Origin of the sequence: Mesorhizobium sp. CA16 (assembly GCF_020165175.1) — a bacterium.
Classification (GTDB): domain Bacteria; phylum Pseudomonadota; class Alphaproteobacteria; order Rhizobiales; family Rhizobiaceae; genus Mesorhizobium.
Window position 1 is genome coordinate 1 of sequence record NZ_JAIUHP010000020.1, and the last position, 54220, is coordinate 54220.

Annotated in this window: 63 protein-coding genes and 1 pseudogene (1 of these 64 cut by a window edge); 40 read left to right on the forward strand and 24 right to left on the reverse strand. The window is 63.7% G+C overall.

The features are described from left to right. Together LB525_RS24020 and LB525_RS24025 are read right to left on the reverse strand one after the other, a co-directional pair. The coding region (locus LB525_RS24020; RefSeq protein ID WP_224547978.1) for a VCBS domain-containing protein at positions 1 to 1267 on the reverse strand (1267 nt) is incomplete at its 3' end. A 628-nt stretch (positions 1268 to 1895) separates the two neighbouring features. Continuing rightward, positions 1896 to 3389, reverse strand: a complete 1494-nt coding sequence (locus tag LB525_RS24025; RefSeq protein ID WP_224547988.1) for an ATP-binding protein — start codon at positions 3387 to 3389, stop codon at positions 1896 to 1898. A gap of 216 nt (positions 3390 to 3605) precedes the next feature. Between LB525_RS24025 and LB525_RS24030 the strand changes: the two genes are divergently transcribed. Then, the gene (locus tag LB525_RS24030) at positions 3606 to 3860 is read left to right on the forward strand and encodes a hypothetical protein (protein WP_140846296.1); all 255 of its coding nucleotides are present in this window, start codon (positions 3606 to 3608) and stop codon (positions 3858 to 3860) included. A 313-nt stretch (positions 3861 to 4173) separates the two neighbouring features. Here LB525_RS24030 and LB525_RS24035 read toward each other — a convergent pair whose 3' ends face one another. Continuing rightward, positions 4174 to 4659, reverse strand: coding sequence for a hypothetical protein (locus LB525_RS24035; protein ID WP_224547990.1), 486 nt, complete (start codon positions 4657 to 4659; stop codon positions 4174 to 4176). 187 nt (positions 4660 to 4846) lie between these two features. Between LB525_RS24035 and LB525_RS24040 the strand changes: the two genes are divergently transcribed. Then, the gene (locus LB525_RS24040; protein ID WP_224547992.1) at positions 4847 to 5212 is read left to right on the forward strand and encodes a RidA family protein; all 366 of its coding nucleotides are present in this window, start codon (positions 4847 to 4849) and stop codon (positions 5210 to 5212) included. A gap of 119 nt (positions 5213 to 5331) precedes the next feature. Further along, positions 5332 to 6570, forward strand: coding sequence for an amidohydrolase/deacetylase family metallohydrolase (locus LB525_RS24045; protein WP_224547994.1), 1239 nt, complete (start codon positions 5332 to 5334; stop codon positions 6568 to 6570). A gap of 205 nt (positions 6571 to 6775) precedes the next feature. Here the strand turns inward: LB525_RS24045 and LB525_RS24050 are convergent, their stop codons facing one another. Continuing rightward, positions 6776 to 8566: an NAD(P)/FAD-dependent oxidoreductase gene (locus tag LB525_RS24050; RefSeq protein ID WP_224547996.1), complete on the reverse strand. Its 1791-nt coding sequence runs from the start codon at positions 8564 to 8566 to the stop codon at positions 6776 to 6778. A 40-nt stretch (positions 8567 to 8606) separates the two neighbouring features. Between LB525_RS24050 and LB525_RS24055 the strand changes: the two are divergent. Beyond that, positions 8607 to 8882 (forward strand): annotated as a pseudogene (locus tag LB525_RS24055) (winged helix-turn-helix domain-containing protein); the annotation flags it as partial. Between the two features lie 251 nt (positions 8883 to 9133). Here LB525_RS24055 and LB525_RS24060 read toward each other — a convergent pair. Continuing rightward, a complete protein-coding gene (locus LB525_RS24060) occupies positions 9134 to 9730 on the reverse strand; it encodes an invasion associated locus B family protein (RefSeq protein ID WP_224548008.1) in 597 nt (198 codons plus the stop codon). A 172-nt stretch (positions 9731 to 9902) separates the two neighbouring features. Between LB525_RS24060 and LB525_RS24065 the strand changes: the two genes are divergently transcribed. The 10 genes from LB525_RS24065 to LB525_RS24110 all read left to right on the forward strand — a co-directional run bounded on the left by LB525_RS24065 (position 9903) and on the right by LB525_RS24110 (position 16513). Next, positions 9903 to 10079 (forward strand): hypothetical protein, encoded by a 177-nt coding sequence (locus tag LB525_RS24065; protein ID WP_224548010.1) that lies wholly within the window; start codon positions 9903 to 9905, stop codon positions 10077 to 10079. 144 nt (positions 10080 to 10223) lie between these two features. Continuing rightward, complete coding sequence (locus LB525_RS24070; protein WP_224548021.1) at positions 10224 to 10484, forward strand: hypothetical protein; 261 nt, start codon at positions 10224 to 10226, stop codon at positions 10482 to 10484. A gap of 249 nt (positions 10485 to 10733) precedes the next feature. After that, positions 10734 to 11201, forward strand: a complete 468-nt coding sequence (locus LB525_RS24075; protein WP_224532205.1) for an NUDIX hydrolase — start codon at positions 10734 to 10736, stop codon at positions 11199 to 11201. Positions 11202 to 11346: 145 nt separating this feature from the next. Then, positions 11347 to 11670, forward strand: a complete 324-nt coding sequence (locus tag LB525_RS24080) for an ArsR/SmtB family transcription factor (RefSeq protein ID WP_095769286.1) — start codon at positions 11347 to 11349, stop codon at positions 11668 to 11670. Continuing rightward, positions 11667 to 12071, forward strand: a complete 405-nt coding sequence (locus LB525_RS24085) for an SRPBCC domain-containing protein (RefSeq protein ID WP_095769285.1) — start codon at positions 11667 to 11669, stop codon at positions 12069 to 12071. Before LB525_RS24080 ends, LB525_RS24085 begins: the two co-directional genes overlap by 4 nt. A 78-nt stretch (positions 12072 to 12149) precedes the next feature. Then, complete coding sequence (locus LB525_RS24090; protein WP_095769284.1) at positions 12150 to 12542, forward strand: VOC family protein; 393 nt, start codon at positions 12150 to 12152, stop codon at positions 12540 to 12542. A gap of 39 nt (positions 12543 to 12581) precedes the next feature. Then, positions 12582 to 12815: a hypothetical protein gene (locus LB525_RS24095; RefSeq protein ID WP_224548023.1), complete on the forward strand. Its 234-nt coding sequence runs from the start codon at positions 12582 to 12584 to the stop codon at positions 12813 to 12815. Beyond that, positions 12815 to 13258: a DUF1801 domain-containing protein gene (locus LB525_RS24100; protein WP_224548025.1), complete on the forward strand. Its 444-nt coding sequence runs from the start codon at positions 12815 to 12817 to the stop codon at positions 13256 to 13258. Before LB525_RS24095 ends, LB525_RS24100 begins: the two co-directional genes overlap by 1 nt. 78 nt (positions 13259 to 13336) lie before the next feature. Next, a complete protein-coding gene (locus tag LB525_RS24105) occupies positions 13337 to 13735 on the forward strand; it encodes a DUF1801 domain-containing protein (protein WP_224532207.1) in 399 nt (132 codons plus the stop codon). A gap of 300 nt (positions 13736 to 14035) precedes the next feature. Beyond that, positions 14036 to 16513: an EAL domain-containing protein gene (locus LB525_RS24110; RefSeq protein WP_224548028.1), complete on the forward strand. Its 2478-nt coding sequence runs from the start codon at positions 14036 to 14038 to the stop codon at positions 16511 to 16513. On the opposite strand, the gene LB525_RS24115 is transcribed toward LB525_RS24110, so the two are convergent. Next, positions 16510 to 17070 (reverse strand): GNAT family N-acetyltransferase, encoded by a 561-nt coding sequence (locus LB525_RS24115; protein ID WP_095769310.1) that lies wholly within the window; start codon positions 17068 to 17070, stop codon positions 16510 to 16512. The genes LB525_RS24110 and LB525_RS24115 overlap by 4 nt on opposite strands. Before the next feature lie 188 nt (positions 17071 to 17258). Here LB525_RS24115 and LB525_RS24120 point away from each other — a divergent pair, with 188 nt between their 5' ends. Next, entirely contained in the window at positions 17259 to 17714 is a 456-nt protein-coding gene (locus LB525_RS24120) for a DUF2214 family protein (protein WP_224548030.1), read from the forward strand. 12 nt (positions 17715 to 17726) lie between these two features. Here LB525_RS24120 and nth read toward each other — a convergent pair whose 3' ends face one another. Further along, the gene (nth, locus tag LB525_RS24125) at positions 17727 to 18536 is read right to left on the reverse strand and encodes an endonuclease III (RefSeq protein WP_224548041.1); all 810 of its coding nucleotides are present in this window, start codon (positions 18534 to 18536) and stop codon (positions 17727 to 17729) included. 22 nt (positions 18537 to 18558) lie between these two features. Between nth and LB525_RS24130 the strand changes: the two genes are divergently transcribed. From LB525_RS24130 to LB525_RS24170, 9 genes are all read left to right on the forward strand, one after another. Beyond that, a complete protein-coding gene (locus tag LB525_RS24130; protein ID WP_140846281.1) occupies positions 18559 to 19053 on the forward strand; it encodes a DUF2244 domain-containing protein in 495 nt (164 codons plus the stop codon). A gap of 328 nt (positions 19054 to 19381) precedes the next feature. Then, positions 19382 to 20287, forward strand: coding sequence for a methylated-DNA--[protein]-cysteine S-methyltransferase (locus LB525_RS24135; RefSeq protein ID WP_224548043.1), 906 nt, complete (start codon positions 19382 to 19384; stop codon positions 20285 to 20287). A gap of 238 nt (positions 20288 to 20525) precedes the next feature. Further along, on the forward strand, positions 20526 to 20999 hold the full coding sequence (locus LB525_RS24140) for a hypothetical protein (protein ID WP_224548052.1): 474 nt from the start codon (positions 20526 to 20528) through the stop codon (positions 20997 to 20999). A gap of 23 nt (positions 21000 to 21022) precedes the next feature. Next, positions 21023 to 21415, forward strand: coding sequence for a hypothetical protein (locus tag LB525_RS24145; RefSeq protein ID WP_140546269.1), 393 nt, complete (start codon positions 21023 to 21025; stop codon positions 21413 to 21415). After that, positions 21382 to 21933, forward strand: a complete 552-nt coding sequence (locus LB525_RS24150; protein WP_095769275.1) for a hypothetical protein — start codon at positions 21382 to 21384, stop codon at positions 21931 to 21933. The genes LB525_RS24145 and LB525_RS24150 overlap by 34 nt, the downstream gene beginning before the upstream one ends. Continuing rightward, positions 21908 to 22390, forward strand: coding sequence for a hypothetical protein (locus LB525_RS24155; RefSeq protein WP_095769274.1), 483 nt, complete (start codon positions 21908 to 21910; stop codon positions 22388 to 22390). The genes LB525_RS24150 and LB525_RS24155 overlap by 26 nt, the downstream gene beginning before the upstream one ends. A 196-nt stretch (positions 22391 to 22586) precedes the next feature. Next, positions 22587 to 23492: a ribokinase gene (locus tag LB525_RS24160; RefSeq protein WP_095769273.1), complete on the forward strand. Its 906-nt coding sequence runs from the start codon at positions 22587 to 22589 to the stop codon at positions 23490 to 23492. 3 nt (positions 23493 to 23495) lie between these two features. Beyond that, positions 23496 to 24947 carry an amidase gene (locus tag LB525_RS24165; protein WP_224548061.1) on the forward strand — a complete coding sequence of 484 codons (1452 nt, stop codon included), beginning with the start codon at positions 23496 to 23498 and terminating at the stop codon, positions 24945 to 24947. A gap of 93 nt (positions 24948 to 25040) precedes the next feature. Continuing rightward, on the forward strand, positions 25041 to 25655 hold the full coding sequence (locus LB525_RS24170; RefSeq protein ID WP_224548063.1) for a LysE family translocator: 615 nt from the start codon (positions 25041 to 25043) through the stop codon (positions 25653 to 25655). Positions 25656 to 25817: 162 nt separating this feature from the next. Here LB525_RS24170 and LB525_RS24175 read toward each other — a convergent pair whose 3' ends face one another. After that, positions 25818 to 26759, reverse strand: a complete 942-nt coding sequence (locus tag LB525_RS24175; RefSeq protein ID WP_224548065.1) for a nucleoside hydrolase — start codon at positions 26757 to 26759, stop codon at positions 25818 to 25820. A 242-nt stretch (positions 26760 to 27001) separates the two neighbouring features. Between LB525_RS24175 and LB525_RS24180 the strand changes: the two genes are divergently transcribed. Beyond that, positions 27002 to 27427 carry an Hsp20 family protein gene (locus tag LB525_RS24180; RefSeq protein ID WP_095769269.1) on the forward strand — a complete coding sequence of 142 codons (426 nt, stop codon included), beginning with the start codon at positions 27002 to 27004 and terminating at the stop codon, positions 27425 to 27427. Between the two features lie 63 nt (positions 27428 to 27490). Further along, positions 27491 to 27748: a DUF1150 family protein gene (locus LB525_RS24185; protein WP_036257920.1), complete on the forward strand. Its 258-nt coding sequence runs from the start codon at positions 27491 to 27493 to the stop codon at positions 27746 to 27748. An 89-nt stretch (positions 27749 to 27837) separates the two neighbouring features. On the opposite strand, the gene ptsN is transcribed toward LB525_RS24185, so the two are convergent. The 6 genes from ptsN to lptC all read right to left on the reverse strand — a co-directional run bounded on the left by ptsN (position 27838) and on the right by lptC (position 33070). After that, on the reverse strand, positions 27838 to 28302 hold the full coding sequence (gene ptsN / locus LB525_RS24190) for a PTS IIA-like nitrogen regulatory protein PtsN (RefSeq protein ID WP_042641064.1): 465 nt from the start codon (positions 28300 to 28302) through the stop codon (positions 27838 to 27840). Positions 28303 to 28363: 61 nt separating this feature from the next. Next, positions 28364 to 28951: a ribosome hibernation-promoting factor, HPF/YfiA family gene (hpf, locus tag LB525_RS24195; RefSeq protein WP_224548067.1), complete on the reverse strand. Its 588-nt coding sequence runs from the start codon at positions 28949 to 28951 to the stop codon at positions 28364 to 28366. Positions 28952 to 29256: 305 nt separating this feature from the next. Then, positions 29257 to 30786 carry an RNA polymerase factor sigma-54 gene (gene rpoN / locus LB525_RS24200; protein ID WP_224548070.1) on the reverse strand — a complete coding sequence of 510 codons (1530 nt, stop codon included), beginning with the start codon at positions 30784 to 30786 and terminating at the stop codon, positions 29257 to 29259. Positions 30787 to 30961: 175 nt separating this feature from the next. Continuing rightward, entirely contained in the window at positions 30962 to 31780 is an 819-nt protein-coding gene (lptB, locus tag LB525_RS24205; protein ID WP_095769266.1) for an LPS export ABC transporter ATP-binding protein, read from the reverse strand. After that, a complete protein-coding gene (locus LB525_RS24210) occupies positions 31780 to 32370 on the reverse strand; it encodes an LptA/OstA family protein (protein ID WP_224532219.1) in 591 nt (196 codons plus the stop codon). Before LB525_RS24210 ends, lptB begins: the two co-directional genes overlap by 1 nt. Beyond that, complete coding sequence (gene lptC, locus LB525_RS24215; RefSeq protein WP_224548072.1) at positions 32357 to 33070, reverse strand: LPS export ABC transporter periplasmic protein LptC; 714 nt, start codon at positions 33068 to 33070, stop codon at positions 32357 to 32359. The genes LB525_RS24210 and lptC overlap by 14 nt, the downstream gene beginning before the upstream one ends. 393 nt (positions 33071 to 33463) lie before the next feature. Between lptC and sppA the strand changes: the two genes are divergently transcribed. From sppA to LB525_RS24235, 4 genes are all read left to right on the forward strand, one after another. Beyond that, the gene (sppA, locus tag LB525_RS24220; RefSeq protein ID WP_224548083.1) at positions 33464 to 34420 is read left to right on the forward strand and encodes a signal peptide peptidase SppA; all 957 of its coding nucleotides are present in this window, start codon (positions 33464 to 33466) and stop codon (positions 34418 to 34420) included. Positions 34421 to 34497: 77 nt separating this feature from the next. Beyond that, on the forward strand, positions 34498 to 34782 hold the full coding sequence (locus LB525_RS24225) for an integration host factor subunit beta (RefSeq protein ID WP_224548085.1): 285 nt from the start codon (positions 34498 to 34500) through the stop codon (positions 34780 to 34782). Between the two features lie 118 nt (positions 34783 to 34900). Beyond that, positions 34901 to 35233: a LapA family protein gene (locus LB525_RS24230; RefSeq protein WP_140710208.1), complete on the forward strand. Its 333-nt coding sequence runs from the start codon at positions 34901 to 34903 to the stop codon at positions 35231 to 35233. A 189-nt stretch (positions 35234 to 35422) separates the two neighbouring features. Beyond that, positions 35423 to 36385, forward strand: coding sequence for an ornithine cyclodeaminase family protein (locus LB525_RS24235; protein ID WP_224548087.1), 963 nt, complete (start codon positions 35423 to 35425; stop codon positions 36383 to 36385). Between the two features lie 88 nt (positions 36386 to 36473). On the opposite strand, the gene LB525_RS24240 is transcribed toward LB525_RS24235, so the two are convergent. Together LB525_RS24240 and LB525_RS24245 are read right to left on the reverse strand one after the other, a co-directional pair. Next, positions 36474 to 36845 carry a VOC family protein gene (locus LB525_RS24240; protein WP_140710204.1) on the reverse strand — a complete coding sequence of 124 codons (372 nt, stop codon included), beginning with the start codon at positions 36843 to 36845 and terminating at the stop codon, positions 36474 to 36476. 70 nt (positions 36846 to 36915) lie between these two features. After that, positions 36916 to 37626: a helix-turn-helix transcriptional regulator gene (locus LB525_RS24245; protein ID WP_224548089.1), complete on the reverse strand. Its 711-nt coding sequence runs from the start codon at positions 37624 to 37626 to the stop codon at positions 36916 to 36918. Positions 37627 to 37727: 101 nt separating this feature from the next. On the opposite strand from LB525_RS24245, the gene LB525_RS24250 reads away from it, so the two are divergent. From LB525_RS24250 to LB525_RS24280, 7 genes are all read left to right on the forward strand, one after another. Then, a complete protein-coding gene (locus tag LB525_RS24250; protein WP_224548100.1) occupies positions 37728 to 38213 on the forward strand; it encodes a DUF1772 domain-containing protein in 486 nt (161 codons plus the stop codon). Positions 38214 to 38300: 87 nt separating this feature from the next. Next, positions 38301 to 39383: a class I SAM-dependent rRNA methyltransferase gene (locus LB525_RS24255; protein WP_224548122.1), complete on the forward strand. Its 1083-nt coding sequence runs from the start codon at positions 38301 to 38303 to the stop codon at positions 39381 to 39383. Continuing rightward, positions 39384 to 40244 (forward strand): TrmH family RNA methyltransferase, encoded by an 861-nt coding sequence (locus LB525_RS24260; RefSeq protein ID WP_140710196.1) that lies wholly within the window; start codon positions 39384 to 39386, stop codon positions 40242 to 40244. A gap of 10 nt (positions 40245 to 40254) precedes the next feature. After that, positions 40255 to 40743 carry a signal peptidase II gene (gene lspA, locus LB525_RS24265; RefSeq protein WP_224548133.1) on the forward strand — a complete coding sequence of 163 codons (489 nt, stop codon included), beginning with the start codon at positions 40255 to 40257 and terminating at the stop codon, positions 40741 to 40743. A 55-nt stretch (positions 40744 to 40798) separates the two neighbouring features. Beyond that, entirely contained in the window at positions 40799 to 41788 is a 990-nt protein-coding gene (locus tag LB525_RS24270; protein ID WP_224548135.1) for an MDR family oxidoreductase, read from the forward strand. Positions 41789 to 41911: 123 nt separating this feature from the next. Further along, complete coding sequence (locus tag LB525_RS24275) at positions 41912 to 44194, forward strand: PAS domain-containing hybrid sensor histidine kinase/response regulator (RefSeq protein WP_224548137.1); 2283 nt, start codon at positions 41912 to 41914, stop codon at positions 44192 to 44194. Positions 44195 to 44377: 183 nt separating this feature from the next. Continuing rightward, complete coding sequence (locus LB525_RS24280) at positions 44378 to 45265, forward strand: GNAT family N-acetyltransferase (RefSeq protein ID WP_224548139.1); 888 nt, start codon at positions 44378 to 44380, stop codon at positions 45263 to 45265. A gap of 127 nt (positions 45266 to 45392) precedes the next feature. Here LB525_RS24280 and LB525_RS24285 read toward each other — a convergent pair whose 3' ends face one another. Both LB525_RS24285 and grpE read right to left on the reverse strand, forming a co-directional pair. Continuing rightward, positions 45393 to 46025, reverse strand: coding sequence for a trimeric intracellular cation channel family protein (locus tag LB525_RS24285; protein ID WP_224548142.1), 633 nt, complete (start codon positions 46023 to 46025; stop codon positions 45393 to 45395). 95 nt (positions 46026 to 46120) lie between these two features. Further along, complete coding sequence (gene grpE / locus LB525_RS24290; protein WP_224548143.1) at positions 46121 to 46753, reverse strand: nucleotide exchange factor GrpE; 633 nt, start codon at positions 46751 to 46753, stop codon at positions 46121 to 46123. A 217-nt stretch (positions 46754 to 46970) separates the two neighbouring features. Here grpE and LB525_RS24295 point away from each other — a divergent pair, with 217 nt between their 5' ends. Next, positions 46971 to 47171: a hypothetical protein gene (locus tag LB525_RS24295; protein ID WP_224548145.1), complete on the forward strand. Its 201-nt coding sequence runs from the start codon at positions 46971 to 46973 to the stop codon at positions 47169 to 47171. Between the two features lie 23 nt (positions 47172 to 47194). On the opposite strand, the gene LB525_RS24300 is transcribed toward LB525_RS24295, so the two are convergent. The 6 genes from LB525_RS24300 to cysG form a co-directional block, all read right to left on the reverse strand. Beyond that, the gene (locus tag LB525_RS24300; RefSeq protein WP_095769249.1) at positions 47195 to 47815 is read right to left on the reverse strand and encodes a DJ-1/PfpI family protein; all 621 of its coding nucleotides are present in this window, start codon (positions 47813 to 47815) and stop codon (positions 47195 to 47197) included. Between the two features lie 214 nt (positions 47816 to 48029). Next, on the reverse strand, positions 48030 to 48563 hold the full coding sequence (locus tag LB525_RS24305; protein WP_095769248.1) for a DUF934 domain-containing protein: 534 nt from the start codon (positions 48561 to 48563) through the stop codon (positions 48030 to 48032). 171 nt (positions 48564 to 48734) lie between these two features. Continuing rightward, complete coding sequence (locus LB525_RS24310; RefSeq protein WP_224548147.1) at positions 48735 to 49496, reverse strand: phosphoadenylyl-sulfate reductase; 762 nt, start codon at positions 49494 to 49496, stop codon at positions 48735 to 48737. Beyond that, positions 49471 to 51141 carry a nitrite/sulfite reductase gene (locus LB525_RS24315; protein WP_095769246.1) on the reverse strand — a complete coding sequence of 557 codons (1671 nt, stop codon included), beginning with the start codon at positions 51139 to 51141 and terminating at the stop codon, positions 49471 to 49473. The genes LB525_RS24310 and LB525_RS24315 overlap by 26 nt, the downstream gene beginning before the upstream one ends. A gap of 43 nt (positions 51142 to 51184) precedes the next feature. Beyond that, on the reverse strand, positions 51185 to 51490 hold the full coding sequence (locus LB525_RS24320) for a DUF2849 domain-containing protein (protein WP_224548149.1): 306 nt from the start codon (positions 51488 to 51490) through the stop codon (positions 51185 to 51187). Beyond that, entirely contained in the window at positions 51487 to 52935 is a 1449-nt protein-coding gene (gene cysG / locus LB525_RS24325) for a siroheme synthase CysG (RefSeq protein WP_224548151.1), read from the reverse strand. Before cysG ends, LB525_RS24320 begins: the two co-directional genes overlap by 4 nt. A 416-nt stretch (positions 52936 to 53351) precedes the next feature. Between cysG and LB525_RS24330 the strand changes: the two genes are divergently transcribed. Together LB525_RS24330 and ybaL are read left to right on the forward strand one after the other, a co-directional pair. Further along, entirely contained in the window at positions 53352 to 53792 is a 441-nt protein-coding gene (locus tag LB525_RS24330; protein ID WP_095769243.1) for a host attachment family protein, read from the forward strand. A gap of 214 nt (positions 53793 to 54006) precedes the next feature. After that, positions 54007 to 54220, forward strand: the beginning of a protein-coding gene (gene ybaL, locus LB525_RS24335; RefSeq protein ID WP_224548153.1) for a YbaL family putative K(+) efflux transporter. Its footprint extends 1586 nt past the window's final position; the window shows 214 of its 1800 coding nt (coding positions 1–214); the start codon lies at positions 54007 to 54009; the stop codon falls past the right edge of the window.

Below are 54220 nucleotides of genomic sequence, written 5' to 3' on the forward strand. Positions count from 1 at the left end.
CGGCCTCGCTCACCGCCCGGTCGTCGGTGACCGAAGCGTCGACCACGATCGAGGCGGCGTCGTTGGCGCCGTTGATGTTGACGACGATGTCGTGGTGAGCGGTGCCGTCGGCCGACCACACCGTCAGCGTGTCGGTCGCCGGCTCGCCGCCGTTGAGCGCCTGGGTGGCGGCGCGGCTGTCGTCGAGCGCATAGGTCCAGGCGCCCGAGTTCGCGTCGAAGCTGAAGGTGCCGTAGGTGCCGTTGAGGCTCGCCGGCGTCTGGAAGTGCGCCTGGCCGGCGTCGACATCGCTCACCAGAAGCTTGCCCGAGGCGGAGGGATCGCCCGCCGTGCCGTTGTTCACCCCGCCGGCCTCGCTCACCGCCCGGTCGTCGGTGACCGAAGCGTCGACCACGATCGAGGCGGCGTCGTTGGTGCCGGTGATGGTAATCGTAACGTCATGCGTGGTCGTGCCGCCGTGGCCGTCGTCTGCCTTGATCGTATAGGTCAGGGTGAGATGCTCGCCCGCCGCGAGATAGTCGAAAGCTTGCGGCGTGGAATTGAACGACCAGTTGATCGCGCCCGATGTGTGACTGTTGTCGATGACGGGATTGCCGCCCAGCGACAGCATGTTCACGACGTCGGCTGCGTGGAGGGAACCGGCAGCTCCGCCCAAGGTCACTCCCGTCACCGAGGCGTTTACCGTATCATGGATATCGACATCGCTGACGGTCAGCGTACCGTTTGTCGACAAAGGGGAGTTTGTTTCGTTAAGCGTGACAGCATCGTGATCGCCGGCGGTGACGGTGATCACCGGGGCATCGTTGGTACCTGTGATCACCACCGACAGCGTACCCACGCTGAGCGTGCCGTTCGACATCTTGATCGTGTATTGGATCGTGTCCGTGAACTGCTCGCCAGCGCCGAGCGCGTTGATCAGGGGGGCTAGAGTGGTTGCGTCATAATGAATCTTGTTGTCGGTGCCGATCCAGAATTTCGCCCCGCTCGTGCTGCTGGTTTCGATGACGTTCGCACCGTCCTGGATCAGCAGGTCCTTGTTGTAATCAGCGAACGCCTTGTTGGTGACGACAATCCCGGCCCCTCCGTCATCGTTCTTGATGCCGTCGTCCACCGAATAGATCGTCGTCTTGGTTCCGCCGCCGCTCGCCGCGAGAACGTCGAATGTGAACAGGAGGCTGCCATCCTCGCTGCCGGATTGCGTCAGATTGGCTGCCGCGCCCGAATTCGAAAACGTGACGGTCGAGCCTGAAACTGTTGTGGTCGCCATTGCCAATTACCCCCTGTGATCCCTTTGCGAACAACCAAAGTGTTCGCCCCGACGGTTACTGCTGATCCTGGTGCGGACGACGCAAGCGAATGCTTCCGCCCGCGGCGGTTGGTCAGGACCAAGCCACTCTGATTGAACGTAAAGACTTCTCTCGCCGAGAGACAAAACCCCACCCCAGAGCGCTTGCACGCTCGCACCCAACGTTCCTAGCTGGCGTGCCCCCCCTTCGGTCGCCGCAATCGCGGGACAAGCAAACCTATATTCAGGTATATTAGCTTTTTACGATTTGGAAACCATAACGGAATATATATCCCCGCGTAATGTTAACGATTCATTAAACATTTAACAAATCTGCCACCCCATCGATTGATGCCTGTGTCTCCCAAAGTGGGCTGCGATTTGGAGGGAATGATATGCACAAAACAAAGACTTAAAGTGCACGGCCCGAGTCCGTTTCGGCGCAGCGTCATTTGATGGCGCAGCGTTGACTTCGCCATCGCTCGGTCGCTGGCATTTCTGTTGGAAATTTTATCGGAACATGTAGTGCTGCGTGCAACCGACAAAGCAGGCTCGCCGTCAACCAATGGCGCAAAGGCTGCCAGAGCGCGGTCGCCAGCGTCTTCCGATGTCAGCCAGCCAGGCTGTCCTGCTCCACGGCGTTCGGGTCGCCCGGCGCCGTCGCCCAGGCGAGTTCGACCAGCGTCACCGTGCGCCGGCCGGCTCCGTCGACCTGGCAGACGATGAGGCCCTGCTCCTCGATGTAGTCGAGCAGCCGGCGCGCGCGGCGCAGCGAATGCGAACCGTAAGCCCGCGCGATCGCCGCGTCGCTCGGGCAAGGCCAGCCTTCCTTGGCGGCGCGCGCGATCATCATGAACACGCCCTGCATGTCTTCGGGCAGCAGCGAGGCGCGCACGGAAACGTCGCGCCAAGCGTCGTCCTCGGCCATGTCGGAGCCGACGCCGGCGCGGGCGCGCGTCAGCATGCGGCGGAACTCCGACAGGTCGGGCACCACGGAGGCGAGCCCTTCGATGCGGCAGCGGACCACGAACTCCTGGTAGAGCACGCCGATGACGCGGAACCCGGCATCCGGCTCGGCCAAGATGGCGCGCAGGATACGGTCCATCCGCTCGCGCCGCTCTGCCAGGTCTTCGGCGCTTGGCTGCGGTTCCATCGGCTCGGGGCGGATGTCCAGCGGCGCGGCCTTGGCCGCCATCAATTGGTCGAGCAGGTCGGGCGAAGGCCGGCGCTGCGGCCTGACCGTCTCCGGCGGCGGCGCGGCAAGAATGATCGCGCGCGCATCTTCGAGCGCGGCTCCCGGCATCGGCATCAGCCGCGGCGTGCCGTTGCGCGGGCTGGTTTCGGTCTGGCCGATGCGCACGCCGAGCGGACGGCGCGACAAGGCAGGACCGAGCGCCATGAAATGCCCGCGCTCCAGGTCGCGGAAAGCTTCGGCCTGGCGCCGTTCCATGCCGAGCAGGTCGGCGGCGCGCGCCATGTCGATGTCGAGGAAGGTCCGGCCCATCAGGAAGTTGGAGGCTTCCGCCGCGACGTTCTTGGCGAGCTTCGCCAGCCGCTGCGTGGCGATGATGCCGGCAAGCCCGCGCTTGCGGCCGCGGCACATCAGATTGGTCATGGCGCCCAGCGAGAGCTTGCGTGCCTCGTCCGAAACCTCGCCGGCGGCGGCGGGCGCGAAGAGCTGCGCCTCGTCGACGACCACGAGCATCGGATACCAGTGGTCGCGCGCGACCTCAAACAGTCCGCCGAGGAAGGCCGCGGCCCGCCGCATCTGGTTCTCGGCATCGAGCCCTTCGAGGTTGAGCACCGTCGAGACGCGGTGGATGCGCGCCCGCTCGCCAGCCGCCTGCAGGCCGCGCTCGGTATGTTCCTCCGCGTCGATCACCAGATGGCCAAAGCGTTCGCCAAGCGACACGAAGTCGCCTTCCGGGTCGATGATGGTCTGCTGCACCCAGGGCGCGCTCTGCTCCAGAAGACGGCGCAGCAGATGCGACTTTCCCGAGCCCGAATTGCCCTGCACCAGCAGGCGGGTCGCCAGCAACTCCTCAAGGTCGAGGGCCGCCGACGCGCCTGCGCTCGTCTGCCCCATCTCGATTGCAACGGTCATATTTCGACTCGGATCGTCTCCCTGCGCGCGACGGGCTTATCAACCCGAGCGCGGTGCGTCGAGCTTACGCTGCCGCTAGCCAGCAGGTGTCCACATCTAGGCTTGAATCAAGGGCAGGCTGTCGCCAGCCCCACTGGTCGGACCACCATTTTGCTGGCACATTCCAACCGTTGGCGTATCATCTTTTGCGGGAGGGTTCATGGCAGGAGGAGGCCGATGAACGTCGCTGCGGAAGTGCCCGTCATAGATCGGACGGTGCAAGACCTTGTTTCATCTGCTCTTTCGAAATTTCGCGCCGGCGATACCGTCTCGACCCGGGCGATGCTCGACGCCATACGCCGATCCGACCCGGCTTGCCAGGACAGTGACGACCATCTCATCGAACTGATCGTCATGGCCGCCGTTGGTAAGACCATGGGCGTCGTGTTCGACCACCGCTCGCCCGATGAGCGGTTGCCGCTTCTGTCCTAGCGAGCTCGTCGGCTGAAGCCTCCCTAACGTCGTCATCCACGGGCGGAGCAAGGAGCGAAGCGACGCGCGCAGACCCGAGGATCCATTCCGCGACTTCGAAGTGTCGCAGCGGTGCAGAACTTCACTCGGGATTGCGCCGTTGCGATGATATTCTGGAACCATCCCGCTCTTCGACAGTCGTCACGGAATGGATTCCAGGGTCTGCGCGCGTCGCTTCGCTCCTTGCTTCGCCCTAGAATGACGACCAACTGGCGCTTCGGTTAAACTCCACAATGGGCGATTTTGCCAACGCAGGCTGTCCGACAGGCCCCGCCTAGCTGCCCAGCGGATGCGGCATATAGCCGATAAAGCCGGCAATCTTCCAGCGTCCGCCCACCTTGCGGCAGAAGTAGAGCGTCTGCCATTTGAGCCGGTCGACGCCGCCGTCGGCCTTGGCGACCGAGCCGTCGAACTTCTTGTGCAGCACCGCGCGGTCGCCGTCGACGTCGATGTCGCGCATGTTGGTGACGCGAAACAGCGCTTCGCGCAGCGGCTCGGCGAATTTCGTCGCCGCGGTTTCCTCGGCCTGCCGCAGCCATTCGTCGCGATAGACCTCCAGCCGGGGGAACTGCAGCCGCCAGGCATCTGCGTTGGCAAGGAAATGCGCATGCATGCCGAAGAAGCTTTCCGCGATGAAATCGTCCTCGACCATCGACCAGTCCTGACCGAGGAAGGCGTCGATGTCGCGCCGCACCAGCATTTCCCACAGCGCGTGGCGGTCGGCATCGCCTTCCGGAAACGGATTCTTGTCGAAGGTCATGCCGATCTCCCTCATATGCGCGGCCGATTTCAAGCGGCGTCGAGCGCAAGATGCTCAGGCTTCTGTAATAAAGCAACATGGATTTCGAAAGAATGTTGCTTTCCGACATTGGCTCTAGGAGGATCGTGCCGACAGGCGTAGACGGCTATGTAACCGGGTTCCCGTCGTCGATTGAAGGAGGCTCCCCTTGTCCAAGCAGTGCTTTGGGAAATCCCACGTTCCGCTCTCGCCCGCCGTCCGCGCTGGCGATTTCGTCTATATTTCCGGTCAAGTGCCGGTGGGCAGCGACGGGCTCGTGATCAAGGGCGGCATCGCCGAGCAGGCCGAGCAGGTGCTTCAGAACGTCAAAGCGGCCCTGGCGCTCGCCGGCTGCAACATGGACGATGTGGTGAAGACCACCGTCTGGCTGGAGGACGCGCGCGATTTCGGCACGTTCAACACCGTCTATGCAAAACATTTCCCGAAGGATCCGCCAGCGCGGACCACGGTCGAATCGCGCCTGATGATCGACATCAAGATCGAAGTCGAAGCCGTCGCCTATCGGCCGGTCTGATCGCCCGGTCGGATCGCTTGAAGCAATTCCAGGAAAAGTGCTTAGCGGTTAGTTCGGCGACTTCGCCGTAGCCTTTCGTCCGGAATTGCGTGAAACGAACAAACAAAGCGAGGGCACCGATGCAGTTCGATCTCCTGATCAAGGGCGGGCGCCTCATCGATCCCGTATCGGGCCTGGACGCGCCACGCGATGTTGCCATTGCCGATGGCCGCGTCGCCGCGATCGACGCCGCCATCAATGCCGAGGCGGCGAGTGAAGTCGTCGACGCCAGGGATTGCATCGTCACGCCCGGCCTGATCGACCTGCACAGCCACGTCTATTGGGGCGGCACCTCGCTCGGCGTCGACGCCGACCGGCTCGCCGCCAAGAGCGGCACCACCACTTTCATCGATGCCGGCAGCGCCGGCGCCGGCAATTTCCTCGGCTTCCGCCGCCACGTCATCGAGCGCTCGAAGGTCCGCATCCTCGCTTACGTCAACATTTCCTTCGCCGGCATTTTCGGCTTCGCCAAGACAGTGTCGGTCGGCGAATGCGGCGATCTCAGGCTTTGCGAGCCGCGCGAGACGGTGGCGGCGGTGCGCGAGCACGCCGATGTCGTCGTCGGCGTCAAGGTCCGTTCCGGCAAGCATGCCGGCGGCTCGAGCGGCATCGCGCCTGTCGACCTCGCGCTCGAAGCCGCCGACAAGGCCGGCCTGCCGCTGATGGCGCATATCGACGAGCCGCCGCCCGGCCGCTCGGAAGTGCTGCCCAGGCTGCGCCGCGGCGACATTCTCACCCATTGCTTCCGGCCTTTCCCCAACGCGCCGGTCTTCGCCTCCGGAGCGGTGCGGCCGGACATGCGGCTGGCGCGCGAGCGCGGCGTCATCTTCGACATCGGCCACGGCATGGGTTCCTTCGACTTCGAGGTGGCGAGGGCGATGCTTGCCGAGGGCCTTGCGCCGGACGTCATCTCCAGCGACGTGCATCTCTACTGCGTCGACGGTCCGGCCTTCGACATATTGGTCTGCATGTCGAAGCTCATGGCGCTCGGCATGTCGCTGGTCGAGGTGCTGCGCGCGGCGACGCAGCGGCCGGCGGAGGCGATCGCAAGGCCGGAACTCGGCACGCTGAAGGTCGGCGGCACCGGCGACGTCGCCGTGCTGAAGCTGCAGCCCGGCCGCTTCACCTTCGTCGATCCTGTTGGAGCGTCACTGGTCGCGGATCAGCGACTGGTCTCCAACGGCATCGTCATCGGCGGCAAATGGTGGCCGAACGAAGCGCCCGACCACAATGAGACGGAGCGCTTCGAGGCCCATGCGCATCACACGCATGTCGATGTGGCGGCGAGGCATTTTGGGCCCTCATCGTCGTCATTCTAGGGCGGAGCGACGCGAAGCGGAGCGCAGACCCTAGAATCCATGCCGTGACTGTCACCCGAAGAATGCAGCGGTGCAGAATGGGGCTTGAGACGCCCGGCGAAGAATCCCGTCCTGGTCCGCTTGCGCACGTCACGAATGTCACGGCATGGATTCTAGGGTCTGCGCCGCGTCGCTTCGCTCCTTGCTCCGCCCTAGAATGACGAAGCTAGGATCGCGAATTACTCGGCTCCCCATACACCGGCGTCGCTATCCCCTCCATGCGCGCCTTGAGCTGCAGCGCCACATATTTCGAGTAGAATCTCGACAGCGCCAGATTGCCGCCGTGGAACCATAGCGCTTCCTGCGCCGTCGGCTTCCACATATTGCGCAATTCGCCCTGCCAGGGACCGGGATCGCCCTTCACGCCGGAGCCGAGGCCCCAGCACGGACCTACCTTGTCGGCGACCTCGCGCGAGACTATCCCCGCAACTGTCTCGTTCATCGACTGGTAGCCGGTGCAGCAGACGATTGCGTCGACGGCGAGCTCGCTGCCGTCCTTAAACAGGATGCCGTCCGGCGTCAGCGACTTGATGCCGACGCCGCTTTTCACCTTGATCTCGCCGTTCAGGATCAGCTCGCAGGCGCCGACATCGATGTAGTAGCCGGAGCCTGTCCGATAGGCCTTCATCAACAGCCCTGTCTCGTCCTCGCCGAAGTCGATGGCGAAGCCGCTGTCGCTGAGGCGCTGGTAGAAATCCGCGTCGCGCGCCCGGATCACGTCATAAAGCGCCCGCTGGCCCTTCGGCACCAGGGCGAAGGGCGTGGAGGCCACGATCATGTCGGCCTTGTCGGTGGTGATGCCGCGCGCCAGCGCCTTTTCCGAGAAGATCTCGAAGCCGATATCCATCAGCGTGTCGGACTTCACCACCGTCGTCGGCGAGCGCTGCACCATGGTGACCTTGGCGCCCGCTTCCCACAGATCGACGCTGACATCGTGGCCTGAGCTTGCAGCACCTATCACCGCAACGCGCTTGCCGCGGAATTTCTCGCCGGTGGAATATTGGCTGGAATGCAAAAGCTCGCCCTTGAAGCTCTCGGCGCCCGGCAGCTCGATCTGCCGCGGCGGCCCGTAGGCGCCGGTAGCGAAGACGATATGCTTCGGCTTCAGCGTGATGCGCTGGCCGACGCGGTCGACCACCACGGTCCAGACTTTTTGGGCCTCGTCATAGGCGGCGCTGATGCATTTGGTGGCGACCCAATAATTCAGCTCCATGACGCGGGTATACATCTCCAGCCAGTCGCCCATCTTGTCCTTGGGCGTGAAGACCGGCCAGTTTTCCGGGAACGGAATGTAGGGCAGATGATCGTACCAGACGGGATCGTGCAGCACGAGCGAGCGGTAGCGGTTGCGCCAGGAATCGCCGGCGCGCGCGTTCTTCTCGATGATCAGCGTAGGGACGCCGAGCTGGCGCAGCCGGGCGCCGAGCATGATGCCGCCCTGCCCGCCGCCGATCACCAGGCAATAAGGCTGCTCATGCACGCCGAGATCGCGCGCCTCGCGTGCCCGTGCTTCCGCCCAGGTCTCGCGGTTCGGGTCGGCCTTGTGACGGATGCCGAGTGGCCGCGCCGGCCCTTTCCGTTCCTCGAACCCCTTGAGCTCGCTCATCGCCGTGAACAGCGTGCGGCAGCGGCCGTCCTTGAGCCGCAGGATCCCCTCGCCGCGCGCCACCGCCGTCTCGAATGTGAACCAGGCTTCGACGGTGCCGTCGTCGACGCTGGGCTCTCCGGACAGCCGCCAGTGCGAGGGCTGCGCCAAGTGGAGCGTGGCCGTGAGCATTTCGCGGATCGCCGCCTGCCCCTCCATGGTCTTGATATTCCAGGTGAAGGTCAAGAGATCGCGCCAGTAGCAATCCTGCGCGAAGAGGTTCGTCGCCGCCTCGATATCGCCGGCCTCGAGCGCCCGGCCGAATGAGCCGAGCCAGGTTGCCGCCTGTTGCGATAGTGCGATGTCGAGCATTTTTCTTCGTTCCCTTTTTGTTCGAATTCTTTTATCCTTTTCGGTCGACCTTGTGAAGCGCATCGTCACGGTCGAGGACAAGGAAGTGAAACTGTCGCCCAAGGAATACGACATCCTGCGCATGCTCGTGCAATATGCCGGCAAGGTGCTGACGCATCAGTTCCTGATGAAGCAGATCTGGAACAACTCGACCGACGTCCAGTATCTCAGGGTCTATGTGCGTCAGCTGCGGCAGAAGATCGAGAAGACGCCGGACCAGTCGCGCTACATCGTCACCGAGACGGGAGTGGGATACCGTTTGCGCGAGGTTGAGTAGCTGAGGCAAGCCGTGCTGGTTGGCCGAAACCTTCCAACTTCGTCATCCCTGGGCGGAGCAGCCGCGAAGCGGCGTCGCGGAGACCCTGGGATCCATTCCGTTACCTGGATTGTAGAGCGCAGCGGCGCAGAATTCTGCACCGTGAGCAGCGCTCCTATGTCACGGAATGGATCCTCGGGTCTGCGCGCGTCGCTTCGCTCCTTGCTCCGCCCGTGGATGACGAAGCGTTCAGCCGGCCGGTCTTCGACAACCTAGTCCGCCGACAGGTCCGCCGTCCGCGCCAGCGCGCTGCCGAAGCCGTTGAGCGAGATGGTGAAGGAAATCGGCTGCGCAGTGTCGGCCGCCGTGGCGTTGACCTTCAGCGTGGTGCCGTTCTGCAGCAACGGCGTGATATTGCCGTCGAACGTCACCGGTACCAGGCAACCTACCGCCTGGCAGGTGTTGAACTGCAACGTGCCGTCCAGCTTCTTGTCGTCGATTTCGAACGAGATCCCGTTGGCCAAGGCAAGCCCGAAGGGCAGCGCCAGCGTGCCGGCGGCGTCCTGACCGGTCTTGGTCGTCAATTCGATCGCCAGCAGCCGCTGGCCGCTCTGCTTGTTGAACTGCTGATGCGACAGGCTGCAGACCTTGTTGGTGCCGGTGACCTGGCAGTTGACCGTCCAGTCGCCATGCGTCTCCGACAGCGCCGAGGCGCCGCCTGGCAGCTGGGGCTTGGCCGCCGCGTCGGCGGGCTGGGCCGCTGGAGCCACCTTGTCGGCCTTGTTCTGCGCGGCAAGTCCCGCTGCCGGCACACCGGCAATGCAGGCGGCTGCCAGCATCGCCGCGAAATACGCGTATTTCGTCCTCATGAGATCCCTTCTTAGCCGCCGCCCGCGTCAGCTAAAAGCTGACCTTCAGACACGCGCTGACCGCATTCTGCTTGACCGTTTGCCCAAAGGCGTCGTCGTACCTGACAGCAACCCGACGCCGTTGACGCCATCGAGCTCCAGCCCGGCGCCGACCCGATACAGGGGCGAATCGATGGCTTCCGTCAAGTGCAATGCCGGATTGCCGGGCAGATTCTCGGCGGCGGCGAAATGCCTCTCGATCCACTGCTTGGTGGAGAACTCGACGCCGGCCTTTCCGCAGATGCGGGAACTGGCGATGGCGCTGACCGGGATGTCGGCCCCGATCTCCAGCGCCGGCGTCCCGGCATAGCCAATCGCCCGGCGTCGGTGAGCCGCATCACGTTTTGCGGTTACCCATGGCGTTATTGGCTGCCCGCATTATATGAAATGCATGGTTTTTTGTATGGGAGCCGCGCGGATGCTTCGTCACAGTCTGGCTGTTCTTGCAGGCGCAGTGCTGGCGGCCTCGGTTTATCTGATTGCGCCGTCTTATGCGCAGATCGTCATCCCGACGAACCGCAATGCATTGGTGCAGCAGAATGAGCTGCAGCAGTTGCAGAACCGCTTGCAGCGGCAGCAATACCAGCAGCAGCAGCAAATCTATCGCGAGCTCGACCGGCCGGCCCCGCCCAGGAGCCAGCCCGATGTGCCGGTATTTGACAAGACATGCCGGATGGAAGCGGTCGGCAACACGATTTCCAGGGTTTGCCGCTGACATTTTGTTTTTTTCAGTTTATTAGCCGACTTACTTGCCGGCAAAATGCCGGATTGCAAGGGCGGTGGTTCTAGAGCAATTCCAGGAAAAGTGTGACACGGTTTTCCGTCAGGAATTGCGTCAAAACTAAAGAGATGGAGCGGGTCGCCGTTTCCGTGAAACGGTGAAACGCTCTAGAGTTTGCAGGAGGACAGGTTTTTGCCCGCGCGGATAGCGTATGGCAGGGATGCTGCTCTGACGGAATTTGGAATGGCAACAACCAAGAAGAAAGCAGTCCGCAGAGCCAGGAAAGGCCAACGCATCCGCCAGGTGGCGGCCATTCCATATCGGGTGCGAGAAGACGGCAATCTCGAAGTGTTGCTGGTCACCTCACGCACCACGCGGCGCTTCATTGTGCCAAAAGGCTGGCCGATGAAGGGCAAGAGCGGGCGCAAGGCGGCAACGATCGAAGCCCGCGAGGAAGCCGGCGTGCTCGGCAGGACGCTGAAGCAGCCTGCCGGCACCTATTCCTATTGGAAACGCATGCCCAACGGCTTCATTCGCGTCGACGTTGTGGTCTATCTGCTCGAGGTCGCCGAGGAGCTTGCCGATTGGCAGGAAGCCGCGAACCGGCAGCGCGCATGGCTTCCGGCGGTCGACGCCGCCCTGCTCATCGACGAACCGGACCTTTCCACGCTGCTGAGGGATTTGACCGTTCCGTCAGCAAACGCGGCATAAGCAACCATCTTTTCAGTGCCGTCCGGCCGTACCGGCGTGCCGGCCCACGGCCGCGGCTTCAGGTGCGCGTCCTCATTCGCTGCTTGACTCATGCATATCCCAATGGTTATACGTCAATCAATAGCCAACGGGTTATCGGTTAAAAATGACGACCGCGCATGACATGCTATTCAGGACGCTCGCTGATCCGACGCGACGCGCCATCTTCGAGCGTCTGTGCCGCCAGGGCGAGCAGACGGTCGGGGCCCTGACCGCCCAGGCCGGGGTGTCGCAGCCGGCGGTGTCGAAGCATCTGGGCATCCTCAAGGAAGCGGGACTGGTGCGCGACCGCCATGAGGGTCGCCAGACCCATTACAGTGCCCAGCTCAAGGCGCTCGCGCCGTTGATGGACTGGACGCGCCACATGGCGGGGTTTTGGGAAAGCCGCTTCGACGATCTGGAAGACCTGCTCAAAAGGATGGATCAATGAATGAGGCCGCAACGCGCTCCGTCATCGTCGAGCGCGAGATACCTTTTCCGCCAGAAAAGATCTGGCGCGCTCTCACCCAACCGCATCTCATCGAGGAGTGGCTGATGAAGAACAGCTTCAAGCCGGTCGTGGACCATCGCTTCAACATGAGCGCCGAATGGGGCGGCGTCGACTGCCAGGTGCGGACGGTCGAGCCCAACCGAACCCTGTCCTACAGCTGGGACACCAAGGATCTCGAGAGCGTGGTCACCTGGACGCTCACCCCGACGGGCAAGGGCACGCATTTGCGCATGGAGCAGGTCGGCTTCCGCACCGACCAGGAGCCGTATTACCGCGGCGCCACAGTGGGCTGGAAACGCAACTTCACGGCCCTGGAGCAGCTGCTTTCGCGGATCGATTGACGTCCGCCGAAGCCTCAAAAGACAGACACGGTCCCGGCGGGGCGGCAAACCGCAGGCGTAAGCAATGGAGACACCAAAATGAAGATCAAGCTGACCAGCATCTATGTCGACGACCAGGAAAAGGCCCTTGGCTTCTATACCGAAATTCTGGGCTTCACCAAGAAGGCCGACTTCACCAATGGGCCGTTTCGCTGGCTGACTGTCGTCTCGCCTGACGATCCGGACGGCACCGAACTGCAGCTGGCCCTCAACGACAATCCGGCGGCAAAGACTTATCAGCAGGCCATCTTCAAGCAAGGCCAGCCGGCGCTGATGCTGTTCACCGACGACATCAAGAGCGACCATGAGCGCATCAAGGCCAATGGCGGCAGTTTTGCCATGGCGCCGACCGCGGTGACCGGCGCGACCATCGCGCAGCTCAACGACACCTGTGGCAACCTCATTCAGCTTTCGCAACTGGCGCACTGGTAGAGAGCTCGATCCGTATCGTCATTCGCAAGGGAGGTTATATTGAACTGGAGCAAGTGGATCAGGCAGCTTCACCGCTGGCTTTCGATCATCTTCACCGTCACCGTCATTGCCAATTTCGCTGCCATGGCCATGGGCCCGCCGCCCGCCTGGATCGTCTATTCGCCGTTGATTCCGCTTTTCCTGCTGCTGTTCAGCGGCCTCTATATGTTCGTGCTGCCCTATGCCGCCAGATGGCCCGGGGAGCCGGCGGGCGAGCGCACGGGATCGGCCTGATGGCAAAGACGAAATCGAAGGCTGCCGGATCCGCGGACGCCAAACTTGTCCTGCTTTCGGGCGGCAACCCGCAGATCGCCAAGGGCCATGGCGATGCTCCGGTGCAGGCCTATATCGCGGCGATGCCGGGCTGGAAGAGCGAGGTCGGGCGCCGGCTCGACCAGCTCATCATGCAGGCCGTCCCTGGTGTGCAAAAGGCTGTCAAATGGAACTCTCCCTTCTACGGCATGGAAGGCGAAGGCTGGTTCCTCGGCATCCATTGCTTCGCCAAATACATCAAGGTGGCGTTCTTCCGCAGCCTGTCGCTGAAGCCCGTGCCGCCTGTCGAATCCAAGAGCAAGGACACACGCTATTTCCACATCCACGAGAACGAGCCGATCGACGAGGAGCAGTTCGTCTCCTGGGTGAAGCAGGCAAGCCGGCTGCCCGGCGAACGGATGTAAGCGCACGAAAAATCAAGCGCCATCTCCCCGAAAGGGCCATGGTGGCGATCTCTTATTCAGCATCGAGGAGAACCGGACATGCAACAAGGCGACGTACAGGACGGCAAGTCTGCGTCCGAACTGATCGACGGACGGATCAAGGAGCTGGGCGACTGGCGGGGCGAGACGCTTGCCCGACTCCGCGCTCTTATCAGGGAGGCGGCGCCCGAAGCCGTCGAGACATGGAAATGGCGCGGCGTCCCTGTCTGGGAGGATGCCGGCATGATCTGCACCGGCGAGACTTACAAGGCCGTCGTCAAGCTGACCTTCGCCAAAGGCGCGGCGCTGCCCGATCCCAAGAAGCTCTTCAACTCCAGCCTGGAAGGCAACACCCGGCGCGCCATCGATTTCAAGGAAGGCGACAAGATCGACGCCGACGCCCTGAAGGCGCTCGTCCGCGAGGCCGTTGCGCTCAACAAATCCAAGACCAGGCGCTGAGACGAGACTGTCGCGCGGCGCTATCGGATTGATGTTGCCGGCTTTTCTTCCGCGCCCTCGCACCGTAAACCGATATTAGGCACGAAATATCGGCATCAAGCGTGTAAGCGACCTTCTGTTGCTGAGCAATAACTCATGAAACAAATACTGGGCAAATTTATCGACCGTTAATCCAGGCACGTTATTTGGATTGATGTCGCCAGTAACCGGACGACATGTGGGGAAGAACATCGTCTCAACCGGCGGATGAGCCAGTCGGACAGACACCGAGGGGGCCTGCGCACGCGCCATGGGAATGGGATGAAGCTCTCATCGACCGATGCCGCCCCGCGTCTCATCGGGCTGGTCTGGCCCTTCGTCGCGGTCGTCCTGATCCAGGCGCTGATTGCGACCCTCAGCCTCCACACGTTGTCAGCCGTCCGCGCCTATGTCGGCGGCGAAAGCCAATGGTCGAAGGGGCAGAAGCACGCCATCTATTTCCTCAGCCTTTATGCCGACACCGGCCGGGAAGAGTATTTCAGCGAATATCGTCAGGCCATCGCCGTGCCGCTGGCCGATCGCGCCGCGCGGCTTGCGCTCGAACAGGCTGAGCCCGACACGAATGCGGCCAGGCTTGGCTTTCTCGGCGGCAACAACCATCCCGACGATGTCGCCGGCCTGATCTGGCTGTTCCGGAATTTCCGCGGCGTCAGCTATCTCGACACGGCGATCCGCCACTGGACGGCTGCCGACGAGATGATCCTCGCCATCCAAAGACTTGGCGACGACATGCATCGCAGGCTCGAAAAAGGGCCGCCATCGTCAGCCGAGATCGCTCTCTGGAAAGTGCAAATCCACCAGATCGACCACCGGATCGGGCCGCTCGCCAAGGACTTTTCGGACAGTCTCGGCGAGGGATCGCGCTTCATCAAGACGGCGCTGACGGCGGCCAATCTCGCGACAGCCGCGCTGCTTATCCTGCTCGCCGTCTGGCGCACGCGAAAGCTGATGAAACAGCGCCAGGCATTTCAGACAGCCCTCAGCGCCGAGCGCGAGCGGGCTCAGATCACATTGGCCTCGATCGGCCAGGCTGTCATCAGCACCGATGCCAAGGGGCGGCTGGACTATATGAATGCCGGAGCGGAAAGGCTGCTTGCCTGCTCTTTACCCGCCGCCAAAGGCAGATCGGTCGCCTCGTTGTTCCGGCTCGTGGACAAGGACAGCGGCGTCGAGGAGACCGATCTGATCCCGCGCCTGCTGGCGGGCGAGCCGCGCCGCTCCAATGTTCGCCCGCAGCTTCTGGAGCGCCCCGACGGTTCGGTCGTGCCGGTGGCGCTGAACGGCGCTCCGCTGATCGTTTCCGGCTCGATCCTGGGTTGCGTCCTGGCCCTGCAAGACATGACGCGCGAGCAGGACTATATCGAGCGCCTGTCGTGGCAGGCATCGCATGATGCGCTGACCGGTCTCGTCAACCGCCGCGACTTCGAGAAGCGTCTGGCGAGTGCGATCTCCGAAGACCCGGAGAAGTCGCGCCGGCACGCGCTGATGTATCTCGACCTCGATCAGTTCAAGCTGGTCAACGATACCTGCGGCCACGCCGCCGGCGACCAGTTGCTGCGCCAGATCTCGGCGCTGCTCGCCAACGAGCTGCCGCCCGGCGACATCCTGGCGAGACTGGGCGGCGACGAGTTCGGCGTGCTGCTCTTCGATTGCGATGCCGACTGTGCCGCCGCCACCGCCGAACGATTGCGCGCCACGGTCCAGGATCTGCACTTCTCCTGGGAAAGGCGTCCCTTCAACATCAGCGTCAGCATCGGCATGGTCGAGGTCGCCAATGTCGGCATGACGCTGGAGGATGTGCTGCGCGCCGCCGACGTCGCCTGCTACATGGCCAAGGAAAAGGGCCGCAACCGCGTCCAGCTCCACAGCGACGGCGACACCGCACTTCGCGAGCGCTTCGGCGAGATGGCCTGGGTGCAGCGCCTGCATGCTGCGCTGGATGAGAACCGCTTCCGGCTGCATGCGCAGGAGATCGCGCCGTTGCGCGACGATATTGCCGAGGCAGGCGCGCATGTCGAAATCCTGCTCAGGCTGACCGACGAGGACGGCAGCTTCGTCACCCCGCAGAGCTTCATTCCGGCGGCGGAGCGCTATGGACTGATGCCGGCGATCGACCGCTGGGTGATACGCAACGCCTTCGCCATATTGGCGTCGCGACGCACCGATCCGCGCGCGACGCCGATATCCACCTGCGCGATCAATCTCTCCGGCGCCACATTCGGCGACGAGACGTTTCTCGGCTTCATGCGTGAGCAGTTCGCCGCGCACGCCATTGCGCCCGAAACGATCTGCCTGGAGATCACCGAGACCAGTGCCATCGCCAATCTGACCGAGGCCATGCGCTTCATCGCCGATCTGCGCGGCCTGGGCTGCCGCTTCGCGCTCGACGATTTCGGCTCCGGCATGTCGTCCTTCGCCTATCTGAAACATCTGCCGGTCGACTACCTCAAGATCGACGGCGGCTTCGTCAAGGACATGCTCGACGACCGCATCGACCGCGCGATGGTCGAGATGATCCATCACATCGGCAAGGTGACGGGAAAACGCACCATCGCCGAATTCGTCGAAAGCGATGGCATCGCCGAAGCCTTGAAGGCGATCGGCGTCGACTACGCGCAGGGCTATGCCATAGCGAGGCCTCAGCCATTCGACGCGACGACGGTGCTGGGCAGCCATCCAGGTGCAAAGGCGGACGCGTGGAACGGAGTGGCAGGGGCCTTGCGCCGCAAGGCGGGTTAAGCGCTTTGCTTTCCGGATCCGGCCTGCCGTTCCAGCAGGATCGTCGGCTTCTCGTGGTAGGTGGTCCGCAAAATTTCTTTATAGCCGTTCCTTTCGGCCACCTTCTGCGAAGCGCCGTTTTCCGGATCGATGATGCAGACGGTTCTTGCCTGTCCGAACGTCTCGTCACTCCAGGCGACGATCCGCCCCACGACTTCGCTCGCAAGCCCTTGGCCATGCGCCTCCGAGGCCAGCGCCCAGCCGGCCTCCGGCACGCCTTCGAGAGACGGCACGATCTCGCGCTTGAGGTCGTGGAAGCCGGCCTCGCCGATGAAGCTCCCCCTCGCCTTGTCCTCGATCGCCCAGAATCCATAGCCGATCAGCGACCATAGGCCGGCATGGCGCAGGAAGCGCATCCAGCTCTCCTCCCGCGTGCGCGGCTTGCCGCCGATGAAACGGGTGACGGCGGGCTCCGCCCACATGGCGGCATAGGCTTCAAAATCGTCCAGCCTGTGCGGCCGCAAAACGGTGCGCGCCGTTTCGAGAAGCGGCACGCCGGCTTCGATCTTGATGCTCATGGCATTGCCCTCCATTGATGCGACCGCGCTTAGCAAAACAGCACGCTCGATCAAGAGCCAGGCCAATGCGTTGGCTCTTCCAGCCATAGAAGCCATGGCACGGCTGCATCGCTATGGGCTTTTTCCCCGGCGATGCTAGTTTGCGCCCGAAGCCGACCCAGAAACGCAAGTCGACCGAAGGAAGAACCATGGACACCACGGACCTGTTGCTGGCGATCGCGCATCACCTTCTGGTGTTCTCGCTGGCCGGCATCATCGGCGCCGAGTTCGTGCTTGTGCGCGGCGATTTGGCAGCGGCGACGCTGAAGCGCCTTGTCGGTATCGACCGCCACTACGGCATCATCGCCGTGCTGATCGTCATCGTCGGCATCTGCCGGGTGTTCTTCGGTCTGAAGGGCTGGGAATTCTACGTCTACAATTGGGTGTTCTGGGCAAAGATGGCGGCCTTCGTCATCGTCGGCCTGCTGTCGATTGTGCCGACTATGCGCTTCCTCTCCTGGAACAGGCAGGCGAGCGGCAATCCGTCTTTCGCGGTGCCGGCGGCGGAATTGGCCTCGGTGAAGAACTATGTCCGCGCCGAGGGCTTTATCTTCCTGCTCATTCCAGTTTTTGCCGCGGCCATGGCGCGCGGCTACGGATATTAAAACTTTACTGAGTCAGACGGCCTCGACCGGAAACGTCTCATCCAGCGGCGCGATCGGCACCAGCGGGGCGGGCACGTCGGTGGTCTTTTCCTTCGACTTGCAGATGTCGGCGATGACGCAGACCGGGCAATCGGGCTTGCGCGCCTTGCAGACATAGCGGCCATGCAGGATCAGCCAGTGATGCGCATGGCGCATATATTCGGCGGGGATGACCTTGAGCAGCCCCTGTTCGACCTGATCCGGCGTATTGCCGGGCGCCAGCCCGATACGGTTGCCGATGCGGAAGATATGCGTGTCGACCGCCATGGTATGCTGGCCGAAGGCGACGTTGAGCACGACATTGGCGGTCTTGCGCCCGACGCCCGGCAGCTTCACCAGCTCGTCGCGATCCGGCGGCACCTGGCCTGCATAATCGTCGATCAGCGCCTTGGACAGCGCGATCACGTTCTTGGCCTTGTTGCGCCACAGACCGATGGTGCGGATATAGTCGCCGACCTTGGCCTCGCCCAATGCCAGCATCTTGGCCGGTGTGTCGGCCGCGGCGAACAGCGCCTTGGTCGCCTTGTTGACGCCGGCGTCCGTCGCTTGCGCCGACAGCACCACCGCGACCAGCAGGGTGAAGGCGTTGACATAGTCGAGCTCGCCTTTCGGCTCAGGCCGCTGCACGGAAAAGCGCCGGAATATCTCATGCACCTCGGCGGGGCTGTAGAGCGACCGCGTGGCGGCTTTTCGCGGCCGTCGACCAGGCGCCCGTCCGCCGCCCGGGATAGCGGGCTGAGGTTTTTTGACAGCTGCGGATTTTTTCGACTTGGGAGGCGCCATTTCCCTCCTATAATATTCCCTCATGAGCGACACAAACGCCTCGTTCCAGGCCGACGAGCCATTTTTCCAGGCCTTGCTGACGCCGCACCGCTCGCTCGGCCGCACCGGCTTCCTGATCCTGATGGGAGCGCTTCTGTTCGGCTGGGCGGTCACCGGCGCGTTCTTCCTGGCGCATGGCGCCTGGCCGGTGTTTGGCTTCTTCGGCCTCGACGTGGTCGCCGTCTACATCGCTTTCCGCGCCAATTACCGGGCTGCGCGCGCCCGTGAGGAAATCTCCGTCTCGCGCACCAGTCTCGACATTCGCAAGACAGCGCCTTCCGGCCGCTCGGAAAACCATCGCTTCAACCCGTTCTGGACGCGGTTCTCGATCGCCCGCCATGCTGAGATCGGCATCACCAAGATGGCCGTCGAGGCGCAAGGCAAGAGTGTCGCGATTGGCGGCTTCCTCAATCCCGACGACCGCGAAAGTTTTGCCACCGCCTTTTCGCGCGCGCTGGCGACCGCCAAGACGCGCTGATTCGTCCAGTGTCTTCGCCCTGATTGCAAATCCCAGCCCGAGATTGCCGTCGACCTTGAGCCTCGAGAAATCATACTCGATCCTGCGCACCGCCTCGTCGGCAAAGCGATCCTGGAGCAGCGAATTGGCCAGCCGGCTCTCCAGCGCCTTGCCGTAGAGCGTCATCAGCAAGGTCTCCCTTGCCCCGGTCAGATCAACCTTTTCGACGGCCATGATCACCCTCTTCGGCCCGAAGCTGACTCTATCTGGGTGCGGATGGCGGGAAGGCAAGTTTCGGGTGGTGGCAAAGCTCTGGAGGACCGATATTCGCGGTCAAGGAGATATTGCCATGAACGCTCAGATGACCATGAATACGCGGATGAAACCAACCGCGATCCTTGAGAATGACATCACGCCGGAAGGCAGCGACTACGACGTCGTGCGCCGCGCCATCGAGAAGATCAGCCTCGACTATCGCGATCAGCCCTCGCTCGAGGTGCTGGCCGAGGAAGTCGGCGAGACGCCGACCGGCCTGCAGAAACTGTTCACGCGCTGGGCCGGCCTGTCGCCCAAGGCCTTCCTGCAGGCGGTGACGCTCGACCACGCGCGCAGGCTGCTCGATTCAGGCATGCCGCTCCTGGAGACCTCGTTCGAACTCGGCATGTCCGGTCCGGGCCGGCTGCACGACCTCTTCGTCACCCATGAGGCGATGTCGCCCGGCGACTATAAGACCCGGGGCGCGGGTCTCACCATCCGCTACGGCTATCACATCTCGCCTTTCGGTATCGCGCTGATCATGGTCACCGACCGGGGCCTGGCGGGTCTCGCCTTCTGTGACGCCGGTGGCGAGCGGGCGGCCTTCGCCGACATGTCCGGCCGCTGGCCGAACGCGACCTATGTCGAGGACATGTCCGTTACCCAGGCTTACGCCGCGCGGGTCTTCGACCCGACGCGATGGCGCGCCGACCAGCCGCTGCGCGTGGTGATGATAGGCACTGATTTCCAGCTTCGCGTCTGGGAAGCATTGCTGCGCATCCCGATGGGTAGGGCCTGCACCTATTCCTCGATCGCGGCAAGTATCGGCGCGCCAAGCGCGAGCCGGGCCGTAGGCGCGGCGGTGGGCGCCAACCCGATGTCGTTCGTGGTGCCCTGCCACCGGGCGTTGGGCAAGTCCGGCGCGCTCACCGGCTATCACTGGGGCCTGACGCGCAAGCGCGCCATCCTCGGTTGGGAAGCGGGACAAGTGACGTCCTGAAAAACAATCGATTTTTTCGCGCCTCCTTGCGAAAAACCGCGTATCAAAATATAAACCGGCACAAGCCAAACAAATAAACAGCCTTTTTCATGAAATGCAACCGGCAACAACCTCTGGTTATCGCCGCTTTCTTTGAAGTTGCTTTCCGTTGTTATTTCACTTAACGCTAAATTAACCACGATAAAGAGAAGATAACCCCACGTTGAGCCGCACTATCCGGCTCGAAAGCGGGGTCTCAATGAAGTTCTTTCGCGCCGTCATGGCTGCGAGCGTGCTCGCCGCCTGCGGCGGCCAGGCAGCATCGGCCGCCACCACCGGAAATGTGCTGTTCAATGGTACGATCACCGCGACCTGCACGGTCACGATCAACTCCAACGGTACGATGACCGTCAGCAGCAATCTTCAGTCGCTGAGCTCGCATAATGCCGGCGGCTCAGCCGGCAGCGCTCAGGTCGATACCACGGGCGGCGTCTCGCTCAGCGTAGACCCGGTAACCACGACGACCGTGCCGGCTTCGGACGTTACGGCGACGACATGGACCCCCACCTTCGCCACTTCCGGCGCCCAGACGATTGCGGAAACCGGCACTGCGACGGCCCTGACGGTGCCAGGCACATCCACGGTCGCCGTCAATCTTTCCGGCACCAAGAGCGGCACGAACCGCTTCTCCGCCGGCAACTACCAAGCAACGGTGACGCTGCGCTGCGAATAGTCTTGTCGCGAAAGGAGTGATCCTTGAGAACGATTGCAATTCTGGCGGCGGGCCTGACTGCCGTGCTGTTTCCCATCGCCGCGACCGGCCAGTCGATGACGCCGATGCGGGGTGAGGTGCGATCCTTCGCGGATGCTTTCGCCGTTCGTGTCTTCCCAGGCAACCCGTATAACCAGCGCATACGTGTCGAGGTTCATGTCTATGACCAGGATTTCCAGCCGGTCGACGCCAAGATCACGCCAAGCGCCTTCCTTCTGGCCGGCCAGGCGTCGCGTCCGGTTCTGGTGGTCGTCCCGTTCGACGGCGCGAACGAGCGCAAGGTGCGTATCTGTACCGAGAGTATCCCCTTTCCAAGCGAGCAGACCCAGATAAGGGCACAGATATGCGGAAAGTTTTTCGGGCATCGCAGGTTCTGACCTTGTCCCTGCTGTCCGCCTTGGCTGTCGTAAGTCAGGGGCTTGCCGAGGACATCCTGAACCTGAATCAGAACCAAACCGGTTTCAGTCTGCCCGGCGTCAGCCTGCCTCAGGGCCAGGACGAGGTTCATGCCAGCGACGGCACGACCTGCCGCTCAGCCGTCTCCGGCAGCGGCGCCTATCTCGACCTCGGCGTCATCCGGGGCAACAACAGCAGCAATCAGGCCAATAGCGACATCGCAACATACGGCCGCGTGGTGATCCCGATCGGGCGGACGCCGAAACGCGTCGATTGCAGCCGCCTCTACGAGCTGGAAGTCGAGCGCCTGCAGCTTGAATTGAAGCTCCTGAAAATGGGCCTTGGCGCCGATGGTCAGACAACGGGGAGCACGACGGGCATCGCTGCCACGGCTTCCGAGGCTCCTACGGCTCGCTCGGCCGCATCGGCGGGATGGGCCAACGAAGGCTGGAGCATCAGAGGCACGACCGGCAATGAAAAGAAAAAGAAGAGGAAATAGCCGCGCGCTGCTTACGACGGCAGCGCTTGCCGGCTTCTGTCTCCCAGCACAGGCGGCGATCATCGGCACCTGCACCATCATGATCGGTGCCTCGGGAACGATGAAGTCGAACCCCTCTATCAACATATTCGGTTCCAAGCAGGCGGGCGGGTCGAGCGCCGGCGCCACTATCATCGCGAACTCGACGCTGTGTTCGATCCTGAACCTGCTAGACTGCTATACCGTCTCCGCGCCGGCGCCGATCGCCTTCACGTCGGCTCCGAGCGGCGGCGACACCGACGTCTCTTTCGCCTCAGTCTTCCGCCTCGACGGCTCGGGGCTGGATAACCCAGGCGGCTCGCCGCAGCGGCTGACCAACGGCACCCATACCATCCAGGTCGATCTGACCGCCACGAAATCGCCGGGCATCTTCCCGGCCGGCAGTTACCAGGCGGAGGTCACTGTCCGTTGCGAATGATGCTGTGGGCCAGACCGCGCCAGCGACGACATGATCTGGCAACCGGCGGGCTTTGCGGCTAGCTTCGCGCCCAGCCTGCAATTCCAGGGGAAAAAACACGCCATGCATTTCCCCTGGAATTGCGCAAGAAAGCAGAAGTCTTGGAGCAGGTCCGCCTTTCAGCACAGGCTGACCCGCCTCACCGGGAGGCAGTTTTTTGATTATCGTTGTCGGTTCGATCAACCTCGACCTCATCGCCAATGTCGACCGCTTGCCGGAACCCGGCGAGACGGTGCGCGGCTCCGGCTTCGCCACCGCGCCCGGCGGCAAAGGGGCCAACCAGGCGCTGGCCGCGGCGCGCGCCGGCGCGCAAGTGCGCATGGTGGGCGCGGTCGGCAAGGATAGTTTTGCCGCCGAGGCGCTCGCCCTTCTCAGGGCCGGCAATGTCGATCTGTCCGGTGTCGGCGAGACCTTCGCCTCCACCGGCACGGCGTTGATCCTGGTCGGCGGCGACGGCGAAAACGTCATCGCCGTCGTGCCGGGCGCCAATGATTCGGTTGTGCCGGGCGATGTCGCCAAGGCCTATCTCAAGAAAGGCGACGTCGTGCTCCTGCAGCACGAGATCCCGTTGCAGACGGTCGAGGCCACGCTCGACGCGGCGCGCGCGGCGGGCGCCGTCAGCGTGCTCAACACCGCCCCCTTCCGTGCCGAAGCCGCCGACCTCCTCGGCAAGGCCGACTATGCCGTCGCCAACGAAACCGAGTTCGATCTCTATGGCGAGGCGCTCGCGCTTTCGGGGCGCGACCGCCCGGCCCGCATGCGCGACTATGCCAAAAAGACAGGCCGCATCATCGTCGTCACGCTCGGAGGCGACGGGGTGCTGGCCGCCACACCGGGCGATTTCCTTGCCGTTCCGGCGCTGAAGATCACCCCGGTCGACACGGTGGGCGCCGGCGATACGTTTTGCGGCTATTTCGGCGCCGGCCTGTCGTCCGGTCTCTCACTTCAGGATGCGCTCACCCGCGCCGCCGCGGCCGGGTCGCTCGCCTGCCTGAAGCCAGGCGCGCAACCGGCGATCCCACTGGCCAAGGATGTCGACGCGACTTTGGCGGGCACCCGTTGAGCGATGCGCCCCGTCACAAAACATGCCGTGCCGCCGGCCGGCGATATCTGCCGCCTCTCCGCCGTTGAGCTCGCTGAAGGCATCAGACGGCGTCGCTTCTCGGTTCGCGAGGTGGTCGGCGCGTTCCTCGACCGCATCGAGGCCGTGAACCCACAGGTCAATGCCATCGTCTCGCTGCGCGAGCACGCCGATGTCCTTGCCGAGGCCGGCAGGGCCGATGCTCATCTCGCCCGTGGCGGCGAGGCCGGATCGCTGTACGGCCTGCCGATCGCCATCAAGGACCTTGCCCAGACCAAGGGGCTCAGAACCACCTTCGGCTCGCCGATCTTTGCCGATTTCATTCCCGACACGGATGACTTCTTCGTCGAGCGCGTCCGCGAGGCCGGGGCCATCATCATCGGCAAGACCAATGTTCCGGAATTCGGCCTCGGCTCCAACACCTACAATCCGGTTTTCGGGCCGACGCTCAACGCCTTCGACCCGGCGCTGACCGCCGGCGGCTCGAGCGGCGGCGCGGCCGTGGCGCTGGCGCTCGACATGGTGCCGGTCGCCGACGGCAGCGACTTCGGCGGTTCGCTGCGCAATCCGGCGGCCTACAACAATGTCTACGGCTTCCGTCCCTCGCAGGGCTTGGTGCCTGCTGGCCCGGACGTCGATGTCTTCCATTCGCAGATGGGCGTCGAAGGGCCGATGGGCCGCAACATTCGCGACATCGCGCTGCTGCTTGATGAGCAGGCCGGCTATCACCCGCATGCACCGCTTTCGCACGACAAGACGGGCTCGTTCCTTGAAGGTTTGCGGACCAAAGCGTCAGGCGGCCGCATCGCCTGGCTGGGCGACCTCGGCGGTCGCTTGCCGACGGAGCCCGGCGTGCTTGACCTTTGCGAGGCCGCGCTTGCCCGCTTCGCCGATGCTTCCTTCCACAGCGAGGCCTTGGTGCCGGATGTTGACTTCGAGGCGCTGTGGCAGGCTTTTGTCACATTGCGCCAGGCGAGCAGCGGCTGCGGGCTGAAGGCGCATTACGACGATCCGGCAAAACGCAGGCTTCTGAAGCCCGAGGCTGTCTGGGAAGTGGAGCAGGCGATGCGCCTGACCGCGCCGCAGATCCATGCCGCGACTGTCCGGCGCACTTCGTGGCACCGCACGCTGCTGTCGCTGTTCGGGCGCTTCGACCTGATCGCGCTGCCCACCGCTCAGGTCTTCCCGTTCGACGTGACCACCCACTGGCCGCGCGAGGTCGCGGGGCGGACCATGGACAGCTATCACCGCTGGATGCAGGTCTCTGCCTTTGCCACGCTGGGCGGCTGCCCGGCGCTCAACGTGCCGGCCGGCTTCGACGGCAAGGGCCGGCCGATGGGCATGCAATTGATCGGCCGCCCGCGCGGCGATCTCGCCGTGCTCAAGGCCGGCGCCGCCTACGAGGCAACCCTGCCATGGGCGGCGGGAGCTGCATGACGGGCCGCCCTGCCCGGCCAGCTTGCGCCAGCGTCAATCCCGTGCATTGATCGCGCTCCGCCCAAGTCGGCGCTGTCCTGTTCGAGAGAAATCATGTCGCTGGAACTCTACGCCACCTACGTCGTCGCCTGCATCGTCATCATCCTGGTGCCGGGACCCACGGTCACGCTGATCATCGCCAACAGCATCCGCCACGGCTCGCGCGCGGGCTTGGCCAACGTCGCCGGCACCCAGGCCGGCCTTGCCATCATGATCGCCATCGTCGGCATCGGCCTCAATACGCTGATCGCCGGCATGGGCCACTGGTTCGAATGGGTGCGGCTGATCGGCGCCGCTTATCTCATCTGGATGGGCGTGCAGATGTTTCGCGCCAAAGGCGCGCTGAACCCCGACGGCTCGGCCAAAAAGCCGCGCGGCGGCTTCTTCCTGCAGGGTTTTCTGGTGGCGATCTCAAATCCGAAGACTTTGGTGTTTTTCGGCGCCTTCTTCCCGCAGTTCATCGCGCCGCAGGGCAATTATACGCTGCAGATTGTCGTCATGGGCCTGACAGCGATGATCTTCGCCGCCATGTCGGATTCGACCTATGCCCTTGCCGCGGGCCGCGCCGGGCGCGTTCTGTCGGCCAGCCGCGTCAAGCTGATGTCGCGCATCAGCGGCAGCTTCCTAGTCGGCGGCGGACTGTGGCTGGCGTTCTCCAAGGCGAAATAACACCTCACCTTCTCCCCTTGTGGGAGAAGGTTTCGCCGAAGGCGACGGATGAGGGGTGTTCCAGGGAATGCCGACGCCTCACCCCGCTGGAGCACCCCTCATCCGTCTCGGCGCTTCGCGCCGATCCACCTTCCCCCACAAGGGGGAAGGAAGAAGCGGTCCTTACAGCCGCCCGAGCCGCTCCACCAGCAGCGCGAAGAAGCCGTCATGGTCGATGTCGCGCATCACCATGGCGTTCTTTTTGCGCTTGGCGACGCCCCACCAGTCGATCACCGTCATGCCCATGGTGAGTTCGGACGCGGTCTCGACGCTGACATTGCAGTGGCGGCCCTTGAACAGCTCCGGCTTGACGAGATAGGCGATCACGCACGGGTCGTGCAGCGGCCCGCCATCAGTGCCGTATTTTTCCTCGTCATAGCGCTCGAAGAACTCCAGCATCTCGGCGGTCGCGGTGCCGACCTTGGTGCCGAGCTTGCGGAAGGCCTGGATGCGCTCGGACGTGGTCAGCGCCTGGTGGGTGACGTCGAGCGGCATCATCACGATCGGAATGCCCGATTTGAACACCAGATCGGCGGCCTGCGGGTCGACATAGATATTGAATTCGGCGGCCGGCGTGACATTGCCGCCCTCGAAGAAGCCGCCGCCCATCAGGACGATTTCCTTGATCCGCGGCGCGATCCTGGGCTCGCGGATCAGCGCCAGCGCGATGTTGGTGAGTGGTCCGAGCGGGCAGAGCGTGATGGTGCCGCTTTCCTCGCGCATCAGCGTCTCGACGATGAAATCGACGGCATATTGTTCCTGGAGCGGCATGGTCGGCTCGGGCAGCTGCGGGCCGTTCAGGCCGGTCTTGCCATGCACCTCCTCGGCGGTGACGAGTTCACGCGCCAGCGGCCGGATGGCGCCGGCATAGACCTTGATGTCGGGCCGGCCGGCCAGCTCGCATATCTTGCGGGCGTTGTTCTGGGTCAGATTCAGCGGCACGTTGCCGGCTACCGCGGTGATGCCGACGATCTCCAGCTCGGAACTGCCGAGCGCCAGCAATATGGCAACGGCATCGTCCTGGCCGGGATCCGTGTCGATGATGATCTTTCTGGACTGGGGCATTTCAATTCCTTTTGGGAAGTCTTTTTGGGCGGGTTTTAGAGCATGGTTCCCGAAAGGTGGGAACCGGTTTTCGGACGAAATCATGCTCCAATGAAAGGCTGGATGAAGATGACGGTTCGACGAAACGCCATCCTGATTTGGCGGCTTGAACTTGATCGCGCGACGGACCATATCAAGACCATCGGGAAAAATGCCATCCGGGTTTTTCCAGTTTGTGTCGCTCTTCAGAGGACAGTGTAACAATGAGTCGAATGACGCCTTTCTCCAGCCCGCTTCTCCTGGGTTTTGATGCCATGGAAAAGACGCTTGAGCGTCTGGCGAAGTCCGGCGACAGCTACCCTCCGTACAATATCGAGCGCCTCAATGCCGCCGACGGCAAGGCCGAAAGGCTGCGCATCACGCTGGCCGTTGCCGGTTTTGCAGAAAGCGACCTCGATGTCACCACGGAGGAAAACCAGCTGATCGTGCGCGGTCGTCAGACCGACGACACCGAGCGCGAATTCCTGCACCGCGGCATCGCCGCGCGCCAGTTCCAGCGCTGCTTCGTGCTGGCCGACGGCATGCGGGTGATCGCGGCGGAACTGAAGAACGGTCTGCTGTCGATCGATCTCGATCGGCCGGAGTCCGAGCGGATGGTACGGAAAATAAACATATCGGTGAAAGACTGACCTTTGCCGATGGCTCTATGCGAGGCGGCCGATCCTGGCGTCCTCGCGCCAAGGAGGCTTGAAATGACCAGAACTGACGAAACGATCACCATGACCAGCGGCGAACTCGCCCATCTCGGCGAAGGTTCGGTCGCTTATCTCAGGAAAGTGTCGAGCGACGACCTGCGCGGCCGCTTCCCCGGCCTCGGCGAGATCGCGCCCGGCCTGGAGCTGTGGGCGCTGTTTGCCGCCAACGGCCAGCCGATTCTGCTTTCCGACGCCCGTGACCGGGCACTGGCGGGTGCGTTGGAGAACGACCTGACCACTGTCGCCATTCACTAAGGCGATTGCTGGCAGTCTGAAATGGAAAGGGCCGCTCCCGGCGGCCCCTCTAGGGCTTCATCCCAAAAACCAGGTTCGATCCCAAAACGTCAGGCCGCGTGCGAGGCCTGCGTATCAGACAAGAGCGCGTGGATCGCCACCGCGTCGCGCGTGCCCCTGATCTTGGCCACCGTGTCGGCATCGCGCAGCACGCGTGCGATGCGCGACAGCGCCTTGAGATGGTCGGCGCCGGCACCTTCCGGCGCAAGCAGCAAAAACACCAGGTCGACCGGCTGGTCGTCCAGCGCCTCGAAATCGACCGGCGTTTCCAGCCGGGCGAAGACGCCGGCGATCCGCTTCACGCCGGCGAGCTTGCCGTGAGGAATGGCAATGCCGTTGCCGACGCCGGTCGAGCCCAGCCGCTCGCGCTGCAGGATGGTGTCGAACACCTCCCGCTCCGGAATCCCCGAAATTGCCGCCGCCCTCTCCGACAGCAATTGCAGAAGCTGCTTTTTGGAATTCGCCTTCAACGCCGGCATGATCGCCGGAACGCTGATGAGATCGCTGAGATCCATGCTTGAAACATCCCTTGCTCGCCTGCCGCGCCAGTCGTCGCCCCCTTGCGCGGCTGGCTTTTTATCCTTGCGCGACTTTGGTCGTCGACGGATCGATCCAGCCGATGTTGCCATCCGGCCGGCGGTAGACGATGTTGAGATGGTCGGTTCCGGCGTTGCGGAACAGGAAGACCGGGCTGTCGCTGTTGTCGAGCTCGATGACCGCCGAAGCCACCGACATGGTCCGCAGCGTCAAGCTTGATTCGGCGACGATGACCGGAGCGAAGTCCTCCGGAATGTCTTCCTCGTCGTCGGCGAGGGGAGCCATCACGGTGTAGGCGATGTCGGTCGGCTCTTCGCCATTGCCGTTGCCGGTGTTGCGCGACTTCAGCCGGCGCTTGTAGCGCCGCAGCCGCGTTTCCAGGCGCTCGGCCGCCGCCTCGAAGGCAAGCGTCGGGTCCTGGGCATCGCCGGTCGCCTGCAAAGAAGCGCCGGAATCGAGCCGGACCATGCAGTCGGCGGAGAAACGCGACCCCGATTTGATGACCGTGACATGTCCTGAAAAACCCCGATCGAAATATTTCTCGATCGCCTCGCCGACCCGGTCGTTGATGCGCGTGCGGAACGCATCGCCGATGTCCATGTGTTTTCCCGAAATGCGTAGATTCATCTGAAAACTGACCTTCCTTGCTCAGGCTTCAAACTGTTCCCGAGTTTATACCCGTGGTGCGCGCGCACAAGCTTTGCAGCGGCATGCGCGCCGATTTTAGACCCGAACTTTCCGGTTGATCACAAGTCGCCTTCTTGGCCGTCCATGGCCGTGTCTGACGGACCCATTCGCTAGCGGGCATCACCGCCCTGCTCCATGCGGGCGGGCTTCTAGACACTTCATTGCGGCTTGTCAATGAAACTCGGGAATTGTGGGAAATCAGCACCGTCTCGCACCGGCCAGGGCTTGTCGAGATTCGCATCGGCCTAGCGGCCGGCGTTCGCGAGCGCCCGCTTCTCCCGCCGCCGCTGCACCGACGAGGGAATGTTCATGCCTTCGCGATATTTCGCGACGGTGCGGCGCGCGATGTCGACCCCGCTTTCCTTGAGCATGTCGACGATGGCGTCGTCGGAAAGCACGTCGATGGGCTTTTCCTCGTCGATCATCTGCTTGATGCGGTCGCGCACGGCCTCGGACGAATGCGCTTCGCCGCCTTCCGCGGAGGCAATTGACGCGGTGAAGAAATAGCGCAGCTCGAAGACGCCGCGCGGCGTCAGCATATATTTGTTGGCGGTGACGCGGCTGACCGTCGATTCATGCATGCCAATGGCGTCGGCCACCGTACGCAGGTTGAGCGGCTTGAGGTGACGCACGCCATGGACGAGGAAAGCGTCCTGTTGCCGCACGATCTCGGACGCCACCTTGAGAATGGTCTTGGCCCGTTGATCGAGACTGCGCGTCAGCCAGTTGGCGTTCTGCAGGCATTCGGCGAGAAACTCTTTTTCCGCCTGGTCCCTGGCATGGCTCGAAATGCGGGCGAAATAGACATTGTCCACCAGCACGCGAGGCAGCGTATCGGCATTGAGCTCCACCGCCCAGCTGCCGTCATTGGCCGCGCGCACCTCGACATCGGCGACGATCGCGTCGCTCGCGCCGCCCGAAAACGCCAGGCCGGGCCGCGGATCCAGCGCGCGGATCTCGGCCAGCATGTCGAGCAGGTCTTCCTCGTCGACGCCGCAGATGCGTTTCAGCGACTGGAAATCCCGCCGCGCCAGAAGCTCGAGGTTGGCGACCAGCGCCTTCATCGCCGGATCGAGCCGGTCGCGCACCGCCAGTTGCAGCGACAGGCACTCGGCAAGGTCGCGCGCGAAAAGTCCTGCCGGCTCGAAGGTCTGGCACACGCCAAGCACCCGCGCCACCGCCGCGCCGTCCGTGCCGAGCCGAACCGCGATCTCGTCGAGTTCGGTGCGCAGGTACCCGGCTTCGTCGAGCCCTTCGGCTAGCTCACCCGCGATAAGGCGTTCGCCGGGGCTCAAGGAGGCAAGCGCGATCTGCTCGCCGACATGTTCGCGCAGCGTGATGGCGGCCGCGGCCATGTCGCCGACGTCGAACCCCTCGGACGATGCTGCGCCCGCGCCGCCCCCAGCGGCCGACTTCCATTGCGCCGTGAGATCCGGCCCCAGCCTCTCGCTGGTGCCTGGGTCGTCTGGAAACAGGTTCTCCAGGGAAGAATCGAGCTTTTGCGAGATCGCTTCCGCGCTCCACTCCATCTCGCCCTCGAACCAGTCGCCTTCTCTGTCCTTTTCCGGCGATGTCTCGCCTTTCTGGGATAGATCGCCGGCGGCATCGTCCTGCGGCTCGGCCCGTTCCAGCAGCGGATTGCGCTCGATCTCCTCGTCGATGAAGCGCTCGAGCTCGACATGGGTGAGCTGCAGCAGCCGGATCGACTGCATCAGCTGCGGCGTCATCACCAGCGACTGGGATTGTCTGAGCTGCAGTTTGGCTGCCAGCGCCATGATGGACTTCAAACGCCTCGTCTACGCGTCGACTGTTTTTCGGTCGGGCATAGAAACTGGCCCGGCTTTTGCTTGTCAAGCAAAACGCTAGCAGCTGCGGCTTACCGGAGCGTTATCGAGCGCTAAAATGACCGAAAGCCGTGACGCGGCCATCGAACCGCGTCGAAACCCGCGGTCAGAGCGTGAAACCCTCGCCGAGATAGAGACGCCGCACATCGGCGTTGGCGACGATCTCGTCGGCGCGGCCATGCGTCAGCACCTGACCGGCATGGATGATGTAGGCGCGGTCGATCAGGCCGAGCGTCTCGCGCACATTGTGGTCGGTGATCAAGACGCCGATGCCGCGCGCCGTGAGGTGGCGAACGAGTTGCTGGATGTCGGCGACGGCGATCGGATCGATGCCGGCGAAGGGCTCGTCGAGCAACATATAGGCAGGCCGCGTCGCCAGCGCCCGCGCGATTTCGAGGCGACGCCGTTCGCCGCCCGACAGCGACATGGACGGCGCCTTGCGCAGATGGCTGATGTGAAACTCCTCGAGCAGCTCGTCGAGCGTGCGCTCGCGTTCCTTGCGGCTCTTTTCCACCACCTCCAGCACGGCCCGGATGTTCTGCTCGACATTCAGGCCGCGGAAGATCGACGCTTCCTGCGGCAGATAGCCGATGCCGAGGCGGGCCCGCCGGTACATCGGCATCGAGGTGACATCGAAGCCGTCGATCTCGATCGAGCCTTCGTCGACGGGAACAAGGCCGGTGACCATGTAGAAACAGGTGGTTTTGCCTGCGCCGTTGGGGCCGAGCAGGCCGACAGCCTCACCGGCGCGCACGCCGAGCGTCACCCCGCTCACCACCTTGCGGCCCTTGTAGCTCTTGGTTAGCCCCTTGGCGATCAGGGTGCCCTTGAACTTCGCCTTGTCGGCGCCGACCGTTGCCGGCGCAGCGGGTTGTGCGGCTGCCCGTCCCGGGAGACGGGCCAGCAGCGAGGTCACGCCGGCCATTACTTGCTCGACGCTCCCTGCTGCGCGTCCTGTTTCTGCGGCTTGAACATCATGATGACGCGAGGACAGCCTTCGACATTGCCGAGGCCGCTCTTCATCTGCACAGTGAGCTTGCAGCCCTTGAGCACATTGTCGCCCTGCGACAGCACCACTTCCTTGCCGGAAAGCACCAGCACCTGCGTCTTCATGTCGAATTTGCCGGTGTCGCCGGTGGCGATCTGGTCGTTCGATTTGATGTAGACTTTGTTCTCGACCTCGAGATGGTCGATATTGGCGGCGCCCGTCATCGCCGATGCGCCTGCCGCGGCACTTTTGCCGGCATTGGCATCCTTGACATAGTAGACCGTCATCTTGCCGGCCTTGAGCAGGGTCGGCCCCTGATTGACCGTCACATTGCCGCTGAACACGGCCATGCTTTCGGCCTGGCGGACCTCGAGCTTGTCGCTTTCGATCTGGATCGGCTGGTCACCCGACAGCTTGAGCCCGGGAATCTGGCTGGTCGCGCTCGACTGCGCGAACGAATGCGCCGTTGCCAAAAACAGCAATGCGGAAGCAGCGCCCGGAAGCCATGCGGATTTACTGCGACGCATTCTGTTCTCCACCGTTTACCCCCGCTGCCTTCAGCGCAGTTGGATCTATGTTGACGCGAACCCGGCTCTCGAAGACCACGAGCCTGCCATTGTCCTCGACCGACATCGAGTCCGCGGTGATGCGCGACCCGCCACGGCTGACGTCGACCGGATTGCTCGTCTTCATAGAGCCTTTGCCCATGTCTAGGAAGATCGATTTGAACTTCGCCATCAGGCCGTCCGTCGTCGTCACGCTGACGTCGCTGGTCAGATCCATCGTGTTGGCGTCGCGATTGTAGATACCGTGCGCGGCATCGACCGACACGATGTTGTCAGTGGCGACGGGCAGTTTGGCGTTGATGCCTTCGAGGTCGATGACGGCTTGCTGGCCGACATCCTGCGTCGCCCTGGTCGCCGTCAGCGAATATGGCAGCTTCTGCTTGGTGAAGCCGTTGAGCTTCGGATTGGCCATCACCAGCTTGCCATCGGAAAACGCCGTGCCGTCGGCCTGCACCGATACCGACAGCGGCGCTTTGAGGTAGGAATAGACCGGAAAGGCGACGGCGATCACGACCGCGAGCAGCGGTACCGCAAATTTCAGCACGCGGACGCGGCGCGAGTGCCGCCGGGCGCGGTTGAACGCATCGCCACGCGTGCCGCCTTGGTTCGCGGGAGCCGATGCCTCACCGGCATCGCTCGTTTCGTCAGATCGCGCCAACATGACTTTTCTAATGGACCTTTGCCCGCCCAAAACACCGCCTATAGGTGGTATGCCGGCACCTACAAGCAAGCACAAGCGGAGGAAAACTGCAAAAATGTGACAGCTGCCGCGCGCAAAATCGAAAGGAATTCGGCGAGACGGCGTGTACTTCATAGCAGATACGGACTGCTTGCGTTAATTTTTCGTGAGCCCGGCGTCACCGCCGGAGGCCGAAGCCGGGCCTTTCGGAACAGTTCCGGGAAAGCTGCGAGCGGTTTCCGACAGGAATTGCATCAGGACAAGAAAGTAGAGGGGTCACCCTTCTGTGAAGCGGATGACCCGCGCCAGGAAACGGTAGCCGTGTGTAGAAGCTTGCTTTAAAAGCGTGCTTTCCCACCATCCATGAGGCTGACAATGGCAATGAGAGCCGACGACTTGATCGACCGCCGCCGCTTGCGCCGCAAGCTGACGTTCTGGCGCGTGGTCGCGTTTCTGGTTCTGGCGGCAGCGATCATCGCCTTCTCGACCTGGGTCTATGACGACAATTTTACCGGCCGGGCGGTCCCCCACATAGCCAAGGTCAAGATTGAAGGCACCATCACCGAGGACGAGGAGCTGCTCAAAAGGCTGGAATCGATCCGCAAGTCGCCGGAGGTGAAGGGCGTCATCCTGTCGATCGATTCGCCGGGAGGCACCACGGTCGGAGGCGAGTCCACATTCGACGCCGTGCGCAAGCTTGCCGGCGACAAGCCGGTGGTGGCCGAAGTCGGCACGCTGGCGGCATCGGCCGGCTATATGATCGCAAGTGCAGCCGACCACATTGTCGCCCGCAAGACATCGATCGTCGGCTCGATAGGCGTGCTGATCCAGTATCCCGACGTCAGCGGTCTCATGGACAAGCTCGGCATCAAGCTGGAGGAGGTGAAATCGTCGCCGCTCAAGGCTTCGCCCTCGCCCTTCAAGCCGACCAATGACGACGAGCGCGCCATGGTGCGCAAGCTGATCCTCGACAGCTACGACTGGTTCGTCGGCATCGTCGCCGATCGCCGCAAGATGTCGCATGAGCAGGCGCTGGCGCTTGCCGACGGTTCGATCTTCACCGGCCGCCAGGCTTTGGCCAACCACCTGGTCGACGCCGTCGGCGGCGAGCAGGAGGCGATCGACTGGCTGGCGACGAAGGGGGTGGACAGCAAGCTCAAGGTCGTCGAGTGGAAGGACAAGGACAGGCGTGGCGGTTTCCTGTTTTCCCAGTCGATGGCAAAAGTGGCGGCCAAGGCGCTCGGCCTGCCGGATGCCGGCGGCGATGTCATTCACGAACTTGGCGCCGACCGCTTGTTTCTTGACGGTCTCGTTTCGGTCTGGCACCCTTAAGGTGCCGTTGGGACGAGCCGAAAAAGCAATAAAATCATCCTGATAATCGGTTGCAGTGGTTTTACGGGGAATGTTCTATGATCAAATCCGAACTTGTGCAGATCATTGCTGCACGCAACCCGCACCTTTTCCTGCGCGATGTCGAAAACATCGTCGGCGCGATCTTTGACGAGATCACCGACGCGCTTGCTGAGGGCAACCGGGTCGAGTTGCGCGGTTTCGGCGCCTTTTCGGTGAAGAACCGTCCGGCCCGCACCGGCCGCAACCCGCGCACCGGCGAATCCGTCGAGGTCGAGGAAAAATGGGTGCCGTTCTTCAAGACCGGCAAGGAGTTGCGCGAAAGGCTGAACGGCAGCAAATAGGCGCCGGGCCGGCGGGTTGAAACGGCATCTCGGCGCCTAAACGCATGTCTCCCGAAAGTGGAGACCGGTTTCGGGACAAGGACATGCGCGCTTCAAGAAGCCTCTCCATGGAGATTTGATGTTCAATCGCTTCGTCCTCGTCGTGGTCTTCGTGCCGCTGGCCGTCATCCTGATCGCGCTCGCCGTCGCCAATCGCGGCCCCGTCGCCTTCACGGTCGATCCATTTCATCCCGGCAATCCCGCGCTGACGCTGAGCCTGCCGCTTTTCATCTTCCTGTTCCTGGCTTTGGCCATCGGCATGGTCGTCGGAAGCCTGGCCACCTGGGTGAAGCAGGGACGCTATCGCAAGCTCGCGCGCCAGCGCGGCCTCGAGGCGGAAAACCTGCGCCAGGCGGTGAGCCGCACGCCCGTGGCGCCCAAGGGACCGGCGCTGCCCAACCCGACGAACTAATGCATGTCGCCCAGAAGTGCGCAGCGGTTCTGGGACAACGACATGCATCGAACAAAGATTTAAAGCGCGCCGCCTGATTCTGTTTCAGCGCGACGCGCTTTAGCAACTCCAGGCAAAATGCGTAGCGGTTTTCCGTCCGGAATTGCGTAGAAGATAGTCGAGCGTCCTTTCGACACCACGGAGCTTTGAATGCTGACCATTTCGGCCGCCGAGGTCGACCGCGCGCTGACCTTTCCCGGCCTTGTCGAGACATTGCGCACGGCTTTTCGCGATGGCGCCGTGCAGCCGGTTCGCCACCATCATGGCATCGAGCGGCCGGACGGCGCCGCCTCGACCTTGCTTTTGATGCCAGCCTGGACCGACTTCAACGCCGCCGGCACCTCCGAGGGAGGCCATATCGGCGTCAAGATCGTCACCGTGTCGCCGGACAACAATGCCATCGGCAAGCCGGCGGTCATGGGCCTTTACCTTTTGCTCGACGGCGTCACCGGCGAGCCGCAAGCGCTGATCGACGGCCAACGGCTGACGCAGTGGCGCACGACCTGCGCCTCCGCGCTCGCCGCCTCCTATCTCGCCCGCAAGGACGCCTCGCGGCTTCTGGTGATCGGCGCCGGCGCGCTGTCGCCCTTCCTTGCCAAGGCGCATTCTGCAGTCAGGCCGATCACATCCATCCGCATCTGGAACCGCACGCCGGCCAATGCCGAAAAAGTGGCGGCGGCCTTGCGCGCCGAAGGCCTTCCGGCCAGTGCCGCCGGCGATCTCGATGCGGAGCTTGCCGAGGCTGACATCGTCGCTTCCGCGACCATCTCGAACACGCCGCTGGTCAAGGGCGCGCTGCTGAAGCCGGGCGCCCATGTCGATCTCGTCGGCGGCTTCACGCCGACGATGCGCGAAAGCGATGATGACGCCATTGTCCGTGCCCGCGTCTATGTCGACACCCGCGCCAGCGCCACCAAGGAGGCAGGCGACATCGTCCAGCCGCTGGCCTCCGGCGTGCTGAAACCGGAAGCGATTGTCGCCGACCTGCACGAGCTCGCGCGTGGCGAGAAACAGGGCCGGCAAACCGACGACGAGATCACGCTGTTCAAATCGGTCGGCGCTGCGCTTGAGGACCTCGCCGCAGGCATCGCCGTCTACAAGGCGCTCAAATAGACAGTAGGGATTGGGCAGCAGGCAATTGGGAAGATAGGCCTACTGCCTACTGCCTACTGCCTACTGCCTACTGCCTACTGCCTACTGCCTACTGCCCATTCGGCCAGTAGACGCGCAGGCGGTGATTGTCGGGATCGAGCGCGACGAAGGTGCGGCCGAAATCAAGATCGGTTGGGGTCTGCAGAATGTTGAGGCCCCTGCCAGTCCAATCCGCATGGGTGGCGTCGACCGCAGCCGCATTCTCGACCGCGATCACGAGCTCGCCGCCACCGCCTGCTGCCGCCGCAGCCGGCTCGACTGTGTGGCGCGACCAGAGGCCGAGCTTGAACCCCTTGTCGAGCACGAACATAACGAAGGTCGGCGAGGATTCAACCGGCTCGCGTCCGAGCAGCGAAGCGTAGAACGCGCCGCTCTTTTCCGGGCTGTCGACATAGAGGATGACGAAATTCGGCGTGGTCATATCTGATCTCCAAAGTGTCTGAACCTTGGAGACGATATGCGAACCTGCTGTCAGATTCTGGCAGCAGCGATCAGCCGGAAGCGTCTTTCACGCCGTTCCGGCCGGGCGCGTCAAGGCTCGCCCGCCACTCCTTCAGCATCGCCTGGCGGCGGCGCGGATAGCGGATGTCTGTCACTGTCAGGTCGGACATCCGGTCTGCGCGGAAATGCCGGAAATCCTGGCGCGTTTCGCACCACGCCACCATCACCCGCACCTTGTCGAAGAAGGCGAGCGCGAACGGCCAGACCAGACGCTTCGATGCCGCTCCCCCCGCGTCGCGGTAAAGGAAGCCAAGCTTGAGCTCGTCGCGGATCGCCTGCCGCACGATGCCGAGGTCGATCGCTTCGGCATTTTCCGAGCGCGGCCCGACGAGCAGCGTCGTAGCATCGAGATCGTCGCGCAGATCATCCGGCAGCACCGCCGCGATCTTGGCCAGCGCATCCGCCGCGGCGGCCGCCAGCCTTTTGTCCGGCTGCTTCGCCACCCAGCGCGAGCCGAGCACGATCGCCTCGATCTCCTCGTCGCTGAACATCAGCGGCGGCAGCATGAAGCCGGGCTTCAGCACATAGCCAAGCCCCGCCTCGCCCTCGATCGGCGCGCCCTGCCCCTGCAGCGTCGCGATGTCGCGATAGAGGGTACGGATCGACACGCCGATTGCGTCCGCAAGCGTGCGGCCGCTCACCGGCAGGCGATGGCGGCGAAGGATCTGAACGAGGTCGAGCAGGCGGGCTGAACGGGACATGAATGGCTAACCGGCGTGCCGGACAATAGGGCTGGCCTGCACATCGCGGCAAGCGACCTTCTGCCACGGAACGCCCGCGTCCCGTTCCCGTTCTCCCCACAATGGAGATGCGCGGGACCCTGCTGTTCTGGTCGGTGCTGACCGCTTTCGTCGCGGCGCTCAGCCTTGGGCCGTCCTTTGCCCATGTGCTGGAATCGCGGCCCAGGCTGACGAAATGGTCGCCGGCGCTTTGGCGAGAGGCGACGGTCTTCAACGGTCAGTTCCTGCTCTTTGCCGTCATTGGAGCGCCGCTCGATATCGCTGCGATCCTCTGCCCGGCGCTGCTTGCCTGGATGCTGCGCGGCCAAGCGACAGCCTTCTGGCTCGTGCTCGCCGCCACACTGCTTTATGCCGTCTCGCTGGCGCTCTGGTTCGGACTGGTCAAGCCGGCCAACGACATTCTTGCGACCTGGGCGCCCGGACCGATCCCGGACAATTTCGAGGCCGTCCGGCTGCGTTGGGAGACCGGCCACATGGCGGTGGCCGCGGCGAAGGCGCTTGGCTTCGTTTCGCTTTGTTTCGGCCTGCTCGGTATCCGGCATGGCTGATTACAGACCATTGAATGAGCCAGGCTTTGTTGCGCCGGTGGGCTGAGCTGTGGCAGAAGCGGGCCGAACCGCCGGAGATGACCTTTCTTGAAATCTTTTCGCGACAAACGCCGCGATGGCCGCCCGCATCCCGCCAGGGCGGAACAGCCCCGCCCGCGTGATGCGTTCGCGGCCGGACGGCAGCAGGCCGCACCTGCCGGGCGCCGCGAAACCAAGCCGGCGGAGCGGCAGGAAGCCAAGCCGGCGCCGCGCGTGCTTGCGCGCCGCGAAGGCGCGTTGCCTGCCGAGCGCCTGCCGTTGATCCTCGAAGTCGCGCCAAACGCCGATTACGCCCTGCTTGACAGCGGCGTCGGTGAGAAGCTCGAGCAATACGGCCCGTACCGCATCGTGCGCCCCGAGGGCCAGGCAATCTGGCAGCGGGCCCTGCCGGCGAAGGAATGGGAGCGCGCCGACGCCATCTTCACCGGCGACACCGACGAAGAGGGCATCGGCCGCTGGCGGTTTCCCAAAACGCCGCTGGGCGAAACCTGGCCGATGAAGCATGACGGCATCGATTATCTCGGCCGCTTCACCTCGTTTCGCCATGTCGGCGTCTTTCCGGAGCAGGCCTCGCATTGGGACCATATGGCGGGACTGATCGCGTCGGCGAGACGCCCGGTCAAGGTGCTGAACCTTTTCGGCTATACGGGGCTTGCCTCGCTGGTGGCGGCCCGCGCCGGCGCCGAGGTCACCCATGTCGATGCCTCGAAGAAGGCGATCGGCTGGGCGCGCGAGAACCAGGAAATGGCCGGCCTTGCCGACAAGCCGATCCGCTGGATCGTCGAGGACGCGATGAAATTCGCCGAGCGCGAGGAACGCCGCGGCAGCCGCTACGACATCGTGCTGTTCGATCCGCCGGCCTATGGCCGCGGGCCCAAGGGCGAGGTCTGGCAATTGTTCGAGGACCTGCCGGGCCTCACCGAGCTTTGCCGCTCGATCCTGACGCCGAAACCGCTCGCCGTCGTCCTCACCGCCTATTCGATCCGCGCTTCCTTCTTCGCCATCCATGCGCTGATGCGCGATACCTTCGCCGGTATCGGCGGCACGGTCGAATCCGGCGAGCTGATCATTCGCGAGAAATCCGCTGGCCGCGCGCTGTCGACTTCGCTGTTCTCGCGCTGGGTGGCTTGAATGACGGCACATGACGGCGCTCGCCCGGTCGGGCAGGTCAAGGAAGTCACCAGCCTTGCCAATCCCCTGGTCAAGGACATCAAGGCGCTGGCGCTCAAGAAATTCCGCGACCAGCAGAACGCCTTCATGGCCGAGGGCCTGAAGCTGGTCATCGATGCCCTCGACCTCGGCTGGTCGATCAGGACCTTGGTCTTCGCCAAGGCCGGACGCGGCAACCCGGCCGTCGAAAAGGTCGCCGCGCGGACCGTCGCCGCCGGCGGCATGGTGCTCGAAGTTTCCGAAAAGGTGCTCGCTGCCATCACCCGCCGCGAGAACCCGCAAATGGTGGTCGGCGTCTTCGCGCAGCAGACGGTGCCGCTGAAGGACATCCGCGCCAGGGACGGCGATGTCTGGGTGGCGCTCGACCGGGTGCGCGACCCCGGCAATCTCGGCACCGTGATCCGCACCGTCGACGCCGTCGGCGCCAAGGGCGTCATCCTGGTCGGCGACACCACCGACCCGTTCTCGCTGGAGACGGTGCGCGCCACCATGGGCTCGATCTTCGCCGTGCCGGTCGCCAGGGCGACCGAGCAGGCCTTCCTCGCCTGGCGCCGCGATTTCTCCGGCCTTGTCGCCGGAACCCATCTCAAGGGCGCGGTCGACTATCGCTCGGTCGATTTCTCCAGGGGACCGGTCCTGCTGCTGATGGGCAACGAGCAGCAGGGCCTGCCGGACAGTCTCGCCGAAAGCTGCGACCGGCTGCTCAGAATTCCCCAGGCAGGCCGGGCCGATTCGCTCAATCTGGCGGTCGCCACCGGCGTGATGTTGTTCGAGATCCGGCGCGGCGCGTTGAAGCTCGAGCCTGCCAATGACATCCGATGAGAACCGCCAAATGAAATACTGGTCGCCTTACGTCGTGCTGGTCGTCATCGCCATTGCGCTCGACCAGTGGATCAAGCAGCTGGTCGAGAACGGTCTCGCCTTTCAGGAGAAGGTCGACCTCCTGCCCTTCCTGGCGTTGTTCCGCACCTACAACACCGGCATCGCCTTCTCGATGTTCGAGTCCTTCGGCGATACCGGCCTAGTGGTCATCGCCGTGCTCGTCGTCGCCTTCGTGCTCTATCTCGCCACGCGCACGTCGGCCGGCCATGTCGTCGCTCGTATCGGCTTTGCGCTGATCATCGGCGGCGCGCTCGGCAACCTCATCGACCGCGCCGTCTACGGTCACGTCATCGACTACATCCTGTTCCACACGCCCGTCTGGTCCTTCGCGGTCTTCAATCTCGCCGACACCTTCATCTCGGTCGGCGCAGCGCTTGTCGTCTTCGACGAACTGATCGGCTGGCGGCGCGAAGCCAAGTCCCAGGACCTTGGCAATTGACCTCACGCTGTTGAAACCGCAGACTTCCTCATCAGACAGAGGCGAGGAGAAAATCATGCCCGACACCTTCAAAGCCATCCTCGTCTCGCGCGATGCGGACAAGAAACAGTCCGTCGATGTCGTCGACCTCACCGAGGCCGACCTGATGGAAGGCGATGTCACCGTCGCCGTCGAGGCGACGACGGTGAACTACAAGGACGGGCTCGCCATCACCGGCAAGGCCCCGGTCGTGCGCCGCTGGCCGCTGGTTCCAGGCATCGATTTCGCCGGCACCGTGATCTCCTCCTCGCATGCCGACTGGCGCAAGGGAGACAAGGTGATCCTCAACGGCTGGGGCGTCGGCGAGACGCATTACGGCGCCTATGCCGGCCGCGCCCGCGTCAAGGGCGACTGGCTGGTGCCGCTGCCCGAGGGCATGAGCGCGCATGATGCGATGGCTGTCGGCACGGCGGGCTACACGGCAATGCTCTCGGTCATGGCGCTGGAGCGGCACGGAATCGTGCCGGACCGCGGTCCGGTGGTGGTGACGGGCGCTGCCGGCGGCGTCGGCTCGGTCGCCATCTCGATCCTGTCGAGCCTCGGCTATCATGTCATCGCCTCGACCGGCCGCAACGCCGAGAGCCCCTATCTGATCGACCTTGGTGCGGCTGAGGTGATCTCGCGCGAAGAGCTCAGCCAGCCCGCGAAACCGCTCGCCAAGGAGCGCTGGGCAGGCGGCGTCGACTCGGTCGGCAGCCATACCTTGGCCAATGTGCTGTCGATGACCTCCTATGGCGGCGCGATCGCCGCTTGCGGCCTGGCCGGCGGCATGGACCTGCCCGGAAGCGTCGCGCCCTTCATTCTGCGCGGCGTCTCGCTGCTCGGCATCGATTCGGTGATGGCGCCGAAGCCGGTACGCCTGGAAGCATGGCGCCGCATCGGCACCTACCTCGACTCCAAGAAGCTGTCGACATTGTCCCGCACGATCGGTTTCGACGGCATTGTCGCCGCCGCGCGCGATATCGTCGAAGGCAAGGTCAGGGGTCGTGTCGTTGTCGATATGTAGCTCGCAACGACCTCGCGAAGCTCGGTTTCGCCCGCGCATGCGGACAGCCGGATCCGCTCAAATAGCTAAAATTCGAACGATCCCTCCCAGCCTTCCATAATTTCTGTCTGGCATGATCTGCGCATGGTCGCGGACTCCGACATCAGACAGGACAGCAAAGCCGCTGGCGCTCACAGGCTCATCCCCGATGCGCCGAAGCGGCAGGTGCTCGTCGCGCCGCCGCTGGCTCCCGACCTGCCGGGGGCCAGCCACGACGGCCTGCCCTTCCTGACGATCGTTGCCGCCATCGCCATCATGGCGGGGCTCGCGCATCTCACCGGAGCGCCGCTCATCATCACCGCCGGCCTCGCCGCCATAGCCTTTGCGGGCTTGGCCATGCATCTGCGCAGCCGTCGCGATGAGCGCCGCACCGCAGCGCTTCTCGACGAGACCGCCGCGCGCAGCCGCGCCGAGATCGAGACTCTCGCCGACCGCATGTGGGAGATGCAGGAGAGCGAGGAGCGCTTCCGCGGTCTGATCGACGCGCTTGGCGACCTCGTCGTCCATCGCGATCGCGACGGCCATATCGTTTATGCCAACAGCGTCTTTGCCTCGCTTGTCGAGCTCGATGCGCGCGATCTTGCCGGCAAGACGTTGTCCGAGCTTGGCATCGATGTCGGCATCGTTCCCGACGCCGCCTTCTCCGATCATGAATGCCTGAGCTCGACGGATGTCGCGATCCGCACCCCGAACGGACCACGCTGGTTCTCCTGGATCGAATTGTCGGTGCGCGACAAGGACACGGGCGCGGTCTCGCACCGGGCGATCGCCCGCGACATCACCGCCCGCAAGCGCGCCGAATCCTCGCTGATCACCGCGCGCGAACGGGCCGAATATGCCAGCCAGGCCAAGTCACGCTTCCTCGCCACCGTCAGCCATGAGATCCGCACGCCGATGAACGGCATCATGGGCATGGCGAAGCTGCTTGCCGACACCGACCTCTCGCCCGAACAGCGCACCTATGTCGGCGCCATTTCCACCTCGGCCAGCGCGCTGCTCGCGCTCATCGAGGACCTGCTCGACTATTCCAAGATCGAGGCCGGCCGCTTCGAACCCGAGCCCCAGCCGACCTCGCTGCGCGAGATCGCCGACAACATCATCGAGCTTCTGGCCGCAAAGGCCTTCGCCAAGAACATCGGCCTCGGCTGCCATGTCGAGCCCGATGTGCCGCAGATGATCACCGCCGATCCAGGCCGCGTGCGCCAGGTGCTGCTCAACCTCATCGGCAATGCGGTGAAGTTCACCGACACGGGCGGGGTGCTGCTGACCGTGACGCGCGCCCGCAGCGAAACCACCGACCGTATCTGCTTCACCATCGCCGACACCGGCCCCGGCCTGCGCGAAGAGGACATGGAGCGCATTTTCGAGGAATTCGAGCAGTCCGACGGCACCTCAACCAGGGTGCATGGCGGCGCCGGCCTCGGGCTTGCCATCTCGAAGCGGCTGGCGACGGCGATGGGCGGCTCGATCTCGGTCTCGAGCCGGCTCGGCGAAGGATCCGAATTCGTCCTGGAGCTTCCGGCGGTCGCCGCGACCGAGCCGCCGCCGCATCGCCACAACATCCTTGCCGACCGGCGGGCCGTAATCGTGTCGAAAAACGCCATCGAGGCCGATGCCATCGCCCGCGCGATCAAGGCCCATGGCGGCATCGTCGAGGTTGCCGCGACACCGGGCCAGGCCGCCACCTTCGCTGCGGGCTGCAACGTCCTTCTGATCGATGCCGCGCTCGAAAACAGCGACGGGAGGCTGCTCAAGCGGCTGCGCGATTCTGGCTTTGCCGACTGCGAGGCCATCACCCTGATTGCGCCGACGGATCGCGGCATGCTCGGCGAATTCCGGGCCAGCGGCTATGCCACCTTCCTGGCCCGGCCGGTGCGGGGCGAGACCCTGCTGCGTGTGCTGTTGACCAGCCATGGCTCGGCGCTAGCCAAGCCGCTGCCGAAGCCGCGCGGTGCCCCCTCGGTGCGCAAGCGCGACCAGGGCCTGTCGGTGCTGATTGCGGAAGACAACGACATCAACGCCATGCTCGCCCGCGCCACGCTGCTCAAGGCCGGACACCGCGTCAAGATCGTCGGCAACGGCAAGGCCGCGGTCGATGCCGTTACCGATGCCGGCCTCAAGTTCCGCTTCGATGTGGTGCTGATGGACCTGCATATGCCTGTCATGGACGGGCTGGACGCGATCGCCGCCATCCGTCGCCATGAAGAGTCCCTGGCCATGCCCCCGATTCCGATCATGGTGCTTTCGGCCGACAGCCAGGAAAAGACCCGGCATGCCGTGCTCGCCCATGGCGCCAGCGGTTTCGTGACCAAGCCGCTCGACCCGGACGCGCTCGTCCAGGCGGTCGAGGGCCAGGTTGCCGCCTGAGGAAATTTCTAACCGTTGAACGCCTTGGCTTGCTTGGCTTTCGCGATCACAAGATAGCCGGTTGAGTGTATTGCCCAGCCGACAAAGTATTGCTCGCCACGTCGTATCACGGTACTGTCACAATCCTGTTGCACCTACACCGTATCCCCGTGCCAAGAGGGATGGCTCGAAGGAGAATCACTCGTGCATACAGTCGTGCCTGAATGTGACACTCGGCCGAATGCCGGCGGCGCCCTGCTCGCCGCCCGCACCGCCGACGCCGTCGCAAGCGGCGCTCCGCTGGGCCGCATCGGCAATCTCGAAGTGCGGCTCGCGCGCAACGAGGCCGAGATCGCCGCCGCCCAGGAAGTGCGCTACCGGGTATTCTACGACGAGCTTGGCGCGAGGAAGGACCTGTTCCAGGCGCAGGACCGGCGCGACGCCGACCGGTTCGACCCGCTCTGCGATCACCTTCTGGTGTTGGACAATTCCCTTCCCGGCCCTGAGCACCGCCGCATCGTCGGCACCTACCGCCTGCTGCGGCAGGAAATCGCCGCGGCGGCCGGCGGCTTCTATTCCGAGGGCGAGTTCGAGCTTACCAAGCTGATTGCGCGGCATCCCGGCCAGCGCTTCCTCGAACTCGGCCGTTCCTGCGTTCTGCCGGAATACCGCTCCAAACGCACCATCGAGGCGCTCTGGCAAGGCATCTGGGCCTATATCAACCACTACGACATCGGCGTGATGACCGGCTGCGCCTCGTTCCATGGCATCGTGCCGGCGGCGCATGCCGAGGCGCTGACCTATCTCGCCCATCATTGCCGCACCAACTCCGCCTGGGATGTTCGCGCGGTTCCGGGACGTTACTGCTCGATGGACCTGATGCCGATCGAGGCGGTGAACGCCAAGGCGGCGATCGCCGCCATGCCGCCGCTGGTCAAGGGCTATCTGCGTGTCGGTGCCCGCATCGGCGACGGCTGCGTCATCGACCACGAATTCTCGACCGTCGACGTCTTCGTCGTCATGCCGGTCAAGGAGATCGGCGCCCGCTATGTCAACTACTATGGCGGTGAAGGGCAGCGTTTCGCGGCGTGATTCCAGTGAGTAGTGAGTAGTGAGTAGTGAGTAGTGAGTAGTGAGTAGTGAGTAGTGATGGACACCACCGCTCGCGCCTTGTCACTACTGACTACTGACTACTGACTACTCACTAACCCCCACTCCCTCACGGAATATCTTCCGGCCTTCGCCCCGGCCGGCTCTTATAGGCCGGAAACGACCAGCCGAATTTAAGCGCTCCGCCGCGCACCGCGAATGCCCCCGCGAAGCCGAGCAGGCTGGACGCCAGCGCCGGCAGGCCGGCAAGATCGCCAAGGGTGAAGATGGCGGCGCCGGCAAGAGCGGCCGTGACATAGATCTCGGGCCTGAGCAGCACCGATGGCTCGCCGGCAAGCAGGTCGCGCAGAATGCCGCCAAAGGTCGCCGTCAGCACGCCGGTGATGACCGACACGACGGGCGAGCCGGTGATCGCCAGCCCCTTGGCCGCGCCCATCACCGAAAAAGCGGCAAGGCCGACGGCATCGAGCCACAGCAGCAGCTTATAGCGGGATTCGAACCGGTGGGCGCTGAAGAAGACCAGCACCGCGACGACGGCGCAGATCAGCACATAGCCGCTGCTGGTGACCCAGAACACCGGCAGGTTGAGGATGACGTCGCGCAGCGTCCCGCCGCCGATGCCGGTGACGCTGGCCAGGAACAGAAAGCCGATGATGTCGAGTTCTTTGCGCGATGCGGCAAGCGCACCCGTCGCCGCGAACACGGCGACGCCGGCATAGTCGAGCAACGCGATGGGATTCATGGGCGAGCGAGTAGTGAGTAGCGAATAGAGTAGGGAAATAGCACGAAGCCGGGGATAAATATCAGCCCCTACTCACTACTTCCTATTCGCTACTCTCACGCATCCTTCTCGGCCTGCTCGTTCACCGGGCCCGGCTCGACCTTGGCCTCGGCGGCCGCCTTCGGGCCGCCCTTGGCGACACCGACCATCGCTGGCCGCAGCACGCGCTCGCCGATCGAATAGCCCGGCTGCACCACCTGGACGACAGTGCCTGCGGGAACATCCGGATTGGGGATCTCGAACATCGCCTGGTGGAAGTTCGGATCGAACTTCTCGCCTTCGGGCGCGAGTCTTTTCACGCCGTGGCGCTCCAGCGCCGAAAGCATGGCGCGCTCAGTAAGGTCGACCCCTTCGATCAGCGATTTGAAGCCGGCGTCGCCGCTGGCCTTTGCCTCGGCGGGAATCGCGTCCAGCGCGCGGCGCAGATTGTCGGACACCGACAGCATGTCGCGCGCGAAATTGGCGACGGCATAGGCGCGGGCGTCCTGGACATCGCGCGCGGTGCGCCGCCGCAAATTCTCCATTTCGGCCGCCGCGCGCAGCGCGCGGTCCTTCAGTTCCTCGTTTTCCTTCAGCAGCCGCACCAGCGCTTCGTAGTCGCCGTCGACGCCGCCCTCCGCACGCTCGCCGGAAGCCTCGGCGGCTTCCATCTCTTCGGGCGTGCGTTCGTCTTTTGCCTGGTCGCTCATCGCGTTTCCCGTCATTTCGAATTGCTCTGGATTTGCGCCCGATATCGAGGTTTGGAGGGCAAAAATCAAGGGGCAAGCGCAGGCGGCTGGTGGCAGGCTGCCGTTCCAAATTAATTCAAACTTTACCCTATCACGCAGCTTTGCTTGCTCTCGAGCACTGCTACGGGAACCATGAACCGGCTGCGGGAGTTTCGAAGCCGACACAGGATTTGGGACGATGAACGGCAACAGCGGCAACAGGCGCGCCGAATTGGCCAACGATATTAGGCGGCAGGCGGGCAGCGAAGCGACGAAGCGCTTTCTGCGCACCTTGCCGGTATTTCGCCTGGAAAGGGAGATGCCCCGGCAGTTGACCGACCTGCTTGACCGCCTCGACGGTGCCGAGGCGGAGAACGCGGACGACCCGCGGCGTCAATAGCCGCGCGCCGCAACTGACAAGTTTCAGGCCGCCTTCCTGTCGTCGCGCATCAGCACTTCGCCGTGACGGATCTCGGTGCCGAGCACCTTCAGGCATTCCCGCATGAAGGCGGCTAGGCCTGGCCAGCCCTTGGCTGAAACCAGATTGCCGTCGACATGGGCGCCGGTCGGCGCGACATCGATATAGATGCCGCCGGCAAGCGTCACTTCCGGCTCGCAATAATGCAGCGCCGCGACTTCCTTGCCGCGCACCACGCCGTCGACCGCGATCAGGATCTGCGCGCCATGACAGATGGTGAAGATCGGCTTGCCGGTTTCATGGAAATGCCTGACCAGCGCCTGCACGCGCTTGTCGATGCGGATATATTCCGGCCCGCGGCCGCCCGCCGCATAGACAGCATCGTAGTCGGCTGGGTTCACTTCGGCGAAGGTCTTGTTGAGGATGTAATCGTGACCGGGTTTTTCGGTATAGGTCTGGTGGCCCTCGAAGTCGTGCAATGAGGTCTTGAGCACGTCGCCGGCCTTCTTGTCCGGGCACACGACGTGGACGGTGTGGCCGACCGCATGCATGGCCTGCTCGAAGACGAAAATCTCGTATTCCTCGCTGAACTCGCCAACGAGCATCAATATCTTCTTGCCTGCCATGCTGCTTCCTCCCTTAGCTGGCCGTTATTTCGTGGTACGAAGTAATGGCCCTATCCTAAGGGCAGGTCGGCCGAAGCGGAAGCCCGAATCGCCAATGTGGTCTGACCAGACCAGCGCAGCGAGCTTTCCAAACCTATCTTGAGCTGAGCTGACCAACAAAATGCGCGACGCTGGTCGGACCACAGCGATTTCATTTGCCCTATGAAATGCCGCGTCAGCTGGGGCGCTTACGCCGCCAGGAATATTTTGGGCCCTTGGCCTCCGGTTCGACCGCCGGCTGGTAGTAAAGCGGCAAGCCGCCGGTGCGGCCTTCCTCCAGCCGCTTCAAGAGCACCGGATTGGAGACCTCAAACTCGTCGAAGCCGAGCCGCAGCATATGCGGCAGCTGGTCGACCAGCACCTGCCCGGTGGCGCGCACCGCGCCCTTGAATTGATGCCGGGCGCGCAGCAATTCGCCCTTGGAAAAAGAGCGGCCGTCATTGAAGGCCGGGAAGGCCAGCGCCACCAGCGACAGCTGGTCGAGCAGGCCAGTTATCTTGTCCAGCTCGTCGCCGGGCTGCAGCAGCACGCCGAGACGCTCCTTGGCCGATTTGCGAACGTCTTCATCCAGCCCGAGAAAAGCCTGCAGAGGCAGGATGAAACGGCCGTTGCCGGCAAGCGCCTCGGCGCTTTCGGCGTGGGTCCACTCATCCTCGCGAAAACCGTCACGGGTCCAGAGGCGGGTCCCCGCTGTCGTCGATCCAGTCATCAAAATTCCTAAAGTTCCAAAGAGTCCCAAGGATATGTCGAGATTCAGGTCAGGCCGAGCCGAAAATGGTGGCTTCCGAGAACCGGAGTGGAGCGTACTTGAAGTACGTGAGCACCGGAAGCGCAGGAAGTCGCCATTTGCAGGCCGGCATCACCTGAATATCGGCGTATCCTAAAGTGAGGCGTCGGTCAGCGACTTTTCCAGCCCCGACAAATGAATGCCGCACTCGGTCTTGGCGTGCCCCGCCCAGCGGCCGCTGCGCGCGTCCTCGCCCGGCTGCACCGGCTGCGTGCAGGGGAAGCAGCCGATCGAGAGATAGCCATAGGCGACCAGCGGATTTTCGCGCAGCGCATGCGCCCGCATATAGTCGGCCTGGTCCGATGTCGTCCAATGCGCCAGCGGATTGATGCGGATGCGCGAGCCGACGGCCTCGAAGACGGGCAAAGCCGTGCGCGTCGAAGCCTGGAAGCGCTTGCGCCCGGTGAACCAGGCGCGGAACGGTTCGACGCCGCGCGCCAGCGGCTCGACCTTGCGCACATTGCAGCAGGAATCGGTGTCGGTCTCGTGCAGCCTGCCGGTCGGGTCGACGCGTTGGAGCGCGGTCTCTTCCGGCTTGATCACCCTGATGTCGGTGAGGCCGAAATCGGCGACCAGCGCGTCGCGATAGCCGAGCGTCTCCTCGAAATGCTTGCCGGTGTCGAGGAAGATGATCGGCAGCGCGCGGTCGATCTCCGAAATCATGTGCAGCAGCACGGCGGAGTCCGCGCCGAAGGAAGACACCGCGGCGACCGCGCCGCGGAATTCGTGCGCCGACCGTTCGATGATCTCGATCGGCTTCAGATGGCCCAACAGCGCGTCGAGCCCCGCTGCCTCGGCGGCAACGCCGGTCTCGACTTCGCCTGTCCGGTCAAGCGGCCTTGGTTTCGCCAGCATAGAGCGCCTCCTTGAACGGCGCGGGACCGACACGGCGGTAAGCGTCGATGAAACGTTCGTCAGGACTGAGCCGAAGGCCGAGATAGGTATCGACGATCTGCTCGATGGCATCGGTGATCTCATCCGAGGAGAAGCCGCGGCCGATGATCTCGCCGACGGATGTGTTTTCGTCGGCCGAACCGCCGAGCGTCACCTGGTAGAGCTCGGTGCCTTTCTTCTCCACGCCCAGAATGCCGATATGGCCGACATGGTGGTGGCCGCAGGCATTGATGCAGCCGGAGATCTTCAGCTTCAACTCGCCGATTTCGCGCTGCCGCTCCAGCGAGGCGAAGCGGCGCGAGATTTCCTGCGCTACTGGGATCGAGCGCGCCGTGGCCAGCGCGCAATAATCGAGGCCCGGGCACGAGATGATGTCGCTGATCAGATTGGAATTGGCTGTCGCCAGGCCGATCTCGACCAGCGCGTCGTAGACGGCCTTGAGGTCGGCGCGCGCTACATGCGGCAGGATCAGGTTCTGTTCGTGGCTGACGCGCAATTCGTCGAAGGCGTATTTCTCGGCGATGTCGGCAACCGCTTCCATCTGGCTGTCCGTTGCGTCGCCAGGCACCTCGCCGATGCCCTTGAGCGAGATCGTCACCGCCGCATAGTCGGGATGGCGATGCGTCACGACATTCTGGTCGAGCCATTCCGAAAAGCTCTTCGAATCGAGCCTGGCCTGTTTCACCGCATCATCGCCTTCCGGACGGGAAACCAGCGCCGGCGGCGCGAAATAGGCGTTGATCGCCTGGATATCGGCTTCCGGCAGCTTGAGCTCGGCGTCCCTCAGTTCCTGCCACTCGGCCTCGACCTGGCGGGTGATCTCCTCCACGCCGGTCTCGTGCACCAGGATCTTGATGCGCGCCTTGAACTTGTTGTCGCGACGGCCGTAGAGGTTGTACACGCGCAGGATGGCCGTGCAGTAGGACAGCAACTCCGCCTCCGGCAGGAAGTCGCGGATCTTTCTCGCCACCATCGGCGTGCGGCCCTGGCCGCCGCCTATGTAGACGGCAAAGCCCAGCTCGCCGGCGGCGTTCTTCTTCAGATGCAGGCCGATGTCATGCGTCTGGATGGCGGCGCGGTCGCGCTCGGCGCCGGTCACCGCGATCTTGAACTTGCGCGGCAGGTACGAGAACTCGGGATGCACCGACGACCATTGGCGCAGGATTTCCGCATAGGGACGCGGATCGGCGACCTCGTCGGCGGCGGCTCCCGCGAAATGGTCGGCGGTGACGTTGCGGATGCAGTTGCCGCTGGTCTGGATGGCGTGCATCTCGACGCTCGCCAGATCGGCGAGGATCGCAGGGATGTCCGACAGCGCCGGCCAGTTGAACTGGATGTTCTGGCGCGTGGTGAAATGGCCGTAGCCCTTGTCGTATTTGCGCGCGATGTGGCCGAGCATGCGCAATTGCCTGCTGTTCAACGTGCCGTAAGGCACGGCGATGCGCAGCATATAGGCGTGCAGTTGCAGATAGACGCCGTTCATCAGCCTGAGCGGCCGGAACTGGTCCTCGGTGATCTCGCCGGCAAGCCGGCGCTGCACCTGGTCGCTGAACTCGGCGACACGGGCGTGTACGAAATCCTGGTCGAACTCGTCGTAACGGTACATGCTTCGTCTTTCAGGGCGCGTCCGCCCGCTGCTTTTCTTGGGTTTAAGCCGCCCGCGCCGGTTGCGGGCTCGCCTGCTTGCCGAGATCGGTGCGGATGGTCGGGCCCGCGGCGCGTATCTTTTCGCGCAGCCGCACCGGTTCGACCAAGCCATCGACCACCGTGACGTCGATCAGGTTGACGTCGACCACCTCGTTGTTGGCTCCAGCCGCGGCGCCGATCGCTTCCAGCCGGTCCTCCGCCGTCTTATCATGCGCGATATCGGCGTGACCAACCGTCTCCGCCCAACCGCCGGCGGCGTACCAGACGGCGATGCCGTCGGAGAGCCTGTTCGCGGTGAGAACCTTCATTGCCCAACTCCTTCGGCCACGGCTGAAGCCGCGCCCTCATGCTTATGTGCCGCGAGCGGCTCGGATTGTTCAAAATTGGCGCCGGCGACGGCGTCGCCGATGATCGTCATCACCGGTCCGGTGAGATCGGCGCGCTCCTCCAGCGACGGCAGGTCGGCAAGCGTGCCGTGGAAACGGCGACGGTTGCCGAGGCTGGCATTCTCGACGACGGCAACGGCAGTATCCGGCGACAGTCCCGCTTCGATCAGCCGGCCGGCGACTTCCGCCGCGACCGAACGGCCCATATAGACGGCAACGGTCGCGCCCGAAATGGCAAGCTTGGCCCAGTCGGGCAGCGAGTTGCCCTTGAGGTCGTGGCCGGTGGTAAACACCATCGAGGACGAAACGCCGCGCAGCGTCAGCGGCAGCTCGAAGTCGGCGGCGGCGGCGAAAGCGGCGGTGACGCCCGGAACCACTTCATAGGCGATCCCGGCCTCGCGCAGCGCCGCCATCTCTTCGCCGGCACGGCCGAACACCAGCGGATCGCCGGACTTCAGCCGCACCACGCGCTTGCCGGCGCGGCCCAGCTCGATGAGCAGCGCGTTGATCTCTTCCTGGCTCTTGGAATGGCAGCCCTTGCGTTTTCCGACCGGCAGGCGCTCGGCGTCGCGGCGACCCATGGCGACGATCGCTTCCGGCACCAGCGCGTCGTAGACGATGGCATCGGCCTCCAACAGCAGGCGATGCGCGCGCAAGGTCAAAAGGTCCTCCGCGCCCGGACCGGCGCCGACCAGCGCGATATGCCCCTCGACCGGGGCATCGTGAGCCAAAAGCTCGAGCGCCGCGCCATGCGCCTCGGCGAGGTCGCCGGCTTCGATGGCCTTGGCCGGCGAACCGGCGAAGAAATCGGTCCAGAAGCGGCGGCGCCGATTGCCTTTCGGCAGCGTCTCGGCGGCGGCGCGGAAAGACGCGGCAAGTGCCGCCAGCCGGCCGAGCGACGGCGACAGCATGCGGTCGATGCGCCCGCGCAGCATCTGCGCCAGAACCGGTCCGGCGCCCTCCGTGCCGATGGCGATCGCCACCGGCGCCCGGTTGACCAATGCGGGCGTGAAGAAATCGCACAGCTCTGGACGATCCACGGCGTTGACCGCAATGCCCAGCCGCCGCGCGTCCTCGACGACGCGGCGATCGAGCGCCTCGTCGCCGCTGGCGGCGAACACCAGGGCGGCACCTTGGAGATGCGCGGCCTCATAGGCTGCGTTGATGTGAACAGCGCCGGCCGACGCGATGAAATCCAGCAGGCCGTCGCTGGCATCGTCGGCAACGATGCGCAACACCGCGCTCGATTGCGAAAGCAGCCGCGCCTTGGCGAGCGCCTCCTCGCCATTGCCGACGATGGCTACGGCTTCGCCGTCGACCCGCATGAAGACGGGAAAGGCATTGAGCTTGGCGTTGGCTGGCGACATGGCGATGAGCAATATTGGAATACTTTGGCAGTTTTACGTGGCCACGCCCAAAATCAGAAGGCAAGCACTCGCGCGTCGCCGAACGGCAGGCAATCGCTTTTTCGCAACTGCGAAGGCCAAGAGAAAAAAATTCTACTTTGACGCTGAGACGGCCGGAGCGGCATAAGAAACAGCCTTGATCCGTCGTAATTTTTAGCGCCTGACCGAGAAAGCCGCAAAACAGTTTATTCTAAATTCTACTAAGTTAGTAGATTAAAGCTGACCCTGCGGGATAGGCGCTCGACCGAGTCTGCCGGAAGCGATCGAGAGGCCATCGCCGGATCGGAACAATCATGCCTCGCGGCTCGTTTGCCTAGCAATCCATTTGCGGATCCCAAGCTCCATCTATCGGCAAGCAGCAAGCAAGGAGGAACGCCATGAGCATCAAGCTGAAACACGGACTGTGGGTCATCGTGGCTGATGGCGAAAAGGCCCTTTTCCTGCGCAACCAGGGCGACGCCAAGTTCCCGAACCTCGAAGTGGTGCAGGAGATGGAGCAGGAGAACCCCGCCACGCGCGAGCAAGGCAGCGACAAGCCGGGCCGCCAGAGCAACGAGGGTCCCCGCAGCGCCGTCGAGGAAACCGACTGGCACCGTCTCGGCAAGGAGCGCTTCGCCGTCGAGATTGCCGACCGGCTCTACAAGCTGGCGCACCGCGGCGCGTTCGACGCGGTCGTGCTGATTGCGCCGCCGCAGGTGCTTGGCGAGATGCGCCAGAAGCTGCACAAGGAGGTTTGCGAGAAGGTGCAGGCGGAAATCCCCAAGACACTCACGAACCATACGATTCCCGACATCGAGAACCTGTTGCAAGCGGCATAAGGCACCGAAAAAAAGCGGCTTCGAGGCTGGGTCGCGTCCCGAAGCCGTCTCTTTGTCGGCGCGGCGCCGATTTCCGGTGCGCGCCGCCTTCAGCGTCGAATTCTGCGCGGCGGCGGTTGCATCATAGCCGCTGCGTCCATCATATTGCCGAAGGCGACGGCCTCGGCGGGCGCCCATCCGACATCGTGAATTTTCGAAAGGCGCGCAAAACACAATGCCGCATGACACGCCCCTTATCGCCACCATCGTTGCCGGTCTGGGGCTTGCTTTTGTCTTCGGAGCTTTAGCCAACCGGTTCCGCATCCCGCCGCTCGTCGGCTATCTTGTCGCTGGCGTCCTTGTCGGTCCGAACACGCCCGGCTTCGTCGCCGACGCCAGCCTTGCCAATGAACTCGCGGAAATCGGCGTCATCCTTTTGATGTTCGGCG

Excerpts from the sequence above, each read along its gene's own strand:
- LB525_RS24025 (WP_224547988.1), bottom strand. The coding sequence starts at position 3,389 with ATGACCGTTGCAATCGAGATGGGGCAGACGAGCGCAGGCGCGTCGGCG.
- LB525_RS24030 (WP_140846296.1), top strand. The coding sequence starts at position 3,606 with ATGAACGTCGCTGCGGAAGTGCCCGTCATAGATCGGACGGTGCAAGAC.
- LB525_RS24035 (WP_224547990.1), bottom strand. The coding sequence starts at position 4,659 with ATGACCTTCGACAAGAATCCGTTTCCGGAAGGCGATGCCGACCGCCAC.
- LB525_RS24045 (WP_224547994.1), top strand. The coding sequence starts at position 5,332 with ATGCAGTTCGATCTCCTGATCAAGGGCGGGCGCCTCATCGATCCCGTA.
- LB525_RS24050 (WP_224547996.1), bottom strand. The coding sequence starts at position 8,566 with ATGCTCGACATCGCACTATCGCAACAGGCGGCAACCTGGCTCGGCTCA.
- LB525_RS24060 (WP_224548008.1), bottom strand. The coding sequence starts at position 9,730 with ATGAGGACGAAATACGCGTATTTCGCGGCGATGCTGGCAGCCGCCTGC.
- LB525_RS24065 (WP_224548010.1), top strand. The coding sequence starts at position 9,903 with ATGGCTTCCGTCAAGTGCAATGCCGGATTGCCGGGCAGATTCTCGGCG.
- LB525_RS24075 (WP_224532205.1), top strand. The coding sequence starts at position 10,734 with ATGGCAACAACCAAGAAGAAAGCAGTCCGCAGAGCCAGGAAAGGCCAA.
- LB525_RS24080 (WP_095769286.1), top strand. The coding sequence starts at position 11,347 with ATGACGACCGCGCATGACATGCTATTCAGGACGCTCGCTGATCCGACG.
- LB525_RS24085 (WP_095769285.1), top strand. The coding sequence starts at position 11,667 with ATGAATGAGGCCGCAACGCGCTCCGTCATCGTCGAGCGCGAGATACCT.
- LB525_RS24090 (WP_095769284.1), top strand. The coding sequence starts at position 12,150 with ATGAAGATCAAGCTGACCAGCATCTATGTCGACGACCAGGAAAAGGCC.
- LB525_RS24100 (WP_224548025.1), top strand. The coding sequence starts at position 12,815 with ATGGCAAAGACGAAATCGAAGGCTGCCGGATCCGCGGACGCCAAACTT.
- LB525_RS24105 (WP_224532207.1), top strand. The coding sequence starts at position 13,337 with ATGCAACAAGGCGACGTACAGGACGGCAAGTCTGCGTCCGAACTGATC.
- LB525_RS24110 (WP_224548028.1), top strand. The coding sequence starts at position 14,036 with ATGAAGCTCTCATCGACCGATGCCGCCCCGCGTCTCATCGGGCTGGTC.
- LB525_RS24115 (WP_095769310.1), bottom strand. The coding sequence starts at position 17,070 with ATGAGCATCAAGATCGAAGCCGGCGTGCCGCTTCTCGAAACGGCGCGC.
- LB525_RS24120 (WP_224548030.1), top strand. The coding sequence starts at position 17,259 with ATGGACACCACGGACCTGTTGCTGGCGATCGCGCATCACCTTCTGGTG.
- nth (WP_224548041.1), bottom strand. The coding sequence starts at position 18,536 with ATGGCGCCTCCCAAGTCGAAAAAATCCGCAGCTGTCAAAAAACCTCAG.
- LB525_RS24130 (WP_140846281.1), top strand. The coding sequence starts at position 18,559 with ATGAGCGACACAAACGCCTCGTTCCAGGCCGACGAGCCATTTTTCCAG.
- LB525_RS24135 (WP_224548043.1), top strand. The coding sequence starts at position 19,382 with ATGAACGCTCAGATGACCATGAATACGCGGATGAAACCAACCGCGATC.
- LB525_RS24140 (WP_224548052.1), top strand. The coding sequence starts at position 20,526 with ATGAAGTTCTTTCGCGCCGTCATGGCTGCGAGCGTGCTCGCCGCCTGC.
- LB525_RS24150 (WP_095769275.1), top strand. The coding sequence starts at position 21,382 with ATGCGGAAAGTTTTTCGGGCATCGCAGGTTCTGACCTTGTCCCTGCTG.
- LB525_RS24155 (WP_095769274.1), top strand. The coding sequence starts at position 21,908 with ATGAAAAGAAAAAGAAGAGGAAATAGCCGCGCGCTGCTTACGACGGCA.
- LB525_RS24165 (WP_224548061.1), top strand. The coding sequence starts at position 23,496 with ATGCGCCCCGTCACAAAACATGCCGTGCCGCCGGCCGGCGATATCTGC.
- LB525_RS24170 (WP_224548063.1), top strand. The coding sequence starts at position 25,041 with ATGTCGCTGGAACTCTACGCCACCTACGTCGTCGCCTGCATCGTCATC.
- LB525_RS24175 (WP_224548065.1), bottom strand. The coding sequence starts at position 26,759 with ATGCCCCAGTCCAGAAAGATCATCATCGACACGGATCCCGGCCAGGAC.
- LB525_RS24180 (WP_095769269.1), top strand. The coding sequence starts at position 27,002 with ATGAGTCGAATGACGCCTTTCTCCAGCCCGCTTCTCCTGGGTTTTGAT.
- LB525_RS24185 (WP_036257920.1), top strand. The coding sequence starts at position 27,491 with ATGACCAGAACTGACGAAACGATCACCATGACCAGCGGCGAACTCGCC.
- ptsN (WP_042641064.1), bottom strand. The coding sequence starts at position 28,302 with ATGGATCTCAGCGATCTCATCAGCGTTCCGGCGATCATGCCGGCGTTG.
- hpf (WP_224548067.1), bottom strand. The coding sequence starts at position 28,951 with ATGAATCTACGCATTTCGGGAAAACACATGGACATCGGCGATGCGTTC.
- rpoN (WP_224548070.1), bottom strand. The coding sequence starts at position 30,786 with ATGGCGCTGGCAGCCAAACTGCAGCTCAGACAATCCCAGTCGCTGGTG.
- lptB (WP_095769266.1), bottom strand. The coding sequence starts at position 31,780 with ATGGCCGGCGTGACCTCGCTGCTGGCCCGTCTCCCGGGACGGGCAGCC.
- LB525_RS24210 (WP_224532219.1), bottom strand. The coding sequence starts at position 32,370 with ATGCGTCGCAGTAAATCCGCATGGCTTCCGGGCGCTGCTTCCGCATTG.
- lptC (WP_224548072.1), bottom strand. The coding sequence starts at position 33,070 with ATGTTGGCGCGATCTGACGAAACGAGCGATGCCGGTGAGGCATCGGCT.
- sppA (WP_224548083.1), top strand. The coding sequence starts at position 33,464 with ATGGCAATGAGAGCCGACGACTTGATCGACCGCCGCCGCTTGCGCCGC.
- LB525_RS24225 (WP_224548085.1), top strand. The coding sequence starts at position 34,498 with ATGATCAAATCCGAACTTGTGCAGATCATTGCTGCACGCAACCCGCAC.
- LB525_RS24230 (WP_140710208.1), top strand. The coding sequence starts at position 34,901 with ATGTTCAATCGCTTCGTCCTCGTCGTGGTCTTCGTGCCGCTGGCCGTC.
- LB525_RS24235 (WP_224548087.1), top strand. The coding sequence starts at position 35,423 with ATGCTGACCATTTCGGCCGCCGAGGTCGACCGCGCGCTGACCTTTCCC.
- LB525_RS24240 (WP_140710204.1), bottom strand. The coding sequence starts at position 36,845 with ATGACCACGCCGAATTTCGTCATCCTCTATGTCGACAGCCCGGAAAAG.
- LB525_RS24245 (WP_224548089.1), bottom strand. The coding sequence starts at position 37,626 with ATGTCCCGTTCAGCCCGCCTGCTCGACCTCGTTCAGATCCTTCGCCGC.
- LB525_RS24250 (WP_224548100.1), top strand. The coding sequence starts at position 37,728 with ATGGAGATGCGCGGGACCCTGCTGTTCTGGTCGGTGCTGACCGCTTTC.
- LB525_RS24260 (WP_140710196.1), top strand. The coding sequence starts at position 39,384 with ATGACGGCACATGACGGCGCTCGCCCGGTCGGGCAGGTCAAGGAAGTC.
- lspA (WP_224548133.1), top strand. The coding sequence starts at position 40,255 with ATGAAATACTGGTCGCCTTACGTCGTGCTGGTCGTCATCGCCATTGCG.
- LB525_RS24270 (WP_224548135.1), top strand. The coding sequence starts at position 40,799 with ATGCCCGACACCTTCAAAGCCATCCTCGTCTCGCGCGATGCGGACAAG.
- LB525_RS24275 (WP_224548137.1), top strand. The coding sequence starts at position 41,912 with ATGGTCGCGGACTCCGACATCAGACAGGACAGCAAAGCCGCTGGCGCT.
- LB525_RS24285 (WP_224548142.1), bottom strand. The coding sequence starts at position 46,025 with ATGAATCCCATCGCGTTGCTCGACTATGCCGGCGTCGCCGTGTTCGCG.
- grpE (WP_224548143.1), bottom strand. The coding sequence starts at position 46,753 with ATGAGCGACCAGGCAAAAGACGAACGCACGCCCGAAGAGATGGAAGCC.
- LB525_RS24295 (WP_224548145.1), top strand. The coding sequence starts at position 46,971 with ATGAACGGCAACAGCGGCAACAGGCGCGCCGAATTGGCCAACGATATT.
- LB525_RS24300 (WP_095769249.1), bottom strand. The coding sequence starts at position 47,815 with ATGGCAGGCAAGAAGATATTGATGCTCGTTGGCGAGTTCAGCGAGGAA.
- LB525_RS24305 (WP_095769248.1), bottom strand. The coding sequence starts at position 48,563 with ATGACTGGATCGACGACAGCGGGGACCCGCCTCTGGACCCGTGACGGT.
- LB525_RS24310 (WP_224548147.1), bottom strand. The coding sequence starts at position 49,496 with ATGCTGGCGAAACCAAGGCCGCTTGACCGGACAGGCGAAGTCGAGACC.
- LB525_RS24315 (WP_095769246.1), bottom strand. The coding sequence starts at position 51,141 with ATGTACCGTTACGACGAGTTCGACCAGGATTTCGTACACGCCCGTGTC.
- LB525_RS24320 (WP_224548149.1), bottom strand. The coding sequence starts at position 51,490 with ATGAAGGTTCTCACCGCGAACAGGCTCTCCGACGGCATCGCCGTCTGG.
- cysG (WP_224548151.1), bottom strand. The coding sequence starts at position 52,935 with ATGTCGCCAGCCAACGCCAAGCTCAATGCCTTTCCCGTCTTCATGCGG.
- LB525_RS24330 (WP_095769243.1), top strand. The coding sequence starts at position 53,352 with ATGAGCATCAAGCTGAAACACGGACTGTGGGTCATCGTGGCTGATGGC.